The organism is Hoylesella timonensis 4401737 = DSM 22865 = JCM 15640 (genome assembly GCF_000455445.1).
Lineage (GTDB): Bacteria > Bacteroidota > Bacteroidia > Bacteroidales > Bacteroidaceae > Prevotella > Prevotella timonensis.
Genome location: NZ_HG417090.1, coordinates 8,190 through 63,572, shown reverse-complemented (window position 1 = coordinate 63,572; position 55,383 = coordinate 8,190). Strand labels below are relative to the sequence as shown.

The window sequence follows — 55,383 nt, the reverse complement described above, 5'->3', positions numbered from 1 at the left end:
ATAGCGATTGATTACCAAAGACAAAATTACAGAGAATTTTTTGTATTGCAGATGATTTCTAGCAAGGAATTTGATGTTGAAATAGCAAAACTGGCTCTGCAAGAGCCTGACGGCATCAAGCATAGAAAGCGTAAATGGCGAATGAGCCGTGCTGAGATCATGACTATTCTCATCTGTTTCCACTTCAATGACTTCCGCAATTTCAAGCATTACTATCTATTTTGAGACCTCTGCAAAACCTTACCCCATTCTCTATCATTCTTGTTTTTGAGCACTATTGGCTCACCAGCAGTCAATATTTTTGATTTTTAGGCTGTATATGCCCTATTTCATCTCATATTCTCCCCTTATTTGAGAGAATTAGACACAATTATCCCTGGAGTTCGATATAAATTGTAGGCAATAGCCTCCATGATGTGTTGTGCGTGAGTCTTATCTAAACCTACATATCTGGCTATGCCACCATGAAACCATCTGTGAATAGATCCAAAGGTACGTTCCACTTTGTACCGTGTCTTGCTGATGGCTACATTAACACGCTGCTCTCTTTCCGTTAGCTTACGTCCCCTTACTCCTTTGTGCATGATACGACTCTTGAGCTTCATACGTTTAAGTACATCCTTGTTTGCTGTAGAATCATAACCCTTGTCGGCATAAACAGGTGTACCTTGTGGAAGTTTAGCTTTTTCTAATGGCTTTTCCAAATGTTTGATATCACTTTTGTTAGCCGGTGTGGTTTCCTCGGCTATCACCAAACCGTTCTCATCTGTAACCGAATGTCGCTTGTAACCAAAGTGTAGCTTCCCCATCTTCTTTACCCAATGTGCTTCACCATCAACATTGGGTTTGACGATCTCTTTAACCATTGCGTTTTCTGCTACATCCCTGCCTGATTCCTCATTACGATCCTCAACTACTTCGTATTCCTTACGGCCGCGAGGTCGACGAGGACTATCCGTGATACTTGCATCAACGATGGCACCACGCTTAACCAAAACACCAGCCAACTCTAACTGGCGATTTATCTCTTGTAGCACATTGTCGTAAAGGTCGGCTTCAACCAAAATGTTACGGAAACGGCATACAGTTGTACTATCTGGAGCACAGTCATCCAATCCTAAACCAACAAAGCGACTGAAGGACAGACGGTCATTTACTTGATCTTCGACCTCGCCGTCACTCAAGCCATACCATGTACGAAGAAGTTCGGTCTTGAACAATACAAGGCTGTCATAGCTTGGACGACCAGTGGGACGGTTGCCTTTGGTGTAAGCAATTTCAATAAGTCCACGAATGGGATTCCAGTCAATTATCTGATCTATTTGAAAGAAAAAGGTCTGTTTAACCTTACGATGACCAACTATTAGGTCAGCAAAACTCGGAGAAGAAGGACATTGTTTCATACTATAAAGGTACAAAATATGATGAAATGAGCAAATTTTGAACAATGAGTTTTGCAGAGGTCTCATTCTTTTTGAGAAAGAGAAGGTAAGGCACGAAGCCCGATGCGTAGAGCTATGAAGTAATAACTCTCGTAAATCGGTGACGTTGCTGACCAACAATTTTGAACTATCGGTTGAGGAACTTGCTGTAATTTACTAGCGCAGACTAGCTATAGAAACACTCTACAAGCAACTGAAACAGAATTTTCCTTTACGCTTTTTCTATGGCGAGAGCGTGAATGCCATCCAGAAACAAATCTGGGTGGTGCTCATCGCCAATCTCCTATGCACGGTACTGTCCAGAATGATTAAAAGACACGTTTCATTTTCTCAAATCGTAACCATGCTTAGATTGACGCTCATGTATTACACCAATTTCATCGCTTTCATGAAAAATTCTCAGAAAGATGAGTGTGCAATTTGGGCAGAAAGAGCTAGATATGCACCGCTAGAACCCTCACTATTTGATTAGGGGGCTTGCTTTCTTGTGCCGTTTTGAAGTTTATCGGACAGCAATAAAAGACAATTACGACAGACAACGGAAAAGAGTTCACGAGTCATAAGATGATTGTCAAGGCACTGAATACAGAAGTGTACTTTACGGACTCATACTCATCATGGCAGGAATGGACCATTGAAAATGCAAACGGCCTCATCAGGCAATATATGCTTAAGAAAAGTACATTTGAAGAAGTAACTCGTTAAAAAATAACACAACAAATGTTGTTTTTTATTAAAAAAGACAACATTTATCTTTCTCATCAATTACAGTCGTATTTTTTTTCTACATTTGTAATATAATATAGAAAGATGAAATCTATTATACTATATCCTAAGGAGCTATGTATAATAACAATAATGAAATGTTTCTTATTGTTATTGATAATTTCTAGTTCATCTTTGATATCGTCTTTCTTTATGGATTCATTTGTATTTACTAAATGGATAAGTTATCTATCAATTTTAGGAACAATCTTATTTTTTTCATTCATTGCGATAAGAAGTAAATCTCTTTTATCCAAGACCTTTAGCTTGGATTTATTAAGTACTATAATTGTAATTATTATCGTAGGTTTCTTACAAATATTAAGCTATTCTTTTGATGTGTTATTAATTATTATAAGTGAGATTTTATTAATATTATTTTTTAAATCTTTTAAAAAATACATACATCAGGAATTTATAGATTTATGCTTTATTTGTGCATCTTTCTTTTCAATATACCTTTCATTTAATCAATACTTGATGCATAGCCCAATAATAAATGGAGCCTATGATAATCCTTGTGGATTAGCATTGTCTTTGATAGTTTCAATAATTTCATTATGTAATCGAATTACAAATGCCAAACCCCGAAAACATTTAGCATTCTACGCATTACTCATTATCATTTGTATTATAGCATTGTTAATGTGTAATTCACGGGCAGGTCAATTATCAGGTTTCATTATAATTTCCTTTTTTTTCGTGAAACGGTATAGAAAGATTGTTTTCATAGCATTTTGCTGTTTAACACTATTCGCTATATTTAGGAATAAAACAGAATCAACAAAAGGGAGATGTTTCATTTACGCAACAACATTATCTATGCTAGATACACCCAAACATATATGTTTCGGGTATGGATATAATGGTTTTAGAAAATATTATATGCTACGACAGGCCATAAAATTAAAAGGAAAATCTTTTGATATACAGCAAAGGGCAGATAACATTAAACACCCATTGAATGAATTTCTTTTATTAGCAGTTGATTATGGTGTACTATTTCCTATATTGCTTATTTTAGGCATAATAGTATTATTACGTAGGACGGTATTGGATAAAATACATATGTCTTTTTACTGTGCTTTATTTATTTTTTCTATGGTCTCATATCCATTTAGATATCCTATTACTTGGATAGCATTAGCCTGGTATATAGCATCCGCCAATTATAAATATACAATATGTATATATATACATAGGCTTGTTGTATCTATATGTTTTTTATTATCAGGAGGTTTCATTTTGCTTTATGCGGTCAATACAGCAAAAACACACTACCTATGGAATCAAGCTTATAATTACTCATTATTAGGTAGATATAATAAGGTCGAAATTCTATATAGTAGATTATATTGGCAATTAAATAAGCAACCCGAGTTTATTTATAATTATGCTACTTTTCTTAAAGATACAAATAGAGCAAGTAAAGCGTTATCATTAATTGACAGTTTTATAATAGCTGATTACCAGGTTCAAATGCTAAAAGGGGCTTTGTTGATGGATTTAAAAAGATATAATAATGCTTTTCTTCACTTTAAGTTGGCACATGAGATGTGCCCTAACAGATTTATACCACTTTATCAGATGTATATTGTTCTAAAAACAAACTCTAAGAAACATGAACAAATAGAACTAGGTAGATTAATATTACGAAAGACCGTTAAAATACCTTCGTTTGAGATAGAAGAAATTAAAAGAAAAGTAAGAAACGATTTAAATATTAAACAATTATGAGAAAAGTAAAAAACATTGTATCTTTAGTATTTCTATTAGTTTTTACTAATTTGAATTGTACAAATCAAATAAAAAGTGATACTTCAAAAGTTGCATCTACATCATCAGAAGATTTGTATGTAGAACAAAAACATTGTTATTTAGGTGAAATTTCTAAAGAAAAAAAAGATTCCATTGATTTTGAATTTATAGTAAAAAATTTAACTGACTCTTTAATTAGAATAGATAAAATAGATGTGTCATGTAATTGCCTCAGTATAAAGAATTATAACAGAGAAATACTTCCGCACAATAGCACTGTTATAAAAGGAAAAGCAGGCCTAGAGAATCGAAATGGACATATGAGTAAATCTATATTTGTAAATTATAGCAAGGATAAAACCCTTATATTAAGGGTAATTGCTGATATAAAATAATAATATGAAGTATATAACAAAAAGTATTGCAGCACAATATCTTATTGGGATTGTTTTTTTTGTGTCAGGTATAAGTAAAGCTTTAAATATCCCCAAAACAGCTTTAACTGTACATGAGTATTTTCAATCTTGTTCCATAGAACTGGATTCATATATATATGATATTGCAGGGACAATGCTTATTGGGACAGAACTTATTATTTCCTTATTCTTATTTTTTAACATATTTAATAGATTTACCATCAATATTACAATAGTCATTCTTGTATTTTTTACAGGCATAACTTTCGTTATTGCACTTAGTGGAAAGATGCCTGACTGTGGGTGCTTTGGCGAGCAATTAGCATTTACAGGATGGCAATCATTTGCAAAAAATATAATTCTTTTACTTTTGAGCACTTATGTTGCTGCTAGACAAAAAGAAACAAAAAGGAGAGAAAAAGAACGTCTTTGGGCTATCTGCATTTTTATTGGAATATATAGTCTTTGCCTATTTGGTTTAAAAATGCAACCTATTCATGAAAATGGTTTATTCAAAACTGGAGAAAATGTATGTATGCTACCAGAAGACGTTGCACAGCCTATTTTTTCAATAGAACAATTGCGAATAAATAAGAATGGTCGTAAAGCTTATACAAATATTAGCGATTCTCTCTTTTGTTTAGATAAATATACTGTAATAGGGATTATACAAAATGACAATCAAGTCTCGACTCTAGAAAAGCATAAACTTATAAATTCAGTATTAGATATATCACATAAAATAAATGGGAATGCTATTTTAACAACGAGTTCTATGGATACAACTAATAGAATAGAAAGAACTATTTCTATAGGTATATCGGACAAGACTCTGCTATCCAAAATAATCTCTACAAATATTGGAATCATAGTGATTAAAAAATGCTTAATCATAAAAAAATGGCAACGAAATGCTATAGGATGGCAAGAGTTCCCTAAAGACATAGTAGACCTATAGCATGATTGGAATAATAAATCGCATATGCCGAAAAGCGTATAATAGAGTAGGCTCATTAAATATTATTTATTATGAAAACAATTTATTTTATGTTAACGGTTTTATTATCTTCTGTTGTTTTTATTTCATGTTCAGAAGATGATACTATCTACAGCTGTGATACAACAGTAAACTCTTGGGTTAAACAGAATATACCTGAGATTCATAAAATGACACGGGCAGATTGGCTTCGTACTACCTCAGAATTAGCAATACCAACCTATCGTGCATTTACAGAGGAACAAAAAGTGTTATTTTGGAAAGAGAAATTTCAAGAAATAAAAAAATTATCATGGACTCCAAAAGAACTTAATCATATCCATAAGGTTGAGTTATTTATGGCAAATCATCCATATGTATTTTCAAATACTCCTTTGACTGACATACAACTTGATGAAATAGAATTATTTTTTTATAATTGGCGGAATGAGGCTATAGAACAGCTAAAATGGAAACCAGAAGTATGTATTGCCATAGCCGGCTCAGGATATAAGATGAAGAATAAAGAAGGAGAAATTATTTTTCTGCCTTCTACAAGAGGTTCAAAAATGTCTATGAGTGCAGAAAGCTCTTGCCATTGTAATACAGGATTGTTATCTGATTTTTGTTTTAATGCACCAGGTCCATGTGAAGACTCTGACTGCGAAAGCAGTTCTGTTGGATGCGGATGGCTTCTTGCACAAAGTTGTAATGGTAGATGTGGAGGACTGTAATATGCTAAACAAAAAGAAAGCAGTAAGCATAATTCTTACTTTGTCTATTATCCTCTATTTAATTGTAATGCTATCAAGATTATCCGCTTCTATTGTTATTAGTACAATGTGCTTTACTATTTCGTACTTTATCTTTACAGTCTTCATTCTACACTATTTTAGAAAGAATTCTAAACTTAGTGTAAATACAATTGCTACGACAATTACTATAGGATGCATCTTATTAGAGATACCTGTTAGATTTTTTGACTTTAATGGTACTTTATTCACACTAACAGGAACGATTTGTACTATAGCTGCAATATTATTGGCAACATTATCATACGTAGAAAAACGTAAATCTGTATATGTGTTATCTTTTATTATCTTGTTTTTCCTAAGTTCTTATGTGCAATTCAGTTGGGTGGATTTTTGCAATCATTGTCTTAAAACTAATTACAAGGAAGTTTTAAAATTCTGATATTTTTAAGGGGTAGATACATGATATAATTCTACTCCTTAAATATTTTAACACATAGAAATTGATAAATTTAATCACAAGCAATTAGTTTTTATAATGCCAAGAAACATCCTATTCTTTTTCATTGTTCTCATTTTTTCATCCTGTGTTAGTGATAACACTATTGACCAACAAACAGAATCATCTCTCCAATTCGCCGGAAATAATCGCACAGAATTAGAAAAAGTACTCAAATACTATAAGAATGATCCTCAAAAATTAGAGGCGGCCAAATTTCTTATACGTAATATGCCCCATTGGTATAGTTATGAAGGGAGTCAATTAGATTCTATACAAACAGTATTAGCCTATATCGCAAATACGCCTAAACTCTACGCTATGACAGAAATACAAAAAAGAAGATGGCAAGGTTTTCCATTTTATTCTTTACCCAAAATATACGACTCACATATCATAACAGCTGAATTTCTTATAAACAATATAGAAGAATCTTTCAAAGCATGGACTTCAAGACCATGGAATAAATATCTGAATTTTGAAGACTTCTGTGAACTCATACTTCCATATCGAGTTGGTGATGAACGATTAACAAATTGGAGAATAGTGTATAAAAAGAAGTATGCGACTATACTGGATTCACTCTATCATGGAAGTGATGTCGTTGAAGCCTGTCGAATAGTTAATGAAGAACTGCAAAAAAAAACAGTAAAATATAACAGTGAATTGTCCTTGCCTCATCTAGATGCAACTTTTTTGTTATCAAATAGAGTTGGATATTGTAGGGAAAATTGTGATTTAGGATTGTATGCAATGCGGGCTTGTGGTATTCCAGTTGCTACCGAATATTTTAAGTATTCCCCTGACTATCAAAAGGCACACCAATGGCTAACACTTAGAGATACAACAGGAACATTTATACAATTTGGCTACGATGATCTTATCCCCCGAAGAGATGTATGTCAGACAGATGGAAGAAAGAAAGGGAAAGTTTATCGTGCTTGTTTTGGTATACAAGAAGAACAAAAAAATAAGTACAATGAGATAACTAATATTCCTGAAGAGCTGCAAGACTTTTATACAAAAGATGTTACCGAAAATTACTTTGGCTTAAATTCAGTGATAGTTCCAGTTGAAACTAAAGACAAAAGTGTTTATTTAGGTATTTTTACAGCTAAAGGCTGGAAGCCTGTTGATATAGGAAAAGGACAAAATGATTCTGTCATTTTTAGAAATATTGAACCTAATATAATTTATCAGCCATTAGTACTTTCAAAAGACGGAGATTACCATCCTGCAGGATATCCTATTATATATTATTCGGGAAAGAGAAAAATCCGTATATTGAGACCAAATAAGAATCTATTTGAGACTCTAATTTTGAAACGTAAAATGCCTTTAATCCCCAGGATTAAGAAATGGCTTTATGAAAGTATTATTGGTGCAAAAATCGATATCAGTACAAATAGTTCTTTTGCATCATTCAAAACTTTATTTGAATTTAAAGATACTTTGAATTATTGTAATTATAGACTACAATTCAAGACCCCAATAAAATATCGTTATTTAAGATATTCAGTTCCCGTAGGGAAACCTATTGAATTGGGTGATATTGGAGTCTATGAAGATACGCTTTGTAAGAAAAAAATGCCAATACAATTAATTACTCTAATAGACTCAGTTTATAACCCCAAGAATATTACGGACGGTAATATGCTATCTCATTTTCGCGGAGACGTTAGAGATAATTCTATTATATTTGATCTTTCCAAAGAAATACAAAACGGATGCATAGATTTTTATCCCCGAAATGATGGAAATTTTATTTGGAAAGGTGATGTGTACGAATTATATTATCAAGACGGTATTAATGGATGGATATCTTTAGGAAGACAGAAAGCAAAAGGAAAGACTCTTAATTATAAAGCTCCTCAAAATGCCTTACTTTGGCTAAGGGATTTAACTCAAGGAGAAGAAGAGCAAATCTTTATATATAATAATCATCAACAACAATTTGTATATAATATTAGATAGTCGACCCTCAAAAAGACACTCTACCATATTTCATAAAAACCAACGGAGTGAATTGTGATTGAAAATTTAAAGTAAGCCTCCCAGCGCACCATATAATCACTCTTTCAATAAGGCACAAAAGAAGCCTGATGGCTCTTTTGAAATTAAATGCGGCAGCTGCAAGCATGACATTGATGGAGTCTCCGAAGAGACCCTTGTAGAAGTTCCTCCCTAACCGATGGTCTGCCTTGCAGTGGCCTATGACAGGCTCTGAGACCTCTGCAAAACCTTCTCTTCCTCTCATAAATTCACTTATAACCACATTAAATCTAAAAATAAAGCCTATCTAAGGATCAAAAGGGCTTATATACCCCCTATTTAATATATATTTCTCCCTTATTTGAGAGAATTGGACACAATTATCCCAGGAGTTCGATAAAGATTGTATGCAATAACCTCCATAATATGTTGCGCATGTGTCTTTGCCAATCCCACATATCTTGCCACTCCTGCACGAAACCATCTATGCATAGAACCAAAAGTACGCTCAACTCTGTATCTAATCTTACTGATGCTAACATTGATACGTTGCTCCCTTTCTGTAATCTTCTTGCCTCTAACCCCTTTGTGCATGATTCTGCTCTTGAGCTTCATCCGAGTAAGTACTTCCTTGTTCTCTGAAGAGTTATAGCCTTTATCGGCATAGACAGGTGTTCTAACAGGAAGATTGGCTTTCTGTAACGGAGTTTCAAGATGTTTGATGTCACTTTCGTTGGCGGCAGTTGTTTCCTCCGCCAAAATCAAACCATTCTCGTCAGTCACAGTATGTCGCTTATAACCAAAGTGAAGTTTGCCCATCTTCTTAATCCATCTTGCATCTCCATCAACGTTTGGCTTAACAACTTCCTTTACCATTGCTTTTTCTGAACTATCACGACTGTCTGCTTCATTACGGTCTTCCACTACTTCATACTCCTTGCGTCCATGCGGACGGCGTGGAGTATCGGTAATGCTCGCATCGATAATAGCACCACGCTTAACGATGACACCTTTAGACTCAAGTTGCCGATTGATTTCATTGAGAACCATATCATAAAGTTCTGCTTCCACCAACGTGTTGCGAAAGCGGCAAACTGTAGTACTGTCGGGAGCAGTATCTTCTAGACCCAAGCCAACAAACCGACTGAAAGAAAGACGATCGTTTACTTGTTCCTCTACCTCACCGTCACTAAGACCATACCATGTACGAAGAAGTTCTATCTTGAATAAAATCAAGCTGTCATAACTTGGACGACCTGTTGATTTATAACCTTTGGTATAAGCGATTTCTATGATACCACGGATAGGTGTCCAATCGATTAATTTATCTATTTGGGAAAAGAAGGTCTGCTTGACCTTACGCTGACCGAGAACGACATCGGCAAAACTGGGAGAAGAAAGAGTTTGTTTCATACCATAAAGGTACAAAAAAATAATGTAATGAGCAAATTTTAGGATAAGAGTTTTGCAGAGGTCTCAGGATTTAATTTTACTTAGCAAAGGTAGCAAGTCCGTCAGAACGCCATAGTACCGCTCCGCTATTTTGCGATATTCTCACGGCAGCCTTCCCATATCGAAGATTTGGGTATTCCGTGACAATATCGCAAAATTACTTGGCTTTTCTGCCTTATGGACTTGCTCTAACCTTACACATAAAATTTGAAATCCCGACAGCGATGTTGCAAAAGCAGTTCAACTAAAGGGAAATGTATCATCTAAACATTCACGACAATGGAGACAAAAATCATCTATCTGGTTTACAAAACCAATCCTTGGCACAACTATTCATCGAGAGAACTGGTGTATATCGGTGAAGACATGGAGGGCATTATCGCACAATTGATAGCACATCGGGGTATGACCGAGGACGATGCCAACGAGATAAGGAGCAATCTTCAAACGCAGTGCAACAACCGAGACTATGAGTGGGAGTTTGAGACGCAGCGTCTAAATGCTTTTACAGACTAAGACAACAACATATTGATAACATTCAAAACTTTTAGAATTATGGCAAATTGGGCAAGTACAAGCTACGTTATTGAGGGTAGCAAAGAAGAGGTAAACAAGGTATATCAAGTGATAGACGACTTCATGGAGGGTCGTAAGTAGCCAGTGCAAGAGACGGCAAGTGATAGCTGGGAAGGTAACATCGTCAAGACGTTGGGAGCCACCGATGATCAGATGAAGAAGTACCTTCGAGGTTTTATCCAGTATTACGATTTTGATGGTCATGTACTCCGCATCGACGCAGAAGAAGCTTGGGGAGCCACCGATTTCTATGAGGTCTTGTCAGAGCTGATGCCCGACCTCACCATCTACTTTATAGTGGAAGAGCCGGGCTGCGAGATATACGCCACCAACGATGCCGAAGGCAAGTATTTCTCTGATAGGTTCTATGTGGAGTCTGCCATCAACAACCAGTACGATCATGAGTATTTCTCAGAGAAAGAAGAGGCTATGAGCTATGTGGCAGAACTGATGGGCAGGGAACACGTGACAAAGGAAGAAATAGACAAGTGGAACGAGGAACACGAAGATGATACTTACATTTCCGTCCACGAGTACAAGGTAGTAGCATAACAGAGGCAACGGCAGGGCTAACCACCCTGCCACAACTCAAACAGATATGAAACACGCAGATTTCTTACAGCAGCACGTCAATGGACACCAAGATGCCCTACGCACATTGAACATAACCATGTACCATCACCCAGATAGAGAATACCACTGGTTTGCCAATTTCCCTTATGTTATAGCCGAGCTGGATAATGGCGAGGGGCATACCAATGCCAAGGTTATGGCAGTGAAGTACCCCGTCACCCATCATGGCGGCATACTGGTCATGCCCAACGAGGATAGTGAGTATTACGAAATTGGCTGGAATAACCTACATAAGAACATAATAGTAATTTTCTGATAAAAACAATATTTTTTAAATTGTTATATATATCTTTACACACAAAATTGATAAAATATTAAACAAAATTGTTTCACACAAAAAAAAACTGTCATATGAAAAGACTAAATTTATTTCACTTATTTATTCTTTGTGTTGCTGTATTCTGCTTAACAGCTTGCGAGAAAGAAGACTTGAATGACACGAATGAAACAACTAAGCCAGTGACAGCCAAACTGATTGTAACTTATATGGGCGACACAACGAGGTTTAGTTCAGAGAGCAATGTGTTTGCTATAGACTCGAAAAAGAAGAGTGGCTACCCTGTAACCGTCAACAACAAAGCTGGCTTCTATACGACTTCTGAGTGGGTTAAGCAAGGCGGTGACCGACCGACAATTAATGATGATAAATATGAGAGTTCCACCGTGTTAATTCAAAAAAATGGTTTGATCAGTCGTACTTACACATGCACCACCAGTGACATCGCATGCTTGTGTTATTACGAAGATTTTAGCATCACAAAACATCTACCAGACTATGCCCAGAATATGAAAGGAACTATCACGGTCAACATCAAGGCTTATATCCAGAACAGGCTGCAGAGGGAAGTTACTTACAAAGTTGACCGCAACGCCCCCGAGGCGTGGATTATCTTTTATAGTGACAAATCCTATCTAACACAAGAGTGTGACAACGATGGATTGCACAATATAAACAATGATGAGGGGTGGATTCATATAGGGGTAGGTGGAGCTGATTAAACAAGCAATAAAGGAGGCAAGATTTTGCCTCCTTTATGCTTGTTTATAACGTTCGTCTTTATCAAAACTGTGGGTCAGTCCTAAAACTGTTAGTGAGGGAATATTTGTCCCGCTTCGTCCCAGTCCGTTTCAAAGCGTTTAGCGTTACTGCCATCAATATCCTCAGAATCCCAGTCATCAACACCCACTGTAATGTTTGGATTTTCGTTGGAAGTGACCATGATACCAGTATTCCCCATTAGCGTCTTTACATACACTTGTGGTTGTATATATGTTTTTTTCATTGTAAAATTAATAATTGTTTATTTTCAAAATCTAAATACAAGTCGGACATTGAATTTATTACTTGGGTAATACTTGTCTTGCCAAATCGTCTCGTATTTTTCTTCGGCAGCATTATATATGATAATATCATTGAGGGCATTGTCAATATTCCCTGATTCTGTTTTTCTCACTGCATAAAGTGCGGCAGACCTTTTATATGGAATAGAGTATTGATAACAAAATGGTTCCGCAAAGGTAAATCTTTTTTTTGGGTCCAAGTCAAGTGATGTAGGATCTGTCGCAGCCAGCATATTATCAAGTTCTCCATAGCTCCAATCCTCATTATTCATAATGTCATTTTTTTGCCACATAAACTCTTTTCCGCCACTGGCCATAAATATTAATCCCAAATCTTTCCATGAAGGAATATACCAATTTGTCCAGTCTGGTTCTTTTCCTACACTTATTCTGGAATTACCTACATAATTATACCATGATTCTATTTCCTGTAAAGATAACCAGTTTTCTCGATAGCCTTTCGTTGCGTCTTCAGTTTCTTTTGCCAAGGTAGACAAAGATATGGCAAGTCCGTGTTTCTTATATGGAGACGGTCCTTTTCCGTCAGGTTCTATATATACAATCATCGCAACTGGATCTTCACCACTTTTGTAAGCCACTTCACAGTCTTTGTAAATATTCCCCTTATCTGTTATGATACAGCCAAGTTCTGGCTCTTGTGTATCTTCAGTGTAGCCATAAAAGCTATCGGAAATCTTAATCGTGTAGTTATATATTTTACCAGCCTTTAGATTTACTCTAAATGGAAAATATGTGCGCCCATACGAGTTCTCGTTACCTACGATATATTTACCATCTTTCTTGATTTTACATTCCATCCACACATAGGAGTAGATATTTGTGTCATCCCTATTTCTAATCGCATTGTTAATGTCCTTTATTTTTATTCCAGATTTAGGATCCCATGATATATGATTCAAGGGTACGACAAAGATATCCTTTCCGTTGTTCATGAGAACAGGTTCTTGGTTTGGATTATAGTTTTTAACGTCAATGGAGTAGTCTCCATATCCACTACCACTTGGGGTCATAGAAGTACTAACCTTACCTTGCCGATCAATGGAAAAGAAAGCATCATCGTACACACCTTTTAGTCCTATTTTGTTTATTTTACAATCCAATCGATGAGTGGAATGATCCTCTACATAAAATTTTATTTGCGACAGCAGATGGTGAAACTGCAAGAAGACCTCTCTGTTGTTTGTTAGTTTATTTTGATTTGGCACATATGCAGCAACAATATCCTTCTCTCCTCCTCTAAACACTCCAAGGTCAATGAAATCCTGTTGAAACATTTCCAATTTGGTACCCAAGATATTATGTGCGTTCATTGCAACAAAATTAAGGGAGTAATCTGGCCATAATTTTATCTTTCTTTTATCCTTATACATAAAATTGCCATTACCATCATTGATGAATTCCACATCTTTCATGTAAGGAGTGTGGATAGCGTTGTCAGAGAATGCGTTCACAAAGAATTGTTTCAGCTCTTTTCTAAAATTCTTGGAGTCCATTGCGGAGCGTGTGCCGTTTGCGCCCACGACCGAAAATCTTATTGCGTCTTTGGGTAAAGACATGTTTTCGACTTCTTGTTCTTCCGTACAGGACGTGAAGCCCAATAACAACATGGCTATAAACACAAAAGCCATTGACTGTAATAAATTAAAATTTTTCATTTTGCATAATTATTTGGTTTAAAATTTATTGGATCTATATGCCAGCCATATACTTTTAAATTTTTAGGAAAAACAAAATCTATTAAGCATTTCTGTTGGTAATTCTTAGAACCCTGTTGAAATTTTGGCTGTTTCTGCTTTTCGTAGATTACCTGAATCACCTGTGAATAGGTATCGTTGTTTTGCCGTTGTTCCTCGTCAATCTTGGCCATATAGTAATCTACTGCATCGGCATCCAAATAAAAATTCAGCAGTTGGCGTACCGTGTCTCTTTGGAAATCTCCATCGAGGCTAAGCCAGTCAGTTTGCTTATAAGTTCTTTCCTTTGGAGCCTTTTTGTTATCTTTCTTTTCGAATGGAAATAGCGGAGTATCGCCTTCCTGCCATGGTCGATCCTTATCAGCATCTTTAGACTTTGGAAACTCTCTTGAATAAACGTAAAAGCGCAGGTTCCTGGGTGAGCCGTTTCTGCCACGCCCATAACGGTCTGCCACTTCAAAATCGAACCACACATCACATTGATTGTTTTGATAAAGCTCATACAATTCTCGTTGTGCTGGCAGGATAACTTTCTCTACCATCGTTTTGAAACGCTGGTATTTCTCTTTTTCCAGTAGCTCTCCAGTCTTAGGATCATGGAGTTCTGATAGTCCGAAGGTAAAGCGGAAGGTTTCGACCGACATTTTCAAGACTCTCTTCTTGTAAGTCTCGTTGGGCATTGCAGGATCGATATAGCGGAAATCGCCCGAATAGAGGCAACATATCTCATAGAATTTTTGCGAGTATTTCGATTCCAGCAAGATTGCCGTATGCAGATTGAGGATAGTAAATGACTTGGTAAGATTAATGACGTACTCATACAGCTCTGGAGAGACACGTACCGTATAATCATTTGTCGAGGTGTTCCATCTGAAAGCATCTATCCAGTGAAAGTAATCCACCACCAGCTGTTTGTCTTCATTCTCATGAAACTGGACGATGGCTTTCTGTGCAAGCGTCCGCACCGTCTTGTAAGTTCTCATAACGTTGGTGTTTCCACCGACTGAAGCCAAATCCCGATCAGTCATGTTGAATACAAGATTCTGCCAGTTATCACGCATTGTCAATTCCATTTCCTCATATCGCATCTTGATAGCCTCCGACAGCTTATAGAGGAAACGGCGTTCCATCATCGTATAGCGAAGAGGAGAACGGAGAATAAGGTTGTTGAAACTGAATGAGCATTTGCCCACGTCGCCATTTTCAATAAGGGTGATTCGTCTTTTTGTCATTGTTAAACCCTTTAATTAAATTTTCAGAATTGATAATCCCTGATGTCGTAGCGAAAATTTGATTAAAGGGTACCGGGAAGACAACTGTCAGCTGTTTCGGTAATTGTATTAAAGTGCATCGAAACGACAATTCAAATGTAGGTAAATTACAAGACAGAGCAAAGGAAATGCGACAAAATTCTAAAAGTCAGATTGTTGCCTTAAATAATCAAGGAAAAGAAGGAGGACTCTTCTCAAAGGGTTACATAACCGTTCTCAAAAGGTTACATAACCGTTCTCAAAAGGTTACATAATAAAAGGTAATTACTCTGACTTTCAATAACTTACAACGCTATTAAATAAAGCTTATAAATAAATATAATAAATAAAGCTTTATACGCGCGCGAGAAACTTTTAACAAAAGGGAAAAAAATAAGGTCGATGACGTACAGAAGCCGAGTCTCCTGTCTTCCCAAAAGGTTATTTAATCGTTCTCAAAAGGTTACGAAGTGGACTAATGACCATGGATATTTTTCATAAACGCCTCCGTGGAAATCAAGCTCATTTAATTTTTATCCCGATATTGTAACAGATAGATTACAACATTTTCAACGGAGTCAGATAAGACGCATAAGACCATGGAAAGCCGACCATCACTTTTCCCTCCAGTTCGCCAACTTGAATAGCGGTACTACCAATTTCCTTCACCCTTTTTGTTTTTATGTTTTTTTGTAGTTTTGTCTTTTTGTCTTTTTGCTTGACAACGTTTATAACTATTCGGATAACATATATTTTGCCTTTTTGTTTGACAACGTTTATAATTATTTGGATAACATATATTTTACCTTTTTGTTTGGCAAACTTTATGCTTGTTTGGAAAGTATATATTTTGTTTTTATGCTTATTTGTTGTTTTGCTTTTTTGATTGGCAAAGTTTATGACTGTTTGAATAATATATATATTGCCTTTTTGTTTAGCAACGTTTATATTAGGTTGAAAAGCATATACTTTGTTTTATTGCTTGTTTGTTATTTTGCTTTTTTGATTAACAATAAAATATATCGACAAATCGAACTTAGCACATGGTTTCAGAATGAATTTAGTGAGGAATGGTGAAAATGACTTGTAAATATCATGTACAAAGGGATTGAAAAATGGCGTAGAAAATGTGTAGCAAGTTGTACCTTTAGGCGCCTATTTTTCAAATTGGCACATAAAGGTTACTTGCCCACGAAAGTGGGGAAAATATCGTCGCAACTCCGATATTAGGACAAAAAATGATGCCTTTTTTAGATTTCCAGCAATCTTTTGAAGATGTCTGATTGCTGCTTTTTCATGGTGGCCATCATTTTTTTTAGGTCAGAAACATGAGGGAGAATAATTTCATCGTAGTATTCTTTGTCTAATGCTCCTTTGTAAATTAGTTCATTAGCACGCTTGGTAATCTGATTAAGATTTACTCCCTGCTTAGAAATTTCATGATTAAATTCTGTTATCAAGTCGGCTAATTTATTCAAAGATTCTATGCGTTTAACAGTTCCTTTGTCGTTGAATTGTGCTACTGCATCACGAATCATAGCAGCCATTTGATTGTAATTTTTGGCTTTACTTTTGAATAAATCTAACTCTTTATTGTTAAGATGGAGGTTGATGCGATTTGTTCTTTTGTCTTCTTTCATGCAATTGTGCGATGATGTTCTTACTCAAAGATACAAATTTTAGGCGAGGCTATAGAACTTTAATCCAGCTAAAAATGTTATATTTGCATCGTAGTTTCGAGGCACTTTAATTTATTGACCAGTGGCGGTTTGGCAGATGTCATCCTGGCTATCTTTACCGAAGCTACCTTTACATCAATTAAAGTACGATGATAGCAACCATTCTCCATTCAAGCAGCACATTCAATGCTGTCAATTATAACGAAAGAAAAGTGTCTAAGGGTACGGCAGAGCTCTTAGAAATCTCCAATTTTGACTATCTTCAAAAAACTGGAAATGTGACTGCTGCCAACTTACAGGAGTATCTGGTGAAGTATTCGTCTGTCAATCAGAATATCAAGAATACCCAGTTTCATGTCTCTATATCATGCAAGAAGCAGGAATATACGCATGATCAGCTTTTGGATATTGCGCATCAGTACTTAAAAGAAATGGGGTATGCTGATAAGGGACAACCAGTCTTGATTTATGCGCACCACGATACAGGCAACAATCATATCCACATTGTGACGAGCAGAGTTAATCCACAAGGCAAGAAGATAGAACATGACAACGAAAGACTACGCTCCCAGGCTATCATCAATAAAATCATGGGAATAGAACCAAAGTATGAAGCAAAGAGTATCATTCAGAAGGCTATGGAGTATTCTTTTGCAACGTTGGGACAATTTCAGGCTATTCTGGAGAGCAATGGGTATGAGAGCTATGTGGAAGATGACAAACTCAATGTCAAGAAAGGGGGTACTGTGCTTGATAGCATTGTCATCAAAGAGATAGAACTGGCGATGACAAAGACGACGATGGAGGAAAGCAGCAAGCAGCGCAAAAGGTTAAAGGCCATCCTTTTGAAATATAGGGGATTGACTTCAAACAAAGAAGATCTAAATAAGATGCTGAAAAAGAAGCTGGGCATATCTCTCGTCTTTATAGGGAAGAAAGATGCTCCTTATGGATATATGGTGGTGGATCACAAAAACAAGGCAGTATATAAAGGTAGCGACATCTTAGACATAAAGACTTTACTTGTTTTCAAGCAGCAGCAAAATATACCTGTCGGAGAACGTGAGAAGGCTATTTTAGGTTTTATACGCAAACTGATTGAGGAAAACGATAAACTTACTATCGGCGAGATAAACAAGTCACTGTGGTGGAAATATAGGGTCAATATCTATCACGATGGGTATATCAGAGATAAGCAGCGCAAAATTTCGATTGCGGTTGATAAGGAGTACTTTTCTATTTTACGCAAGAATTTCAGGAGGTTATGGATCCAGGGATTCAATCCTGCGACCGAAGAAGAGAGGACTATTCTTTGCAAGTTTGGACATATCGATGATGAGGGTGTTATTCAGATCTGTCCTGATAGGAGCAAAGAAAAAATTGATGGTACTGTAAACCAAATCAAGGAGATATTGGGGACTGCTGAAAGAGGACAACTATATGACGATCTACGTAATGCTAAAATTCTTATATTCAGAAGAGAGGTTTCGATCTATGCCGTCGATATGGGTAACTCCACAATCGTCAATCTGCGGGATACGGATATAGACCTATCCCAGTTTGCAAGGCACACAGGGGTGCGGTTGCTATGCAACCTCCGACAAGTCCACAAAAAACAAATTCCCAACATATCAATGCTGGGAACTTATTGCGTCCTACTGGCTCTGGCCATCATTCTAATCGTGAGTGGGAAGTTGGCGGAGGAAGTAACTGGGATGATATAGACGACGAGAGAAGGTTTAAGCGTTAAGCCATGACTACCACTCGGCAGTAGACTTTGGTTGCTCTACTGGTGCAAAGATTCTGTCAAGATTCTGATGAGATAATCGCTGATTGTCAAAGAAAGAGATAAAGATAGTGGCAGATTGGGTTATCCCCATCAAAATTTTCATATTCCCTGATTGCCATTCTGCCTTTGGGAAGATTGTTTCGGCATTGCAAGTCTTAAACCATGGGACACATAATTGATGAGAAAGCTCACCTTTATGCAAAGGTTGCAACTTGACAAGGGGATATTCCTTGACAGGAGTGCCATATTTTTTTGAGAGATATGTTACCAATTGTTCGGTCAGTCCGACCAACTGGTTATGTTGTTCTATATTAAGAACCTCGTATATGCACCGATTATCGGATAGATTCTTTAGAGAACGCAATGGTGCTAACATATAACAAACGCCATCATTCGTGTCTGAATATGGGGTCTTAATAGTTACAGAAACCAATTTGTTTTCAAGGAAATAGTTATGCCCTGTGAAGAAAAGTGGTAACGTACTCTTTGTGTAGTTTTCATTGTCAGAAGCCGTGATGTCGGCGGCTGGGGAGATAATATTATCAACATCGAAACCAATCCCATTGATGGAAAGAATATATTTTGACTGCAAGGTAATGGAATCTGTTACTTCTGTTGCCTCTTTCTTCTTCTGTGTTTGACTCCAGTATTCATCAAAGTTCATTCCCAAGTGATAATAACCCAAGATAGGTTCTTGTGGCTTATTACCAGTGTCCTCCTGCGCAAAGACGGTGTATGAGAAAAGCACTGATAGGATTAGTAGGCTGTATCGACGAATCATACTTTACTGTTTTTGATTAAAGACTACAAAGATAACGTTATGATATGGAGTTTTATTGCTATTTGTCATTTATTTCACTCTCTGTAGCCAAAAAGTGACGAAACCAGGCTGTCGTAGGTACGGTGAGCGAGTGATGAGAGTATGGCACTGCGTTCCTTACAGGACGGCAAATTGCAGTAATATCCTCCAATGGTATTGAGGATTGGTGTTTCGGGAAGTGGATGCCCACAATAGCTTGCTGAAATGACGTATTCACCATCTTTCTGTTTGCGGATTACCACATCAGTATAGGTAAGTTCATAATTACATTTTATATTGAGGAAACTTTCTTTCAATCCTAACTTATACAATGGAGAATGTTTCTGAATACCCACTACTATTAGTTGGTGGGTTGATCTTATTTTTTTGACTTGTCTATCATCCAATAGTGCAACGGTACGGCCTCGCAAACCAAACACATTACACTCATACAAGAGTACTCCCTTTTGAACGCATGAAACGTCGATAGCATCATCATCAAAAGTCAGGTAAAAATCTTTGACTGGAATAATAACAATGGTGTTAGGCGATACCTCACGTCTCTTGTTGAGATACTGTTCATACAAAGCCGTATTCAGTGTTCTTTGGTTCCTTAGAGTCTGTGCATGGGCTTGTATAAGGCTTGCCATATAAGAAACTTGTTGCTCTATTAAGTTTGATAGATTTCCTATCAGAGAAAGCCCTGTACGGCTAAAATTCCATTCATGATCTTTGACCACTTCAATCAGTTCGGTATTATCGATGCACACCTCAATAGAATGTGCATTGATAATAAGTGAAGTAATGCGTGCTTCTCTGATGAATCCGACTCCCTCTATTGTAATAGGGGGCGTTATAATGGGATAGTTCAGACGCTCCTGACCTATAAGTAATCGTAAGTAGTCCAATGCCTGTTGCACAGTCGCTGTAGATTGACCACTGATTTGATAATTTTGCTCAACCTTATGCGTCTCAATATTGAAGCGTTGATCCTGCAATATCTTTGCTCCATAGGGAGAAATAACTATATACGAATAGATGGTATCTCCGTCAGAGAAATCGGTGATTTCCCAGCCCAACGTAAGGTATAGCTTATCGGCATCGGCACCAATGACGACAAAAGAGATACCGACATCAAAAAGCACAAGTGCCTTCTCTGCGTCATGCAGAGAGTGGCACTTGTACAATTCTTTCACGAGGTTTTCTAACCTCTTTGTAGATTCTATCACGGCAAAGGTATTTCAAAAGTCTTTACTACATTCTTGCCTTCTCTGTCGAAGAACACCCAGCGTTCAGCACGATATTTGATTCCGTCTTTATCAACACATTCATAGTCGAGCTTCACTTTCCAACCCGACCATTCACCTTTGGGCGTGTTCTTGAAAATCATCGTCTGTACCTCTGTGGCAGCGTTCATCTGACGACGCATAAGATTCACCGTATATACGTCTGCTTTAGATATGTCAGTTACTCCTTGTGTCTTTGCCATGAGTTGCTTAGTTACAACATCCATAACCTTTAGCATACCTGTAATCTCTTTGCGAGTAAAATAGTTTACGCCGAAGGCTGAATCAGGCTCTGTATGGGCGGTCAGTTTCAGCTGCTTGGGATAGTCAAGCGAGGCTTTAAGATTTTCCTGCGCCTTTTCAAACATTTCGTCCTTGGGTGAATGGCACGCACTTACAAAGGCGCATACTACGAAGATGAGAATATATGTCAGTTTTTTCATCGTTCCTTAATATTTCATGTGGTAAATGAGAAAATTCTTGTATGCCTTAAAGCGTACTACCTGATGCTCTGGCACAACGATGGGTGTGTTGTTGGGCGGTGGAGGGGTTATGGTACGTTCCTTGATTGTTCGTAGCTCGAAACTACCAAAGTTGTCCAGTACAACACCTTTACCATCGTCCATAACTTCACTGATTGCTCCCAACAGTGCGTGAAGGCTCTGTCGCAATACCTCTTGCGACAAGCCTGACCGTTCTTTTGCCTTTCGCAAAAGTTCGTTTAAAGAAACTTGATTCTCTTTCATGTTCATCTTTATTTATATGATGTTACTTGTATTTCGTTATGAAGGCCAACTTTCAACGTGAGAACATGTACGTGACCGAGCTTATCGAAGGCCTCGAAAGGCATTTTTAGCTTACCATGACCCAGCAGTTCCTTTGCGTCCTGGAGGTTTACCTTATGGCCATAGTAGTGCCTCCATATTTTGAAATCGCATCCGTGTCTATAATTGGAACAGTTAAAGGCTGTCGGACCAACCAAAACGTTTTGTCCGCATACTGGACATTTGTCAATGATTGAAGATAGTTCCACATTACCATTCTCTGTCCTTGTGAGGTAGGCAGAAAAGCACTTGCCTTGCTTGTTGAAAAAACCGTCGAGAATATCACCATTCCCATTACAGAAGGCTTCTGCTTCTTCAACGGTGATATAGCGATTACAGATGAAGTTGGGTATGATGAAGTTACATGGTGAGTTGACGGATAGATGGTTGACGCAAGCATACCCAAACCTTGTCTGAATGATTTGTCCTCCACAGTTAGGACACACTGCATCAATAGGTCGTGTTTCGGTCTCTATATCATAACCCTTACCAGGGTTAATTATAAAGCGTCCCTGATAAGGGAATCCTTTCTGATCGCACATTTCCGTATATTCAGTGCAACCATTTCTTATCAGCTGGCGAATCATTCCATCGGTTATATCAATACCATGTGTATGCAGAGGTATTGAAAAACGACAACCACCATGCTCTGATGATGGATTTAATCGGTTAGTACAAACGTAATCTCTATTAGTTTTGATAATATGACCATGCCCACATACAGGGCATAGGCCAAACTCTCTATCTGATTGTTCCATTAAAGTACCTTTTTGTTATGGTTAATGTTTAATTGTATCTGCGTAGATTATAATTCCAGTCGTTCACAACGCCTTCTACGATATTCTTTCCAGTCATGACCGCTGCCCATCCTTCGGGATCGAGTTTGAAGAAGAGGTCACGCCAGCGCATGGTCTGTATCTCCCAAGCGAGAAGATAAAGCGAGGTATTGATGCTTTCAAGTTTATCAACCACGGTGTTGCAGATGTAATAGCGTTCTGCGGAGTTGAGAAGATTCACCTTGTTCTTCTTTTTGATAATGTTTCCCTGGCTATCGTAATCGGTCGTGTTGTATGTGCCAGTGGTCACCAGCTGCTCTAAGAAAGGATAGAGGCTCATCATATCCATGGTCATACTGCTAAGCTCCGTACCAACCGTTGTGGCCAGAAACGTTCCTTGAAAGCCACCAACCTTGATGGCATGGCGCACATTATTCATGTTGGAGGGAATTTCCTTCACAACTAATTCACCAGCACGCTTTATCTGATAAAGGTTTTTAAAGGCACCTTGCACGTTTGCCATATACCCCAACACTTTATCCTCTACCTTGTGCATCTGATCCAAGGCTACCGTTACTGAAGCTTCGGCAGCAATAATCTTATTCTGCGTCTTCTCACGCTTAGAATAGATGTTTTTCAAAGTATTCATCTGCAATGTAATGGCAGATGCCAAAGCAGGATCTACCTGTACGACAGCAGCATGGATAGAACTGTTGAAACAGCACACTAAAACGATGAGGAATAATCCTTTTTTACTGATTTGTGATTTCATATATTCTCTTTTCTTTTTTACAATTTTCTACTCTGTTTCTGATGAGCTGGACTATGTCATGCCTGGCATTCACGCCATACATCACCATCGTACTATCTGTCTTGTCAGTGGAAATGATACTTACCGTCTTTACCTTCCATAGCTTTTGCAAAAAACTCTGCGACTCGCTATAGTCCACCACACGATATAGTTCTAAATAGTCGGTGTGGCGTGAGAATACGCCACGAATACGGCAGAGCTTATTATCGCTGATAATCCACACTATGGCCGTAAGTGTGATATACCTTACGATGCCCACGATAGCCAACAGCAAGGAAAGTGCTGATAAGCAGATTTGAATATATCCGTTGTCTAAGATGGAGGAGAAAGGTATGGCAATAAGCAACATGGCAAACACCAAGGTCAGCCCTGTATGCTCGACAAAGAACTGTCTATAATCTGGTTTGATATATACGTCCATAGTCTCTACATCTTTAGCCCACCCATCCGCTTTTCCCTAAGATTGTCCTCACGCTCGAACTTACTTTTGGAAAGGATTTGAGACGTAGGCTTATTCATCACAACATCATTCCAATCTTTGAAAGCAGCAGGTGCTTTCTCGACTCCATATTTACGATTGAAACGTATAAAATCATGAAGGCTATTCAGCGTTGCCTTTCGTGGATCCAGCTTATGCTCAACACCATTGAAACTTACCCTGATAGCATCATCGGTCTGTACGATATTGAAAGGTATCTTCTCTACGACCCCCACCATACGCATCCCATAGATACGCCCAGGCACATCATTGTCGAAACAATCGACGGCACGAGCATTGGAGTAGTAATCCATAATACCACCGACCTGCTGATTGGAGAAGGTGCCACCAATGGAGACAAAGACTGACTGCTCCAGCTCTCCCTTTAGTTTTGCCTTGTTTGCCTGATAGAAAGCCATCACATCGTAGGCACTTTCGGCAAAATAGACATGCTTGATGTCCTGCGGATTGTTATTTTTTGAGAAGTCCACAATCCATGCAGCGGTAGTGGAATTAGTGCCAGTGGCCTTGCGCTTGAAGCTGCCATAGCCTCGTATCTCATAACCTTCCACCTTATCTGATCCAGGCTTGACGTAAGGAAAGCCTATATTGACATAATCGCTGTTAAAACGTGTGTCCTTCACTCTCTGAATCCAGGGCGCAAAGTCCTCGATAGTCTCTTTCTTGATGTTGCGCTGACGGAAGATGTATTGGGCAACGTCCATATTTTGCAGGATTGGTTCTGTATGATAAAGTTTGGGGTCGAAAGGCTTACTCGCACCATTGAGTTGAGCGTATGCCCTCTGTGGCTTATCGTCGATGGGTTGGTTGGCAAACTTCGCTATGACTTTACTGATTAAATCCCAGTTGTTACGACCACTCACACCAAAGGAATTGGCGTTCTCTTGGATAAAGTTGATTACGTCGCCACGCTGACCGTTACGACGGAAGAAAGTCTGTTGTGCCTTATCATTTAAATGGCTAACAATAATTGTGTCTTTTCTGCCACCAGCACCATCAGGAAGAACAAACTCTACATATCTTCCGAGTCCGGCTTTCCTGTCCACTTGATAACCTAAGCTATATGCTACGTCATCAATTCCTACCTGTGACTTCAAAGCTTTGAAATCTATTTGATATTCCTTCATAGGCTTATCATATCTTTAATCCTTGTGAGACATGCTGTGAAACTTTTGGTATGGATAATTCTTCTCCATAAAGCTTTTTTACAATATCAGAAAGCATCTTATCTTTTTGAGAATTATCACTGGCTTTGAGATAGGTAACAGCAGTTTTGTTATCTATAGACTTTGGTTCTAATTCATGACCATCAATAGATGCACGAACAACATAATTACCTGTTGGCTGCTTATATATTCCTGCTGTAATTGAAGATTTCTCTGTTTCGCTACGACTTAAATGTTGTGAGTTGTTATCAGCATAGATGAGCGATGCTATGAGATTTACATTATCACCTTTATGTAGTATGCCTATGTAACCATTGTATCGTAAAGTTTCTTTCTCTGTTGAAACATTACTTAACCATGTTTGGAGGGTAGCAGGAATCTCCTTTTGGTTTAAGTCACTCATTTTTTCGCTATTACTGAAAAAAAAGCGAAAACCATTTTCATCCTCTAATATGCGAGCACCGGATATATGAGAAGTTAATTTGAAGGCTACTTCTTGTAGACGCTCTGTATATGCTTTTACGTCCTTATCCGTGTATTCTCTATTCGTCTCCATTATATCCCATTTAGGGATTATGGATTCTTTAGATACTTGCTGTAGCTGCTTTCCCTCTTGTTTATTGTTGAATATTGGCTTTTCACCTAAAGCAAGTTTTTGCTCATCAATTTTCTCAAGAATCAGATTTGAAGCTTTATTTACATCTGCCATGACCGAAACAATAAATCTGGGTTCCTCATGCAATGTTTTAAGCCAGCTGTCAACGTATGCAACATTGTTGTCCTGAATACGGCGGTCAAAGCCCATCGTATTTCCTACCATAGCCGATGAAAGCTCTGCCACTAACTCTTCCTTGGCATATTTAGGGTCACCAAAGTGGTTACGAAGGTTGCGGTTCAACCGAGGTTCCGTACCAGTGGAATGAGCCATTTCATGGAGAGCAGTGGAATAAAACCCCATACCATCCTTGTAAATCTCCGACTCCGATATACCTTTCTTGAATTGTCCCTTTTGAGGAAGGACAATCATATCACGTGATGGACTAAAGTAGGCACGATCAGAAGGCTTATCATACTGAATACGGCATAGCCATTCCTGACGCTCAAACATTCTGTCAAGGGCTTTATTCTGATACATACCTTCGGTGTCAGCAATCTTAGGACTTTGAAAACGTGCTATAATTTGGTCATACTTTTCCTTGTTGACCTCCTGCATATTGGTCTGATCAATGTTGTAAACACGGAACGAGCGGAGAAATGGGCGAATCTCGCACGCCTCCTTCTCTGCTTTGCTCATGTTCTTGTAATCGGCAACGGACACCTTCTTGCCATTGCCGTCCTTGATGCTCATGTCCCAGTAGATAACTGGCATGGCCTCCGAGCCTTTCTTCAGGCGTAGTCCTTCTTTCTCCTTTTGCAGGAAGGTCATATATACAGGGGCAGCATAATGATTGATGGCCGTGTCCATGAAGAGGAACAGAGAGTTTGTACCTGAATAGTTTCGGCCGTTCAGATTCTGTGGCATACCGAAGTTTCCCTCACCACCTATCCAGCCCTTTTGCCAGTTGTTTGTTTTGGCTTCTTCGAGTCGAGAAATCATCATTTCTGAAAATTTCTCAATGGCTCTGTCGCTGGATGACTGCGAATTGTTGTGATATTGATACGCCATAACTTACATCAATAAATCTTGACTTTCGAGAAACATAGCATCGGTTTGTTCAAGGAACAACTCGGCATTGTCCTCGTCAGGCTCGGCACCTCGATCAGCGAGCCACTGCTGATAACTCTCACTGTATTCACTCTGCTGGAGGAATTCCACCCAGCCTATGCGCCCCTCCTGTTTGAGAAGCTCAAGTTCTTCGAATGACTTACTTTCCATTTTGAATTAGTATTGTTTGTATGATAGTCATTCTCCCTCATCGGTGAGGGGAATGACATTAGGTTTATAATTTTGTCTTGAATTGCTAATGAGAAATCAAAGCTTTAACCCCTGCGAACGGTCTAACTTCTTGGTAAGGGAAAGCTCCTTTACATCCTCCGTCAGATACTTAGCTCCGAGTTGTTCTCTGGAGGCCGTCTTCGACTTGAAAAGAGAATAGAGGTCGTTGTTAGACATCTTCCTTTCTGGCGTTTGACCTCTGTCTTGGACAGTTGCAGATATGAGCCATGCACCCTCCGCATCTTTCCTGACACGGACTTCCTGCACAGGGATATTCTCTGGGAATCTGTATTTTTCGTAGGCTGATTTAAGATGTAGCTGCTCACCAATGACCTTCTCCGCAATCTGACTTTTACTCTGTGTACGATCAAAGTACATGTCCAGTTGGTTGTGCGAAAGAGGTGTGGCATGGAATCGCTTGTCTCCCATTTCGGCATACAACATGTATTCTCCGAAATGAGGCTTGCTTTCGTTACGCTGCTTGTAAACACGGAAAGCTGTCAGCTCCCTGCCATCAGAAAGTTTCAGGTTGTCGAAGTCCTCCTTACTAAGCTGCTTGGCCATCTTGGAAGGATAGTACTTGGCGAACATATCCTTGACAGATATTTCGTTCTTCATAAAAGCATCCACGTCCTGCTCCTTGACGGCCTTGGGGTGCAAGCCCACACCGTCGAGGCGTGCATAGAAGAAATACTTTCCCTCTTGCTTGGGCGATTCAAAGAGGTTGGCTGAAGTTACCTTCTGACCATTCTCCGTGATGAGTTGAGGGGCAACGGCCTTCTTCACTTCGCTAATGAGGTAGTTGTAAAAATCGGGATGGATGTTTTCTGGGTGATAGTATCTGCGCTTCTTTGAGTCGTCACCAGGTACAGAACCTGCAAATGATATATTGTCATTCCAGGCATAAACACGGTTGAGAGATACGCCCTTGTCTTCATCGGTGCCAGCGACAACACCTTTCTTCGCACCGAAGTCAGGCAGCACAACCATTTTTGCGCTACCCATCACGGCCTTAATGTCATCGATGAATTTCTGTTGCTGCTCCGTTGTCGGTACAGACGAACCTTTCTGTACAGATGAATTTGCCTCTGTCTGCTGTGATTGCTGATCCTGCTTATACGCCTTGGCAATAGATGGTATCACCTCTGCGAGCTGCTGAATAGAGGCTGTTTTCAGTTCTCTAAGTTGGAGCTTGTTTCCTTCTGTGTCGGTGAAGGTTACTCTGCCACGCAAGACTTGCATCTTGTCAAGTATAGCAGTTTCGCCTTTTGTCGTTTCTACGTTCAACGCTTTAGATGACAAAGGAAGTAAGAAAGCATGGTGGTTGTTCTTACCAACAATTTCAACTACTTTGTTATTGAAATCGTCTCTTTCCTCTTTGGCATTATCATTTGTTTTCTTGGTAGACTTTATCTCCTCCACTTTTTCCTTTTGAGGTATTTCGAGCTGATCGCATAAAGCGACACGTACTCCAGCACGAACGAGTTTTGGTAGATTGATGTCGAGGGCATGATGTGGAAAACTTACCTTTTCTATACGATCACCATTCTTGGTAAGAGATAGACCAAGTAGTTCTGATGCTTTCATGGCATCTTCACGATACATTGTGTAAGAGTCGCCTGTGCGAAAGAGGAGCATAGCATCAGGATGTTTTGTCTTTATAGTATCATACTGTTTCAATATCGGAGAAACAGCTTCTAACTTTTTAGCAGTCTTTTTATCAGAAACAGACTTCGCTTGCTTCTGAATGGCATCTTCCTGCTCCACCAGCGGTTTAATTTTCTTAGTCATAGGTGAAATGAATTATGTGTTATGGAAAAGCAGAGAAGACAAAACGCAAAAAGCCCGGCCATGACAATCTGTAAATAGAGATTGCCAAAGCCGAGCATACGATAAGTCCCGTCAGAAACATAGGCATGTCCCTGATAGAAATGTATGTTTTTTGTGTGATTCCCCGTGACAGGAGAATAGTCTTCTCTGGGCATAAAACAATGATCTTATGCTCCTTGAAAATCAGTCTTTAAAACTGGGGAAATATATTAAAGACTACCGAGAAGACGACTGTCAGCTGTGTTCGGTAATTGTATTAAAGTGTCCCAATCAAGGGATTGGTTATTGAATGAACTTTTATGGAACTCTTAGTGTTGTGATAAGAAGATAATATAGATTATAGCTTCATACCAGTAGAAACTTTTTGCTCTTCTTTGACCTCATGCTTTTGTTCCTTGTATTGCAGTTTATCGACAACCTGCTTGTATTCCCAGCGGTTTTGGTCTGTGAGAACATAGCCCATGAAACCTTCGTTGGCGATGTCGTACTTTATCTTCTGTTGGCGATCCCATTCTGCCATGTCTCCTTTGACGACCTTAAAGCCTTGTGGCTCTTTCAGATCTACACCAACGGAAACCTTCTCATGGCCGACTTCGAGTTCAACAGGTTTGCCTTCCTTGATGGCTTGCTTCTGATTGGCACCCAACTGTATGTCATTGATCGCCTCCATTTGGGCAATCTGCTCTGGAATACGCAAATTACTCGCATTGCGCTTGATAAGCGACTTTGTTTCATTATCCATTTGGATGAATTGCATACGACGGATGCCATCTTCCTTAACCTCCTTGCGAATAGTATCACCTCGGCGCAGTCGCTCCTTGTCGTTATCAGTGAGCGATATGTCGCTGACCATTTCCTTTCTGACAGGATAGGTCATCAACTGTATCTTCCCAGCCCTGTCTTGGACGAGCTGTAACTTTAACGGAATATCATAGACCTTGCCACTTTGGGATTGAACCTGGGCCTGAATAAGTGGCGTGATCTTGCCACTTAAAAAAGTTTCCAACAAGTCCTTTGGCATAGAGAGCGTTTTCTCTTTGCTGATGCCAAGATTGGCCAGCTTACCATATGGAATGTCTTTTTCTAAAAAACGATTTACCATTGCCATAACATTATTTTTTGTAGTAATTTTGATTCAAATTTAGGAAAAAATAGTTTAAGATGAAAGTAAAATCGTTGTTATTTGTAGGCGTTTCACTTCTCGCTTTTCCTTATCAATCAAGGGCACAATTCTACACAATTATGCGTGAAAGCGAGGATGAAAAGCAAGTGATAAACAAAGCCAAAGCGGATAAGATAGATGAGGACTACTTTTATGCCTATCAGGATTCAATGAAAGTTTCCTCAAAAAAACGTAATGCGAAAATGGATTTTACTGATTTCTTCTCTACGGCGGAGGGGCATGAAATATCCATTGAAAAGGATGTACCTGTCTTTGTCAATGTCAAAGACAGTATGCTTTTTGGATTGATTAAGGAGAGGATGGATGTGTGTCTTCCATTGGATTTTATCAGCGTTACGTCTCGGTATGGTTTTCGGCAGGATCCCTTTAAGAAGTGTTCTTCCTTCCATGACGGTGTCGACCTTGAATGTAATATGAGCCATGTGTATTCCATGCTCCCAGGAAGGGTGACGAAGGTGGTTTATAGCAAGAAGGGATATGGCAATCATGTCGTTCTCGACTACGGTCATATACAGTGCCTCTATGGTCATTTGGCAGCTGTTACGGTCAGGGAGGGCGACAAGGTATATGCTGGTACAATCGTCGGAATATCAGGAAATACAGGCAAATCGACGGGACCACACTTGCATATCAAGATTACTGCCAACGGAAAGAGTCTTAACCCTGCACCGTTCATTGCCTATTTGAATAAGTACATAACAGGGCTTCGTGATAAGATAGCCTATGTTAGGTTTGGAACACGACCACCGAAGGAACTGAATATCAACAATCTCTATCAGGCATTGGATAAGTATGGGGTTGCCTTTCCTAAGATTGTAGTTGCACAGGCACTGTTGGAGACTGGTTATTTCACCTCTAACGTCTGCCTAAACTACAATAACCTATTCGGACTACGGAAACCAAACGATGGAAGTTATTATCGCTTCAACAATTGGGAAGAGTCGGTGAAGGCATACAAAGATTACGTGCAGTACAAATACAAAGGCGGAGACTATTTCCGCTTTCTCCTGCGTATAGGTTATGCGGAGGATTCAAACTATCTATATAAGGTGAAGAGTATCAGTAGTTCTTTATAGCTATTTTTTGACAAGAAAAAGGTAAAAAAGGGAGACAGATTTCAGCATCTATTTCCCTTCTTTTTTCGATAGTAAATTTCTTTCCTTGTAGGGCAAAAAAATACCTAAATTATATTTTTATCCACTTATTGTGGTTGTTACAATTCTATGTTTTCGGCTCTGCGTAAAAGGCAGCGTTTTTATTTCTTACTTGTTTTTTCTGATAGAAAAGATAGAACTGCTGAAAAATCCAATAACCGACAAGGAGTAGAAACTTGGCACAATATCCTAAGAGTTTGATACCATGCCTTATCATGAAACAAAGAACGACACCTATTGCATAGGCAGTCCAAATCACAATTTTAGTGAGAAACGCAAATATGCAGTAGCTCAAATAGCCTATCAATCCAGCAATCAGTGTAAGCATAGCAAACGAATATTAGTGAATAATTGATTTTTGTATCAGGTTATGATATATTCTTTTATCAAAGATACAAAATATTTTCACTTTATCCAACTTCCAAAGGGATTTTTATGGCTAAAGTAGGTCTATAGTCGCAGAGGCCTTTTGTATAAAATCATTCCTCGTATTTTCGAGTTGCTTGACAAACTGCTGCTGTAAAAGCTCCAACTTAGCCTTTACTATCGTATTGATAGAGAATGATTTTGCAAATTGGTCAGCATCTGCAATCTTAAAATCTTTGGCCAGTAGAAAGTCTACGGATATGTAGTTCGAGTAAAATTGTAGTATTTTGATAAAGGAATCGGAGTTTACAATCTTGTTATGTTCGATTTTTGATATAGTAATGACTGGTATCCCTGCTGATTGAGAAACCTGCTGTTGTGTCATGATAAGATATTGACGAACGTTTTTTAGTCGCTCGCCAATATTCTCTATTTGATCAGTGGTATCTTTGTACATGTTGTTGTCTTATTTTGATTTTACTTTTTCACCTTCAGGGTATAGCTCCTTGATCATCCTGGTAATGTCATCTTCGACCTCAATGAAATTTCGATTAAGGATGACTTCCATGTCGCGGTCAGAACCGAATTTGTAAATAGGCGGTATATCCTCATACAAGGCTTCTTCGGTCTTGATCTTCTTCATATCGAAATTAGTTTTGCAGAAATACTTTGAGGTCTTAAACTCCGTCGAGTTCTCTATCTCAAAGGTATTCATAGCATCATTTGGTGTAGGCGTGAAGTCTCTTGCCACCTGACCTGCCAACCAACCTGTGGCCATATCCGCAATCTTTGCAGCTGGTAAGAGGTTATCCATCTTCTCGGATATGGAGGTGGAAACCTTTTGATCGTTGATAGAAATAGACTTACTTGTCTGCTTGACTTTACCGAATATATCGTTCTGCGCCCATTCCAATGTTTCCTTGTTGCGAGCTGCACCCATGAATACATTGCCACAAGTGGATATTATCTTCTGCATACCATTCTTGCCATAGTCCGCCTCCAGCTGTGGTAACTCTTGGAAACCCAACGTTACGGAAACCTTATTGCTTCGGGCCGTACCTATCAAGCGGTCAATCTTGTGAAAATATAGCGTTGGCAACTCATCGACGATCAGACTACAGGGATAGTTGTTCTTACTGTTAATCTTCATCACCAAACGATTGAGGATAAGGGCATTGAGTGAGCCAATGACCTGCTCCTTCTCTGGGTCGTTGGCAATGACAAGATAGCTGGGATGCTCACGGTCTGAAATCTTTAGGTCAAAATCATCACCAGTAAACACCCAATAGGCTTCCTGTGTGGCAAGACGACCTGCTGCGACACGCAACGTACCCACCATACCTTCCAACTGATCCATAGCCTTGTTCTTAAAAGCAGACTCAAAGGGAGCCATAAGTGGCTTGATGGCACGATCACTCATCAGAATGTTGAATACGTCATTGTAGGGCTTATTCAAAAACTGGAGAACATGAGCCATGTCAGAGAACTCGCCTGTTTGTGTATCTGGAACAACTCTATTTCCCTTGTTGTCCTCATACCAAGTTTCTTGTATGGTCACCAAACAACCTTCTGTATCTTCATAAGAGAAACCGTCCAGCTCTACATACAAGCCGTTGTCGTCAATGGAAATGTTGCTCCAATTCTTATTATTGAAATCAAGGACTATCTCACCCTTTTCATTGACACCAGCGTAATCTGTCCAGTTTTTATAGACCAACTGGAGTGTACCCTCTTCTACATTGTCTATATTAACGACCCTTGTATAGCGGAAGAAGCGTTTCAGTTTCTTCCCCTTAGAATATCCCATAGGGTGAAAGTTGACGAAGAAATAAATGATGGCAGCAAGGAAGTTCTCGGAAGCATTCTTAAAGAAAGCCTCTGAACCACCTTTCTTGTCGCCACCGCCCTTGTTCAGTGATTCAAGCAGTGTCGCTGCCGTTTCGGAGGCAGCAGCGAGATCGGGGATATACTTTTTCTGAATAGGATTGATGCGGTTGGAATAGCGTACATTGGCAAAGTTGATGACGTGGAATCCGCAGTTTTCTGGTAGATGACCATATTTCTTGTTCTTACAGTACTGATAGAGCAAGTTCTTGGCCAGCGTCGGGAACTTGTAATCGTACACCATCATAGTAAACCCCTTGGCACTGTGCTGCCTGATGAAAGGGTCGATGATGCCGAACGACTTACCCGAACCTGGAGTACCGAGGACAAGAGTGGCACGGAAGGGGTTGATAATGTTGATCCATCCCTTTCTCATACGTTTCTTGAAATAGAAAATCATGGGTATATTGACCGAGTAATCATTCTCTATCTTCTCTTCCATCTGTTGGAAACTCTCTTCCTCAAAGTTGAAACGGTCGTCTCCCAGCTTATGGTTGAAATACTTACTGATGGCATCTAACCCTTGATGGACAAGCATGATACCAATGACGGAACAAAAGACATAGATAATTCGGTTGGTCGGGAAGCCCATCATTGTACCTCCCCAGGTGTCCTTATGCACAAGGACACTGGTTAGAATAAGGTAGAAGCCTATGGACAACGGATAGATGACCATTGTTTTCATATTAAACTTCAATTCCTTTCTGGCCTTAGTACCTATACACGTCACACCGATACAAACAAGCTCCATAAACTTACAGCCGAGGACACTGTTAAACAGTTTGAGTTTGTATAGGAAGGATAAGAGAAATTTTGCGATGGGATCGCTGGAAGCAATGGGTAGATTCATCACAATCTCAAATATCAGGATGATATAGATACAACTGCGGAATATATTGTATATCTGTTGCTGCTCTTTGGTTTCTTCTGTTGCCATATCAAGAGTGGATAATCGGTTAGTTCATTTTCATGCGCAGGATCGGGCGAACCTGTGCAGGGTCAGTTTTGAGGATAGAGGATGTGTTGTCGATGCCACAAAGTGCGTTCTCGTCTGCCGAAACGCTGGGAACACTCATGAGTGTATCAAGATCAGCAGCTTGTCCCAAATTCTTTGTAGAGACAAATCACATACTATCCTGTCTTGTGCCAATGACGACACCCACGGCGGTCATCTTTGAAGCGTCATATCCATGTGCGGATATGATACTGTAGTTTGAAAGAAGGATAGATCCTGCCGTAACATTACCATGCCAGTCTTCTATATGTTCTGAACATGAAGACATCTGAAAAGACAGTAGCATTATAGCTACTGCCCATATCATAAAGTTGACTTTTCTTTTCATACTTTTTGGTTCATATCAGTTATCGTTAAAGAGGTATCTTCACACCAATGGTGAAACCATTACGGAAGGTATCACCGTGCATGAAATTCACGTTGTTCTTTTGTTTGAGAGCGAACTTCCAACCATTCGTAAAGGTATAGCTGTATTCAAAGCTGCCCTCTGCCCCAAAGAAATAATCTCCACGAAAGGCACCAGCCACTGGACCGAGGTCGAGACGGAGCGTTGAATTTTTCCAACGCACCAAACTCTTCTTGTATAGGATTCCGCCATTCCAGTAGTAGTTCTTCCAAAAGGACTTATTGCATACTTTGCCACATTCGGGGTCTTTAGCCCAGCGGTTGCCAACTTCACCGAAGATTTCAAAGGCATTGTCATATTTCAGCTCCTTCTCATACCCAAATGTAGCATTGAGGGTATTTTGGAACAATAGTCCTGTATTGAGGGTGATATATTCGTCATCCTCGCCAGCATGGGTTTGTGGGAGTAGGCAGAAAGCCAACATCAGGGATAGGAATATCTTTTTCATCGCTGTCCTCCTATTTTATAATTATAGTTTCTCGTTAGGCTCTTCATCATCTGCTCATCGAATCCATCGGCATGAAGAATATCAGAGTACTCTATAGGGATATAGATAACACGACCTGAAATTTGACTTTCGGAAATCTCCAAATTGAGAATTTTCTCATCAGGGAAGGTGAGCTTGTTCAGCACAATCACATTGCGGTAGCCCTTTTTGAATGAATTGACCTTGTTGAGCATATAGGTTGGGGTAAGTTCTATCGTTTGAGTATTGGTTGCCTTGGTTTCTTTCTTATCGGTGAGCTTAATACGTATCTCGTCAATATCAAATTTAATCTTCGTACTGTTGTAGAGAGAGAAATCGATAAAGAAGTAGTCGTCAATGGCATATATGTTATTGACAACTGCCTTAATACCATACTTCTTATATTGAATATTGTGAAACCGGGCAGGCATGGCATAGATAGCCCAGGCACAACGTGCCATTTGTGCTTCAGGCATCAGCACATCAGGATTATTGTAACGCTTGGTGTCCTGGAGATTGATGTTGTAGATGGAATTGGCGCGAGCTGGCCCCTTCACATAGACAACATTAAGTTGTGATATGTGTCGTTCTCCAATAACCGTCATCGTACCAGCCAACTCGTAATCATACATCCTGCCAGCAGGTTTGATACGTACGATGTTGTCCGCACATTGATTACCGATGATATTGGTGGTGGATATATCAACGAGCTTGATATTCTCTGGCATGACGATATGGGTAGTCACCTGCTCATTCACATATATCGTGTTCTTGCGGAGGTCGCTATCAAAGATATAGGCATTCTCCATACTCTCACGATGGATATAATGTACCTTGGATGTATCGGGTACGATGTCATGGTATTTCTTCTGCGCCCAGGTTGAAGTGGTGCAAAGAATTGCTAATAGTGTTAATACTAAATTTCTCATTGGTTTCTTTGTTTTGATTCTGTATGTCCGTTAACGACTAATGGTGTCATTCTTCGGCAGAAGTGTTGATAAGATAGACGATAGTGTTATATTTGATACGAGCCTTGTTCTTGCGCATATTGGCAGAGACGGCATTGCTTGCTGACTGATAGATGTTTTGCAGTGCTTGCAATGCTACCGACTCGCCGTTGAGCGTCGATCCGTAGTTGTTGCCAAACTGCATATTCTGCTGCATGGCTTGCGAACCAGCCTCTTTCATCAAGTCTCTAAAAGCTGATTCAGGCACATAAAAGCCTTCCATACCATCATTGTCATAAACAGACAGGTTAACCTTGATAAACTTGCTGCCCACAAGAATACTCGTGATATTAGCTCTGACTCGCTGCTGACCAAAGCCAGTAACAAGGCCATAGAGATAAGTACCCTTTTTCAAGAGTACCTTGTTGATGGTAACATCGTCGAGCAGCTTGAAACGCAGTCGAGTTCCTTCATGGGCCTTGGTGGTCTTATCGATTATCGCCTTGATAAGCGGTGCATCTACATTCTTTGTAAAAGACACTGTGTTGAAACGCTCGGCATTAGGGCTGTTGACTTTCTCTACCGTCTGCACCTTTTCGATAGCTTTCTTTGATTTCCCTCCAGTCCGGCGGTTGGAGCGTCCGTTTCCACCATAACCTCCTGCATATGGATTGCCATCATAGCCATAAGAGTCATTGCCGTCCCCATAGCCTCCGTAGCTGCCACTACCTGCATCGATGGCACGCTGTGCTGCCTGACTGCGCTTCTGTATGTATTCAAGCTCCTTGGCATAGTCATCAAGTTCATCCCGACGGCTGCTGCCACCACTGCTTCTTCTTGATCCTCCGCCGTAGCTGCCACCATATCCACCGTCTGAATAGGCGTTGATATGCTTTCTTGATTCGGCAAGACTGCGCTCCATTTCTTCCTGTGCCTTTTGCTGAGCTATACGGTTGGCATTGTCTTTGTCAATCTGATTCAATTCGCCTTCACTGTAGCCGTTACCCGAAGAGTCTTTCTCTTGCTCATCGCTGCCGAGTCCATCAATAGCCGAATAGCCATCTTCGCCCATTCCACGGTCTCCCATTGATGCCATTTTATCCTTCATTGCCTGATTGTCGGCATCGGGAAGTTCCATATTGAGAGAGTCGGTAGCAACCTTAGTGGATGCAGTACTGTTACCGTCAAACATATTGGAAACCTCATATGCAAGGAACGTCAAAGGGAGGAAAACAACAAGCGGAAAGATGTATTTCGGCTGTTTGAGATTTAGTTTCTTCATTATTTTCCTTTCTTTAAAAAGTTTACGATGTTTTCTAACTGACGATAGTCCTGTATGATGCGGACAGAATCCTCATGACTCTTCACGTCAATGGCAAGCAGAGAATCCAGCTCTTTATGAATGGCAACACCTTTATCAGTGAGCTGCTTGATTTCTATCTTCTCGCTTTTCTTTCTTTCGTCGATTTGTCGAAGTCCATTCATTATAGGTTGGATGTTCTCAATCGACTCGGTCTTGCCACTGAAATCCATCTGTGTAGTATCAGTGCTGGGGCGGGTCATGTCATACAGAATAGAGATGGCTGTGGACACGAAAGCAAAAGAAAGAAAGCCGACCACCAATGCAAAGAAGGTCTTGCGATTTTCGGATGCCCACTGATTGCTCTTCTCTATCTTGTTCTTAACATTCCACCCTTTGGCGAGTTTCCAACACACATAACGTATCTGCCGCTTATACTTGGGCAGTTCTTTCTGTTTCCCTTTTGTTGTCATGTCGTTAATATTCAAGGTCTATATTCTTCAATGTCTTCCAATGGGTGATGAGCAATCCATGAGGATTGTTCTGTGTCCTTGGCACATTCTCCAGTTCTCCACTGGTGATCAGGGTACGGCGGATGCTCTTGGTACGCCGTCTGATGTTCTGCGTTCCATAATAGGTGAACTTTCTGCTATGTTCATCCAACTTGATACTATCACACATGATTGTACAAATAGCCGACGAAGAGACTATATCAGAGAAGAAACCGTTTTCTTCCATGGCTTGCTTCTGTTTCATACCTGTTCCATCGACCATGTACATAGCTTTGCCCAGCGTCCATTTGATATAGTCGTCATCAGGTGGCAAGGTGAAGAAGTATTGATGAAAGAGTTGTATAGCGGCCTTCGCTTCCATGACGAAGTTGGCCTCTTGTTGGCTACGTTGAGCAAGAAACGGTATATCTCCGTCGAGAACATATACCTGACTGCGCTCCTCGGATAGTATCTTCGCTCCATAGGCTATCAGCATACCACATACGACCACATTGCCAACGATGGTTAGCAATACGGTTGTAAGGGCAAGCCTTGTCTTTTTTTCTAAACTTTGTATAAGCATAATTATCTTCTTTATTTTTTGCCTCGATTATAGGCATCCTTCATTGTGCCAGCTGCGCCTTTTACTGATTTTCCTAAAGAGGATTGGGACATGTCATGCCCCATTTGGCGACCTGCAGCCATAATTCCTCCCCCGAATGCTCCTGCCAGTGTGTTAAGACCACCATCAACTGTTCCACGAGCACCGCTCATGGCACCTCCGACGGCAGCTGCTCCAGTTGTCGCAGTATGACTTATAACACTCCCAGCGGCTGGCATTGCAACAGAAGCTGCACCACCAGCAGCTCCTGCGACAGCACTAACTCCAGCAACGCCAGCGGCAGCGGCGACCCCTCCGGCAGCAGAACCTGCGCTTGACGACACGCCGCCTGGGATAAGCCATGAGCATACCTCTGGCACCATGCTCAATATCTTGGCTCCAGCAAGCATACCAACAACGTACATACAGGTTGTACCAATAGCTTGCATACCAAGGGCACCAATATTGTTCCATTTGGCTGCGTTGTGAAGAAGACTGTTATAAGCTGTCAAGTCAGATCTTAAATAATACATGATTATAAAATCGACATAATATACAATAAGATAGACGAGGAATCCCCAAAGGGAAACAGTCAGATATTTAGAAATCCACTGCGACCATGCACTTCTCCATGGTGGTACAATAGACAGTGCAAACATTACAGGACAGAACAATTTTAGTACGCTTAGGAAAATCCTTTGCCCGACCAACATTCCGTAATAGGTCATTTGAAAGATAATTTCGCCGATAAATCGAATAATATCGTTAGCCCACTCGCTAATCTTTGTTTCTACAAGAACTGCTGCTTGTTGGGCATAATTCTTAATGCTATTACCAATATTCTCGACACTGTGCTGGATTTTATCCAATAATCCATCTTCTGTAGCTGCATTCTGGGCTTCTTTTTGTTCTTCTTGTTTGGCCTGCTGACTACGGAGAGAATCTACATATTCTTGCTGCTTTTTAGCCACGGCAAGCTCTAATGTTGCAACTTGCTTGTTGGCAGCAGTGGCCATACCGTGCGTCCTGCTTTCAAGCCAATTCCCTGGAGTATCTAATGCACTACAAATTGTACCTGAAAACTGTATGCAGAGGGCAAGACCGATAATACGAGCAATTTTCATTACATCCATACCACGACGACCCAGCATCATCATCCAGCATTCGTATGACCCAACGCAAAGAGCGAGGCTAATCCCCAATCCTCTTGCCATACTCAACATCTCACCATATAAGCCCTGCGTTGGCGAAGACTTCATTACGCCCAACAATTTGTTAAGGCTTTCATCAATGACAGGCAATCCCATTGTCAGCAACTGATCAATGAAGATGTTTAATGTCATGTTTATATTTAACAGTAAATCTGTCATAATTTTGTTTTATAATGTTATTTTAATAGAAGGCTTTGGCAACACGAGCAAGGGAGGTTACTTTCTTCACCAACTCTTCCATGTCTTTCTTGGCTTGGGCAAAGCCTTTTTCCCTTTTGACATTTTCAAGTTCATAACCTATCCCTGTTTTTCGGAGGTTGGAGATGTTAGAAGTTATGACTTCATTCCTATCTGTGAGTTCCTTTATGCTCTTGGAAAGCTTCCCCTTACTCCGAATCATACAATAGGTAAGACCTTCGGTAATGGAAGATTGCATACCAGCGAATAGGTCTTTATACTTTCCATATACAAGGTCAACATTGCGGTCGGCTGCACGAGCTATTTCTTCTTTGTTGAGTTCCTCTATCTGCTTGCGCTCAGTTTCAACAATTTTCTTTTTCAGCAACAATGTTGCAAGTTGTGCTTCACGTCGTGATCCAACCGCTTTTACATTTGATCTGCTTTCATCAAAGTGAACCCTATACCCTGACTTAAGTCCTCTCCAATGCCATTTCAGAGATGCGCCACTATAATTTTTATGAAAGAGATAATACCACCAATCAGGGGAAAAGTCCCAATGACCTTGCTCCATAGAACGGATTTGATTCTCCTTCTGCTTGTCCCTTACTGGCATTTGCGCAAACACTGTCGTAGAGAACAAGAGGGCGAATAATATAGATAAATACTTTTTCATATAGTTGTGAGGTTTTGGTTCCACTTTCCTATTATGTCATTGGTTATTCCTTCAAGCGCATCACTATTGAGAATATCCCAAATATAGTCATACTTAAAACCTCCAATATCCACGCATCTGCTCCAAAAGAGTGCCTGACTGATAATGCCTCGTATCACGGCTATTTGGTCTTGTATCTCGCATATCATTTGGATTCTCTCGCTAAGAGAGGCTTTTAGGATATTCGTTTCAGAGGCTACTAACATAGCCACGGATTTCTTTAACAGTGACACTCGCTTGCTGACATTATAGTTGGCCTCGGCGAAATACCACGCAATCTGGGGTTTGCGGAAGATATTTTTCCCTGTAAGCTCTACAAACTGTATGTATTCTTTGATAGTATTTCCAATATCGAGTGTGGTCTTGGAAACGGCTGCTGCAAGAAAGATCCACTGGCTCGCGTTGTTGAGTTTGGTGTTGAGCGTTGTGCGCACATCGTTGAACTTCGATGAATTGTTGGTTGCAATTTGCTGCTCACCATAACTTGTGCCTACTTGCTTTACGGCAACATCTTCGGCCTTGGCCATCTTCTTGTGAAGCTCTATCAAGGCTGAAATGGTTGGCAGGTCATCTGGGCCTATAATACCTGCTTGGCTTGATGTTAGGAAACTAACAAGCAGTAGCAAGGATAGAAGTGTTTTTTTCATACGATTCTCGTTTTTAGATTCTACTTTTTTTAGCTATTCATATGATAGTTCCAGTCGCTGACGACATCATCCACTATGTTCTTCCCCGAAAAGAAGGTTGCCCATGTCAAAGGGTCGATTGAATACATGAGGTTGCTGAATGTACAGCAAAACTCACAGATGTACTCAATCTGTTGGAGGCGCATATTTATATCGATGATATGTGAGAGTAGCTTATTGGCGAGTGTCAGACGCTCGTAACGATCAAGGAAGTTGTAACCATCACCTTTGCCTAAGTGGGCGTTCTTCAAAAATGCAGAAATTTTATCGTTGCTCTTGCCACTGGTGAAGGCAGAGAGGTCAACCTTGCCATTATTGACAATATCCACGAAATCTTCTATCAAGCCGACTACCTCCGCCTGTATATTAACAATCTCATTGAGACTGTTGATGTAATTGATACCGGGGCATCTGCCTATGGCTTTGACAGCTCTTGCTGTATTGCCTGGCACCTTAATAAACTGCTCTGCCATCTGTCTGTAATAAGCCGACTCCTCACCGAAACCACTAATGTTTTGCATTGACATACGATAGAGTTCCTTGATGGATGCCATCGAAGTAGTATAGGACATAATCTTGGCTTGTTTGGAACGGATAGAGTCCAGCTGGGCATTATGTTTATTTTCTATAAGTGTCTGAAAGGCTGTATTGGCACCAACGGCAGCGATAGCGTTCTTATCAAACACCACTCTGACCCAGGCATTGACAGAAGTGGTCGAGAACGACATGATTGCCATGACAATCATCAGTTTTTTTATCTTTCCCATAAGCTCATTATGTTTTGATGTTTATTGACCAGTACGGCGAAATCAAAGTAACGCCCTATCTTCATCTTCTTGCGATCTTCCTCAATATGTGTGATGGCTTGCTCGATGTTGTTGTCAAAGGCACGCTCATAGATTTTTAAAGCCTCTTTTTCTACTCGCTCGGTGGTGAATGCCCAATACCATTCAGGGGGAACTTCCACAGAATACACGTCTGAATACTGACCACGAGCAATCCATACCTCCTTATGATAAGGGATGCCTTCTTTAGGTGGCAAGGCATTGACCGTAAAGATCTGCTGTCGCTGTACGTCGGTTAGACCGAGAATAGCGGATATATCGCTGTAACGGTCTTTGAACTTGCTCTGATCCAAGAGTATCTTCACATCAGAGTTGTTAATAATCGCCTCTTTTACAATGGGCGAGTCTATCACGTCATTCAACTCTTGTGTTACAACTCCTGCAATACCATTGAATTTACGAACCGTTTTATAAAGATATTTTATATACCCAGCCATAGTCGGGGAAGAAATAGCCTTCCATGCTTCTTCGATGATAAGTGCCTTTCGTCCCTTTTTAAGACGCATCTTCTGTAGGAATACGTCCATAATAATCAGTACAACTATCGGGAAGAGAATAGGGGCATCCTTGATTTTGTCTATCTCGAAAACGATGAATTTCTCATCGAAGAGTGACTTGTCGAGGTCGTTGTTAAGGGTGTGTTCCAGCTCTCCACCGATGTAGAATTGCTCCAATATGGCAGCGAAGTTGTCTATATCAAAGTCAATCTTCTTCTCTGTCATGATTTGAGGGATGCGTTCCAGCGCAAACTCATAGTAGGTGTTGAATGATAGATTTTTGACATTCAGTTTCTTACGCTGCTTTTCTATCTTGTCTATCTTCTTCTCAATGCGCATGAGATATTTGCCTTCTATCAGTTCTGGCATTAAGCGTACAAGCTGACGATTGGCGTTGACTTTTTCACCATCTGTGGCCGCATTGTCACTGATTACACCACGCAACTTGTTTACTAGTCGCTCTATCTTGGCATGATGGTCTTTCTCTTCTTTGGTAAACTCTAATTCTTCCGATTCTTTGTTTGTTTTCTCATCATCATTATTACCAGCAACGGAAGTGGTTGTTTCTTTTACCTCCAGTTCACTAATGGTATAGTCATCGCCATATTTCTCCTCCAGTTTCTCTTCATAACGATCATACTCGCCATTCTTCTTGTCTTCGAGCATCAAACGTTCACGCAATTTCTCACGATCCCTCTCGGAGAACTTCTCAAAGGGGTTGAAGTATTCGTCGTAATACTCCACGAGGGTCTGATTGATAATTTTATCCTCGATCTTTGTAGGCTCCTCATTGCCCTTAAAGATGAGGAAGATAAGGGATTTGAGGAACTGCTTTTTCTCTCCGAAGTTTAGGTTGTACTCTTCTGGAGTAATGCTAAAGGGATTCATCGAGATTGGCTTTTCCTTGCTATAGGCTATATAGGTTCCATGAAAATAATGGCTGATGCCTTCATAACTATCACCAGTGTCAATCATCACGACATCGGTATCTTGCATAAGGAGTTGGGCAACAACGGAGTTCATGTGGAAACTCTTACCGCTTCCACTTGGACCGAGACAAAAGAAGTTGGCATTGTCGGTGTATTTGACCTTACCTTCCTTACCTGTAATATCAATGGAAACAGGAATGCCCTGGCGATCGGTGTAGAAAACATTGAGCCTTGATTCCTCACTATGCTTCATGTGCTCTTTGTACATCAGGCAGAGGGCAGAGTCGGCGAGCGTCAGGAATAGATCGTAATTCTTGTTGAAGGAATACGACATACCAGGGAACGAATTGACGAATAGCTCCAGCTGATTGTAGCAGGCCTTTGAAGGCATGATGCCACAGTCGTATAGCTTGGTTTCCAAATATGAGGTAACACCATTGACCTTAGCAAGAGGACAAGAAGTGATGATGTTGAAGTTTGTATAGACGAGCAACTGGCTTTCTTTGGCAAGGAGATCTAACACAAGGTCGATGTCGGCCTTGGCAATCTTGTTGCTTGGGTCAGGCATGGAGTCGTGTCTCTTTGCTTTCCCTTGCAGTTTCCGCATCAGCGGACGCTGTTGTGGTATCTGTATGACCTGATTGTAGATTACACAGTCGGTAAATGGTATATCAGCGAGAAACGATAATAGGTCGGTAGCTATGTTGAAACCGTTTACTGCCATCGTGTTGAATGGACGGATAAAGGTGGGCAAGTCTATCGTGTCGATATTGACAAGCGAAAACGACTTGATGGCACGGTCGCCTACCTTGATGTACTCATCCGTAACATTCATGTTGTTCAACGAGAATGGATGCGGTTTGAAGTCGAAGGCAAGGAAGCGGTGGACGTACTCGGCCACTTCTTTCTTGTTTAATTTATAGTATGGGATGCCCTTTTCGACTAAGATATTGATGACCTTGCCGATTTTTGAGTGAAAGTCGATCCATGCCTTCGGATCATACTTCACAAAGGAACTTTGTTTGACTTCCTGGGTGATAATAAGGAAAGTACGAATGTTGGTGTATTCACGATTCTTGAAATACTTAAAATACGACTGATACAAGAAGCTCATATCATCGGTAATTTCATACTCATAGCCTTGTCTGCAAAACACATCCTGCTTTTGCAGACAGTAGTCTTCACCCAAAGTCTGAATGATATTGCTTAGAATATCTGCATAGCCATAGTACAAGGCGGAGTCCGTGCAGTACTGCTGCACAGGGTTTTCTATTTCGATGATAACAGACCAATTGCCATTCTTCGAGAAAAGAACAGTATTCATCAGGTCGCCACGAGCATCCTTGATGTCTTCGAGTTCTGCGTATAGTTTGTCAAATGGGCGTTCTTTCTTCTTTGCCATCTATATTTGCATATTATGGGTGTATCTTAGGACTATCAATAATCAAATAAACCTGTGTAATGTACAATACCTTTGTAACGCTTCTTGGCATGTAAGCCGAGTTTCTGCTTGATAAAGATTGAAATAATGCCAGTTCCTGCGATGGCAGCCAAGGCTATCAAGCCTGCGAAGAATCCCAATATGATGTTAAAAACCAAAAAACCGATAAATCCAAAGAGGAAGGTACCAGCAGCATAGTAAATAAATTTGCCACGGATCCCCATAAACTCTAAGGGCTTTTGAAGTCCTTTGAATACTGGATAACTGATGATTTCTTCCATAGATAAGATTCTTTAAGTTAGCGTAATATACGCCGATAAGAGGATTTTGCAATCCTTATATCGGGTATATCTTGCTTGTAATCCTTACTTGAAGAACATTGGGAGAGCTGTAGCCATGGCAACCATTGCGACACAACCGCCAATAGTCATCATGATGGTCTTCTTCACGTCCTGATCGCCATTCTGCATTTTGAAGTACACATTAAAAGCACCAACCAATGCAATCACTGCAGCAATGGCATACATGAGGTTCTTGACTGGTCCTTCATAACTTTTAATTTCAGAAGTTGCAGATGTGAAGCCACCAGCACCTTTACTCTGTGCGAAGGCCTGAACGCCATACATGGCACCGAGAACGAAGGCTGCAAGGCCACGCTTAGAAGAGCCAATGACTCTTTCACATCCATTTTTTACAAATTTGAAAACTCGCTTTAATTGAAACATGTAAATTTAAATGTTTATAATATTTCGAATTAAAGTACCGTACAAAGAAGCCTTTCGGTAATTTCCCATACAACAGGAAACTGCACAGGACGGCTTTGAACCTATCGTGTATTTAAATATGATAACGCTATAGACCAGCAGGTGTAAAGGCCGACTTGATGACAAAGAAGTCGGAACCTTCCTCGGTGTTTTCCAAAGAATCGACAAGATTAGGCAATTGGTCTGCCTCTATCCCTCCAGTCATGGTTGCTGGTGCATCAGGATTAGGAATAGCAGATTTTTGGGCAAAAGCTGATCCTTTTTCCTCCGCTGACGTTCCTTCGGTAGCTTTGGCTTGCATTTTCTTTTGTTCGGCAATCTTTCTGTCTTCGTTGGCATCGTATTGGGTGAAACTTCCTAATTCGTCCTTGATGTCCACTTCCTGCTCCTCGACGTGGGCAGCAACGACTATCTCACCTGACTTGTCAAAATACAGATCATGAATGATGTTATATCCATAATAGCCTATATACCCGATAATGATAACGGTCATGAATGTTCCAAACATAGACGCAAATAAGTTTTATGTTTCTTTGTTTTTTGCAAAATTTCAAAGTTCAAATAAAGTTCTTTGCAAAAACGATTACAAAAGTATGGTTTTGGAACCAAAACACAATAATACTTGTGTCTTTTATAACTATCAAGGGAAAGAAACTGACTTGTGGATTGCTTTTTCAGTGATTTAATGGCTTTATTATCCACATAGTGTAACAAAAAAGATACGGACAGCATAAAAAGTGTTGTCCGTATCTATCATTATCATGGTTCTGTGGATTAGGCTTGCTGTTGCTCCTTTTCCACCTCCCAAGGGCGGTTTGAAGAATAGTAGCTGCCATTCTTCTCCGTGTAGCGTGCATTGTATTTCACGTCCACCACATCGCCAACATGAAGGTCGTATTTGTTGATGTTCTCTTCACCGAAGGTTTCAAGCACCCAATGTTCAGGGTATTGCTGCCCTTGCTCCTCGACCACCCACTGTTGGGATGCCCACTTACCTCTCTGACTTTCGCCAGTTTTGGTCTCGCCTATTGCGATGACCTTTCCTTTGCATTGTGACATAATTTTTTGTTTTAAGTTAATCTATTAACCATGAATGTTCTTTCTTTTAAGCTCGGTGAAGATTTCTTCTTCTGCGTCACCGTTCTCTGTAACAAAATCTAATGAATAATATGTTATGTAGGGGAGTTGTATATTGAATCCTATTTTCTGTGCTTCCGTCTCGATATTGGCATGACGGCGTGTCTCATCATCAATATAAACATCCATACCATTATGCTCAACTTCATATCTGCATCTTTTCAGGCGGTCTCGCATATGGTATTTCTGTTTGTTGGGGAACAGCTTGATTTTTGTCTTCTGGTTGAGTCCGAAAACGGCTCTTGCTCGCTCCCTCTTGATGAGACGTACCCTTGTCTCGGACATGATTTTGCCAGTCTTCTCACGACTACGTTTTTGAAAGCCTTTTGCGGTAGCTTCGTTGATGGTAGAGTGTACCGAAGAAACGGATATGTTCAGCTTGTTCGCAATCGTCCGATACGAGCTGCTTTCACTCATTCTAAGAATATTAGCCTCCAACGAAGGAAATATCTTGCGTTTGGCGCACTCTTTCTTTAATCCCAGTTCACGAGCCTTAATCTTAACAGAAGGGATAGATACACCAAGGGTATCTGCCAACTTACGATTGCTCGCATGGGCATAATTTTCGACCAGGTAGTTAATCTTGTCGGCGTTCCATATGGTTGCAATTCTACTCATAGTGTTTATTCTTTTCGATATACTTATTAAGCACACTGTCTTTCTTAGCTGGAGGCAAAGGCGGGCTTTCAGTCTCTTTGTAAAGCTGCTGCCCTTGTTCGTATAGTCTTTGGCCTGTTGATTTGACTTGCTCATCAATGAAGCCAATCCATGTGATGCAAGCAATGACCGCAATCAAGAGCCATTTCGAACATTTGGAAATAGCATTTCTGCCAAGTTTCTGAAAGTACTCTTTAAGCATACCGGTGTTATAACAGAGGCTTACCTGTAACCTTGTATTGACTAAACTCCTTCTTGTAATGCAGCACAAAACTATGAAGGATGGCGTTGACGATGGTTTGGGTGGAGTAGCCACCGACTGCATATTTACGGAATGTGGCAAGAATATCCTTGTTTACTTTGCAAAGGGTCATATTGCCATCTTTCCCTACTACTTTGGGCAAGTTGTCTTCTTCTGCACACTGGGTACAGAAGGCTGTCCAAAGCTCATCACCATCTACCATTGTCGGAGCAGGAGCCTGGGATAAAACAGGCTGTTTCTGCCTTTTAGCCTTTTTCGGGGCTACTGGTGTAGGAGGTGGCACTGCTGGTGTTGCAATTTCAATACTCTCTTCTTGTGAGGTAGAAACTTCCTTTTGTCCATGAATATCCTGGAGCATCCCTTCCAATGTTCCTGACAGCTGCATCATATTCGATGCAGAGTCGGCTATATCTGATTTATACTTACTCATTGTCTTCTATGTTATATATGGTCTTGTAAATGAAATTAAAACAACGTTTGATATGTTTAGCCATCTTGTCGTTGTTGCCAATAGTGTTGTAACGTTCCAAGTCAGCATAACTACCTATGCGAGGAGCGAGAATACCGAACTTCTGAAAGTATTCGTCCACAATCTTCCATGCCTTCAACTCGCTTCCTTTGCCTATTCGCACATCGTACTTGTTGCAGACAAAGATGAATTGTGCTCTGATTTGTGGGTGAGTCTGACGCAAACGGAATACCGCAAGGATAAAGGCACGTGTGGAATCTATCGTGTTGAGATCGTAGTGATAGGGGCAAATGATGTAATCGGCATTGATCAAGAGCTGGAGCATACCGTCTTGTGTCAAACTACCTGGGGTATCAATCACCGTCGTACCTGGCAGTGTGCGCAGGTTCTTCATGATGGTGAGGGTATTTTCGGGATTCTTGATAGTCATAGACTGTACCACATAGGGAACATCTGCCTGTCTGCGCAAGTCATCCTTACGACGACCCGAGAAAGTCTGTTGTGGGTCGGCATCAATAACGAGCAAGGGCACTTTCCTATCAACGGAGAGATAGTTTGCAAACAAACCACATAGGGTAGTTTTACCGACTCCTCCTTTTTGATTGGCAAAAAGGACAATTCTGTTTTCTTGTTGTTCCATCGTCTATCCTCCTAATTGATCTTTGTGAAACCTTGCTCTGGTACATAGCCTATACTGGTTGATATGTCAGAAGGCAGTATTTCTACGTTCAAAGTCTGGTCACGAATAACTTTTTCATCTTTGTACACCGTGGCACGGATACTTACTTTACCCTCCTGTCTGTCAGAGTTGGTAAGAATAAGTGAGGCAGAAAAAGACGAATAAGAGCCTTTGATTTGAGCAGATGCCGTAGAGAATGGACTTTTCTCATAATACTGCTCCCAAATCATATTCACATCTTTACCTGTCGAAGTGTGAATATCCTTGCCCTTGCCTTTCAAGTCCCAGGCTTTAAAGGAAAGGAACGGATCGAACTTGGCATAGTCGCCTGACAAGGAGATTTTCATTCTGATGACAGAGTTTGCTGCATCAATAGCTTCAATACCGTCATCGTAGCCGTTAGAACCACACGAGGTAAAGGACACTGGCAAAGATAGACTCGCTGTCATTGCTGCAATCAAAAAATAATTTTTCTTCATTTTTATCATATTTAAATACACGTTACTAAACTATGCACCCACTTAGGGCGTGATTGTTGCGGTTTTAAAGAAAACCTGCTAAAACAACAATCTCCATAGTTTGGTAGGTCACTTGGGCAAATACCCATTGGAGAGGGACCCCATAACATGTAATTCGCTCACAACAGTACAAGTCTGCCTTGACACCCGAACAAAGGGGGAGAGCAATTAATATGATGTTGCAAAGATAGAAAAAGTCGGCCAATGTTGCAAGAAAAAAGGCATGATTTTTTTGTTTTACATAAAATCAAATTTCTTGTTTGGCAAACTTTATGCTTGCTTGGAAAGTATATATTTTGTTTTTATGCTTATTTGTTGTTTTGCTTTTATGTTAAGTTATCTTGCATAAAAGCATGAATGATGTTTTAATACAGTATAAGCAAAATGGGAGGCAGATAGAATGCCTCCCTAATTTAATCTCATCGACGAAGACCTGCTCCATATTGAAATTCCATACCCTGTTCAAAACGATCTGTGAAGTATGTTATCTCTCGTCGGGGAAGTCCTATGTCCTCTGCCATACTCTCCCAATACTTCATGTTCCTTGTTACATCCATGATAATGCCTCTTGCGGTGGTCTCATCCAGCATATAAAGCTCATGGGCATTGTAAAGGTGGTTGAGGGAGCTTTCATTTGTATTGGCATCGATAAGCAATGCCTGAAACATACTGTTCGTTGGGTTCATGTCATAGGCAGGGGACAATTCCCAGCCATCCTTACCAAGCAGGAAGGCATGATTCCTAAAGTGATCGTCGGTATTGCCAATACAGATATTGAAGGCAACTCGCCTGTATAATTCTTCCAAGTTAGCCTCTATATGGTTGCCACCGCCTGAAATGATAAAGTCCACTATATCCAAATAGCCTTTGCCATTCCTTTGCCCATCGCCATCAGCGAGACCGAGAACGGTGAGCGAGGAAGCCATGTGGATTCTCTTATTATCCTCTGTTCTGTCAAACCGCTTAGACAGAAGTATATCCTGACCAGTGCCAGCTTTGATGACTTGTGTTTCTGCCACGGTGATGCCACACTCTTTAGCCATCAGGTGGGCAAAGTGTTCCCATCGAGATGCGTTGATGTCGTCATTGATGGAAGGAAATTTGGCAAGATAAAGCTGACCGCCACTTTGCACACAAGCCTTCGGACGTGCGCCTCCCATCGAGGAACCAGGCTGGAAGAGACGTTGCACCCATTTCTTTTCAGGCTCCAAATGCTTGTATTCGCTTTTCTCAATCTCCTTGGCTGCTTGCAGAAGTTCGTCAATGTGTATGGTGGGTGGAACACTGTAACTGGGAGTAGAACTGATAAAAGTACCGTCTGCTGGGTCTTGGAAGCGGAAGCCACCCATACGCATCTCATCTTCCACACCTTTGAGATAGTCCCAATCAGATAAGGTATGGCTTGCTTTCCCTTCTGTCTCCAGTGAGGCACGGAGGTCTATCAACCGTCGACCCCATCTGTCAGGAAGAGCATCAGAGAAGCAACCGAAGATATGATTACCCTGGCTATATTGTACGCCAGTGTAAGGGCGAAGATCACATCCAAAGTCTATCTTGGGATAGCGTTTGAGCCATGTTTTATCAAACTCAAAAGAGAACACGTCAGAACCTCTTAGGTATTCATGCCCAAGAGAGCCAACTTTCTCTTCTTTATCCATCCAGTCGAAACTGGCTATAACATCTAACTTTTCCATGTGTTATCTTTTTGAAGCTCGTTTCTTATTCTTGATACCCAAGTCCTGTATCATGTGTCCTAACTCATCGTCTTTAGCCAAATGAAGAATGTCATCTTCGAGTTGCAGGGCATTGAGCACTCGCATTACCACACCGAAAGACACTGTAGGCTCACCTTTCTCCAAACGTGATAGGGTAAGCCTTGTGCATTGCGCACGTTGAGCTACCTGGTCCATCGTCAGGTCTCGGCGCAATCGGGCAAGGCGGAACTGCTCGCCCACCACGTTTAACTTCTCTTGTAATGCTCTGGTCATCCAGTTAGCTTTAGTAAACTTTGTCATAATGTATCTTTTACGGTGCAAAGATACAATAATATGTTTAGTTTATATTACTTTATTCTGGTATATTTTTTATTCTTTACTTAATCCTCTTCTGTTTCCACAGGTTTTTTGATATTCGTATAATGGACTCCTGAAGGATTGCCTCCGAAGCACCAGCGGATGATTAAATTTTCATCCTCATTTCGAGGTGTTACTTTTGTACCATCTTTTAATGTAATTTCAACCCAGTCATCTTTCCCATGCTTGATGTATGCAACTTCTTCTTTTCTGAAGGTTATTGCATTAATACAGAAAATACCTTTTAGTGCATTTCTAAGAAGATCATATTGAATACACCCCAAATCGCATATGTGAAGGAAGGGGCGCGAACACTTCTTAATAATACTGTCAGGTAAAATATCTTTCATTTCACTGATAGAATTAACTTCATATCTTTTAGTAAGATACTCTTTGACTTTATTTTTGTCGAAAGGAATTATGTTTTCTCTCACATACTCTTCGGCTTGTTCCTTATTATCGAATATTTTATAAGCCCCATCTGGTCTATAAAACTCGTCTTCTCCACTATAAGAATATAAAAATAGGTTATTATCATCATCAAAGATGACATCTACCTCTTCAATATCACCAATTTGGGTTACTAAAATTTTATTTTCTTTGCGCATAATTATTTATTTTTTTACAATTCTAACTGAACGTGAAAGTGATATTCTCGACACAAGCAACTTATCTGCCTGACTGCGTTTGGATTTTGATTGTAAGGAAAGAATATAATTCGCTCCTTGGACAGGCATCTGACTCCCTTCTTTCTCAAACAATATACCAAGTTATACCTTCTTTTGATAAGTTTATTCATCCTTGTTGCGGTCTGACGTGAATATGGTTGCTAAAGCATAAGTTATATCTCTAATTCACTTTTTTTGTTTATTCTTTTAGTAATGATAGTTATGACACCAGCAACGATAGCCAATAGTGACATAGTATCTGAAAACTGCTGCCAAGAATTTATTCTGCATTTAGTAGTCTGGAACTGATAATTCTTTTTTTTCTAATCAGGAGCCATTCTACTAAATTTATTGATTTAAGGAATTTCTTCATGCCTCATACCTTCATTAAATCTCGTATCATATTCTTGTTAAACCAATAGGTTGCGCCTATCTTCCTGATGGCAGGATCGATTTTACCAGTCTTTACAAGACGGCATACGGTAGGTACACTGCAATGCAAATATTTGGCAAGGTTCTTATACCCTGACACCCATACGTCTTCATCAAACAACTGTTCTGATGATGTTTCATAGCTGCCTTGGTATTCTTTCAAAAGACTGACGAAATCCTTAACGGATAGCTCTGCCAATGGGGTTTTCAGGAATGATTCTGATAATTCCATATTTTACACTTTAATACGTTTAGACATAATGATGACCTTTGGTTTGGAAGGTCACTTGTCGTTGCGAAAATTTATTAAAGGCTGTCGGGAAGAAAGCTATCTACCAAATCGACAAATGTATTAAAGTGCATCGTAACGACATTGCAAATATAATAAAAATTATTTCATAATGCGTGTTTTGAGCTATGTTTTTATTTGTCAAACTGTTTCATATATTCAGATTTTACCTCATCGGCTATATCGATATAGGGCTTCATGGCCTTATAATCACTATGACCAGTCCACTTCATTATTACACTGGGCGGTATTCCTTTTGCCAATGCGGTGCAAATGAAAGTACGTCGTCCACAGTGTGTACCTATAAGTTCGTATTTGGGGTGTACTTCGTCGACTCGCTTATTTCCCTCATAGTGGGTTGATTTGATAGATCCATCTATGCCTGCCAACTTACAAAGCGTATGCAGGTGTTTGTTCATCTTTTGATTACTTACTACCGGCAAAACCTTCTTGTTAGGAAAATGTATTTCTGCGTACTTATCCAGTATAGCTTGTGCCTTTGAATTGATTTCTATGAGAAGACGATCAGAGGTCTTGACGGTTACTATCTCTATCTTTCCATTATGTATATCATCCCATGTAAGGTTGCAAGCGTCCGAGTAACGTAAGCCAGTGTAGCAAGTGAAGAGAAATACATCACGTACAGGACCGAGGGCTACATACTTGTCAGGTATTTGAAATGTTTCAAGCGTATTCAGTTCTTCTGCTGTCAAGAACACAACACGTTTGGTCGTATTTTTCAACTTTGGCTTGTAGTATTCAAATGTATGGTTTGTATGATAGCCTTTCTCGTAGCACCAACGCAAAAACCACCGCAAGAAACCAAGTTGCTTGTTGATGGTACTGTTTTTCATACCTTTTTTGCCAAGATAATCAATAAAGTTCGCTATGCCATCTTCATCAAACTTGTCAAAGGTGAGCTTTTTGTCGAAAGTAAATAGATGATTCCGAAGTGCAGCAAATTTTTCATAGGTTGCAGAAGTCCAGTCGTTCAATTTTCCATTAACTTTGACAAATTCATCAAAATACTTCCAGAAACCCTTATCTTTTGTTCCGTTCCTTTTTTTATCCACTTGTTGAACGGTTAGAGTACTATCTTTTTTCTTGCTCTGGTGTGCGGTTTGTGTGTGAGAGGAACGTTGTTTTGTGAAAGAATTGCGAAGTTCTGGCACTGTCGGTACTACATTTAGAAGTTCATATTCTCGAAATACTGCTATCATATCTGTCAACATCTGAGAAAGCTGATCGTTTAGATCAGTAGCCATGACAACATTAGAGTTCAAAGGTAATACACGCTGTTGCACATCATCCCAATACTCCTTGTTCAAAACGATTCCTGTCTGAAAATCCACCCTGCAACCATTGTACGAAACACGCATACGAAGTCGGCTTCCAGCATTACGCTGGTTTTGAATAGAGTATTTTATTGTTCGCTTGATGATCATATCTGATAACTTTTATTTCAAAGTTAATCAAATCCATCATCTTTTACCTATCTTTTGACCCACTTTTTGGCTGTAAAATGGTTTTGTAAAAATATTTTTTTGAATGACTGGGCGAGTTATATTAGTGAAGGAATTTTTGAACTCCTTTTCTTGACCCACCGCTTGACCCACTTTTTGAGGCGGATTATTGGAACTAACATTATCAATCGAACAATATATTTTCAAAACATATCAACAAGGAGTTGATTTTCAAGATGTTTTGATATTATTTGATAATGATGTTAAATGATTTTGTTTTATAGTCTTCATCCCTCTCTCTCCGCTAATAGGCTTCAAAAGGACTTCACAAGGGTTGTCAATTTAGCCTTCAAAAATTAGCTAATCGTTGTAAAATCAAGGTTTTACAACGATTTTTCTTTGTATATACCTCCATAGCCTGACGGCATAACCCTATATTTTGACAGTCATCTTTCGGTCAATTTCTGCTACACTTACTGCTACACAAAAATTGCAGTAGCAAAAAATGTAGCAGTGACGGGATTTTGAATACCATATTGACGGCATCAACTCTTTCTTTTTCAAGGTATTAAGTATTAACTTTGCAGCCGAGTGCTACACAAAAGAATGATGCATTATGAGAACAAATTTCAAGGTGTCCTTCTACCTACGCTCAAACTATGAGAACAAAGAAGGAAAGTCGCCTGTAATGCTCCGT

At 39.9% G+C, this 55,383-nt stretch carries 57 protein-coding genes and 3 pseudogenes; 13 read left to right on the top strand and 47 right to left on the bottom strand.

All coding sequences use genetic code 11. The features are described 5' to 3' along the window. Nucleotides 1–7 precede the first annotated feature (7 nt). Nucleotides 8–222 (top strand): annotated as a pseudogene (locus BN35_RS14395) (IS982 family transposase); the annotation flags it as partial. Between the two features lie 125 nt (nt 223–347). Here the strand turns inward: BN35_RS14395 and BN35_RS00355 are convergent. After that, nucleotides 348–1,403: an IS5 family transposase gene (locus BN35_RS00355; protein ID WP_044071033.1), complete on the bottom strand. Its 1,056-nt coding sequence runs from the start codon at nt 1,401–1,403 to the stop codon at nt 348–350. A gap of 558 nt (nt 1,404–1,961) precedes the next feature. Here BN35_RS00355 and BN35_RS14390 point away from each other — a divergent pair. From BN35_RS14390 to BN35_RS00325, 6 genes and pseudogenes are all read left to right on the top strand, one after another. Beyond that, a pseudogene (locus BN35_RS14390) lies at nt 1,962–2,141 on the top strand (transposase); the annotation flags it as partial. Between the two features lie 219 nt (nt 2,142–2,360). Then, nucleotides 2,361–3,944, top strand: coding sequence for an O-antigen ligase family protein (locus BN35_RS12910; RefSeq protein WP_159099989.1), 1,584 nt, complete (start codon nt 2,361–2,363; stop codon nt 3,942–3,944). After that, nucleotides 3,941–4,360 (top strand): DUF1573 domain-containing protein, encoded by a 420-nt coding sequence (locus BN35_RS00340; protein ID WP_025072952.1) that lies wholly within the window; start codon nt 3,941–3,943, stop codon nt 4,358–4,360. The genes BN35_RS12910 and BN35_RS00340 overlap by 4 nt, the downstream gene beginning before the upstream one ends. A gap of 4 nt (nt 4,361–4,364) precedes the next feature. After that, complete coding sequence (locus tag BN35_RS00335) at nt 4,365–5,339, top strand: MauE/DoxX family redox-associated membrane protein (RefSeq protein WP_028901039.1); 975 nt, start codon at nt 4,365–4,367, stop codon at nt 5,337–5,339. 71 nt (nt 5,340–5,410) lie between these two features. After that, nucleotides 5,411–6,091 (top strand): bacteriocin fulvocin C-related protein, encoded by a 681-nt coding sequence (locus BN35_RS00330; protein WP_025072949.1) that lies wholly within the window; start codon nt 5,411–5,413, stop codon nt 6,089–6,091. 556 nt (nt 6,092–6,647) lie between these two features. Continuing rightward, on the top strand, nt 6,648–8,582 hold the full coding sequence (locus tag BN35_RS00325; protein ID WP_028901040.1) for a hypothetical protein: 1,935 nt from the start codon (nt 6,648–6,650) through the stop codon (nt 8,580–8,582). A 7-nt stretch (nt 8,583–8,589) separates the two neighbouring features. Here BN35_RS00325 and BN35_RS00320 read toward each other — a convergent pair. Continuing rightward, a pseudogene (locus tag BN35_RS00320) lies at nt 8,590–8,832 on the bottom strand (IS5/IS1182 family transposase); the annotation flags it as partial. Nucleotides 8,833–8,957: 125 nt separating this feature from the next. Further along, nucleotides 8,958–10,013 (bottom strand): IS5 family transposase, encoded by a 1,056-nt coding sequence (locus BN35_RS00315; protein WP_025072947.1) that lies wholly within the window; start codon nt 10,011–10,013, stop codon nt 8,958–8,960. Between the two features lie 318 nt (nt 10,014–10,331). Between BN35_RS00315 and BN35_RS00310 the strand changes: the two genes are divergently transcribed. The 4 genes from BN35_RS00310 to BN35_RS00295 all read left to right on the top strand — a co-directional run bounded on the left by BN35_RS00310 (nt 10,332) and on the right by BN35_RS00295 (nt 12,260). Then, nucleotides 10,332–10,568, top strand: coding sequence for a hypothetical protein (locus BN35_RS00310; RefSeq protein WP_025072946.1), 237 nt, complete (start codon nt 10,332–10,334; stop codon nt 10,566–10,568). Between the two features lie 144 nt (nt 10,569–10,712). Continuing rightward, a complete protein-coding gene (locus tag BN35_RS00305) occupies nt 10,713–11,180 on the top strand; it encodes a hypothetical protein (protein WP_234396780.1) in 468 nt (155 codons plus the stop codon). A 46-nt stretch (nt 11,181–11,226) separates the two neighbouring features. Beyond that, on the top strand, nt 11,227–11,517 hold the full coding sequence (locus BN35_RS00300; protein ID WP_025072945.1) for a hypothetical protein: 291 nt from the start codon (nt 11,227–11,229) through the stop codon (nt 11,515–11,517). Between the two features lie 95 nt (nt 11,518–11,612). Next, on the top strand, nt 11,613–12,260 hold the full coding sequence (locus BN35_RS00295) for a hypothetical protein (RefSeq protein ID WP_025072944.1): 648 nt from the start codon (nt 11,613–11,615) through the stop codon (nt 12,258–12,260). Between the two features lie 89 nt (nt 12,261–12,349). Here the strand turns inward: BN35_RS00295 and BN35_RS00290 are convergent, their stop codons facing one another. The 4 genes from BN35_RS00290 to BN35_RS00270 all read right to left on the bottom strand — a co-directional run bounded on the left by BN35_RS00290 (nt 12,350) and on the right by BN35_RS00270 (nt 17,207). Next, nucleotides 12,350–12,544 (bottom strand): hypothetical protein, encoded by a 195-nt coding sequence (locus BN35_RS00290; protein WP_025072943.1) that lies wholly within the window; start codon nt 12,542–12,544, stop codon nt 12,350–12,352. Nucleotides 12,545–12,568: 24 nt separating this feature from the next. Continuing rightward, the gene (locus BN35_RS00285) at nt 12,569–14,278 is read right to left on the bottom strand and encodes a fimbrillin family protein (RefSeq protein WP_025072942.1); all 1,710 of its coding nucleotides are present in this window, start codon (nt 14,276–14,278) and stop codon (nt 12,569–12,571) included. Beyond that, nucleotides 14,275–15,549 carry a replication initiation protein gene (locus tag BN35_RS00280; RefSeq protein WP_025072941.1) on the bottom strand — a complete coding sequence of 425 codons (1,275 nt, stop codon included), beginning with the start codon at nt 15,547–15,549 and terminating at the stop codon, nt 14,275–14,277. Before BN35_RS00280 ends, BN35_RS00285 begins: the two co-directional genes overlap by 4 nt. A gap of 1,268 nt (nt 15,550–16,817) precedes the next feature. After that, the gene (locus BN35_RS00270; protein WP_028901042.1) at nt 16,818–17,207 is read right to left on the bottom strand and encodes a plasmid mobilization relaxosome protein MobC; all 390 of its coding nucleotides are present in this window, start codon (nt 17,205–17,207) and stop codon (nt 16,818–16,820) included. 188 nt (nt 17,208–17,395) lie between these two features. Between BN35_RS00270 and BN35_RS00265 the strand changes: the two genes are divergently transcribed. Continuing rightward, complete coding sequence (locus BN35_RS00265) at nt 17,396–18,970, top strand: relaxase/mobilization nuclease domain-containing protein (protein WP_257009369.1); 1,575 nt, start codon at nt 17,396–17,398, stop codon at nt 18,968–18,970. Between the two features lie 33 nt (nt 18,971–19,003). On the opposite strand, the gene BN35_RS00260 is transcribed toward BN35_RS00265, so the two are convergent. From BN35_RS00260 to BN35_RS00205, 12 genes are all read right to left on the bottom strand, one after another. Continuing rightward, nucleotides 19,004–19,816: a hypothetical protein gene (locus BN35_RS00260; RefSeq protein WP_028901043.1), complete on the bottom strand. Its 813-nt coding sequence runs from the start codon at nt 19,814–19,816 to the stop codon at nt 19,004–19,006. A gap of 74 nt (nt 19,817–19,890) precedes the next feature. Beyond that, entirely contained in the window at nt 19,891–21,063 is a 1,173-nt protein-coding gene (locus BN35_RS00255) for a hypothetical protein (RefSeq protein WP_025072503.1), read from the bottom strand. Then, nucleotides 21,060–21,563, bottom strand: a complete 504-nt coding sequence (locus BN35_RS00250; protein WP_025072502.1) for a hypothetical protein — start codon at nt 21,561–21,563, stop codon at nt 21,060–21,062. Before BN35_RS00250 ends, BN35_RS00255 begins: the two co-directional genes overlap by 4 nt. A 6-nt stretch (nt 21,564–21,569) precedes the next feature. After that, nucleotides 21,570–21,866, bottom strand: coding sequence for an HU family DNA-binding protein (locus BN35_RS00245; protein ID WP_028901044.1), 297 nt, complete (start codon nt 21,864–21,866; stop codon nt 21,570–21,572). An 8-nt stretch (nt 21,867–21,874) separates the two neighbouring features. After that, nucleotides 21,875–22,702, bottom strand: a complete 828-nt coding sequence (locus tag BN35_RS00240) for a topoisomerase C-terminal repeat-containing protein (RefSeq protein ID WP_025072501.1) — start codon at nt 22,700–22,702, stop codon at nt 21,875–21,877. 28 nt (nt 22,703–22,730) lie between these two features. After that, the gene (locus tag BN35_RS00235; protein ID WP_025072500.1) at nt 22,731–23,492 is read right to left on the bottom strand and encodes a hypothetical protein; all 762 of its coding nucleotides are present in this window, start codon (nt 23,490–23,492) and stop codon (nt 22,731–22,733) included. Further along, a complete protein-coding gene (locus BN35_RS00230) occupies nt 23,473–23,952 on the bottom strand; it encodes a PH domain-containing protein (RefSeq protein ID WP_025072499.1) in 480 nt (159 codons plus the stop codon). Before BN35_RS00230 ends, BN35_RS00235 begins: the two co-directional genes overlap by 20 nt. Before the next feature lie 5 nt (nt 23,953–23,957). Beyond that, nucleotides 23,958–25,157, bottom strand: a complete 1,200-nt coding sequence (locus tag BN35_RS00225; RefSeq protein ID WP_025072498.1) for a toprim domain-containing protein — start codon at nt 25,155–25,157, stop codon at nt 23,958–23,960. A gap of 7 nt (nt 25,158–25,164) precedes the next feature. After that, nucleotides 25,165–26,862 carry an ArdC family protein gene (locus BN35_RS00220; RefSeq protein WP_028901045.1) on the bottom strand — a complete coding sequence of 566 codons (1,698 nt, stop codon included), beginning with the start codon at nt 26,860–26,862 and terminating at the stop codon, nt 25,165–25,167. A gap of 3 nt (nt 26,863–26,865) precedes the next feature. Then, nucleotides 26,866–27,072, bottom strand: coding sequence for a hypothetical protein (locus BN35_RS00215; RefSeq protein ID WP_025072497.1), 207 nt, complete (start codon nt 27,070–27,072; stop codon nt 26,866–26,868). A 96-nt stretch (nt 27,073–27,168) separates the two neighbouring features. Next, nucleotides 27,169–28,923 carry a MutS N-terminal domain-containing protein gene (locus tag BN35_RS13985; protein WP_025072496.1) on the bottom strand — a complete coding sequence of 585 codons (1,755 nt, stop codon included), beginning with the start codon at nt 28,921–28,923 and terminating at the stop codon, nt 27,169–27,171. Nucleotides 28,924–29,299: 376 nt separating this feature from the next. Continuing rightward, nucleotides 29,300–30,070, bottom strand: a complete 771-nt coding sequence (locus BN35_RS00205) for a DUF4099 domain-containing protein (RefSeq protein WP_025072495.1) — start codon at nt 30,068–30,070, stop codon at nt 29,300–29,302. Between the two features lie 53 nt (nt 30,071–30,123). Here BN35_RS00205 and BN35_RS00200 point away from each other — a divergent pair, with 53 nt between their 5' ends. Then, entirely contained in the window at nt 30,124–31,221 is a 1,098-nt protein-coding gene (locus BN35_RS00200; protein WP_028901046.1) for a peptidoglycan DD-metalloendopeptidase family protein, read from the top strand. A 145-nt stretch (nt 31,222–31,366) separates the two neighbouring features. Here BN35_RS00200 and BN35_RS00195 read toward each other — a convergent pair whose 3' ends face one another. The 28 genes from BN35_RS00195 to BN35_RS00060 form a co-directional block, all read right to left on the bottom strand. Beyond that, nucleotides 31,367–31,627, bottom strand: a complete 261-nt coding sequence (locus tag BN35_RS00195; RefSeq protein ID WP_025072494.1) for a hypothetical protein — start codon at nt 31,625–31,627, stop codon at nt 31,367–31,369. Between the two features lie 111 nt (nt 31,628–31,738). Then, entirely contained in the window at nt 31,739–32,122 is a 384-nt protein-coding gene (locus tag BN35_RS00190) for a helix-turn-helix domain-containing protein (protein ID WP_025072493.1), read from the bottom strand. Between the two features lie 9 nt (nt 32,123–32,131). Next, a complete protein-coding gene (locus tag BN35_RS00185; protein ID WP_025072492.1) occupies nt 32,132–34,486 on the bottom strand; it encodes a type IV secretory system conjugative DNA transfer family protein in 2,355 nt (784 codons plus the stop codon). A gap of 19 nt (nt 34,487–34,505) precedes the next feature. Continuing rightward, complete coding sequence (locus BN35_RS13860; protein WP_174362004.1) at nt 34,506–34,655, bottom strand: hypothetical protein; 150 nt, start codon at nt 34,653–34,655, stop codon at nt 34,506–34,508. An 18-nt stretch (nt 34,656–34,673) separates the two neighbouring features. Beyond that, nucleotides 34,674–34,892: a hypothetical protein gene (locus BN35_RS13855; protein ID WP_025072491.1), complete on the bottom strand. Its 219-nt coding sequence runs from the start codon at nt 34,890–34,892 to the stop codon at nt 34,674–34,676. 25 nt (nt 34,893–34,917) lie between these two features. Next, nucleotides 34,918–35,418: a hypothetical protein gene (locus BN35_RS00175; RefSeq protein ID WP_025072490.1), complete on the bottom strand. Its 501-nt coding sequence runs from the start codon at nt 35,416–35,418 to the stop codon at nt 34,918–34,920. Next, nucleotides 35,415–36,365, bottom strand: coding sequence for a conjugative transposon protein TraN (gene traN / locus BN35_RS00170; RefSeq protein WP_025072489.1), 951 nt, complete (start codon nt 36,363–36,365; stop codon nt 35,415–35,417). Before traN ends, BN35_RS00175 begins: the two co-directional genes overlap by 4 nt. 46 nt (nt 36,366–36,411) lie before the next feature. After that, on the bottom strand, nt 36,412–37,665 hold the full coding sequence (locus BN35_RS00165; RefSeq protein WP_025072488.1) for a conjugative transposon protein TraM: 1,254 nt from the start codon (nt 37,663–37,665) through the stop codon (nt 36,412–36,414). Next, nucleotides 37,665–38,156 (bottom strand): hypothetical protein, encoded by a 492-nt coding sequence (locus BN35_RS00160; protein WP_234396724.1) that lies wholly within the window; start codon nt 38,154–38,156, stop codon nt 37,665–37,667. Before BN35_RS00160 ends, BN35_RS00165 begins: the two co-directional genes overlap by 1 nt. Before the next feature lie 4 nt (nt 38,157–38,160). Further along, nucleotides 38,161–38,757, bottom strand: coding sequence for a conjugative transposon protein TraK (gene traK, locus BN35_RS00155; RefSeq protein ID WP_025072486.1), 597 nt, complete (start codon nt 38,755–38,757; stop codon nt 38,161–38,163). Nucleotides 38,758–38,768: 11 nt separating this feature from the next. Next, the gene (locus BN35_RS00150) at nt 38,769–40,145 is read right to left on the bottom strand and encodes a hypothetical protein (RefSeq protein ID WP_174362003.1); all 1,377 of its coding nucleotides are present in this window, start codon (nt 40,143–40,145) and stop codon (nt 38,769–38,771) included. Between the two features lie 22 nt (nt 40,146–40,167). Beyond that, complete coding sequence (locus BN35_RS00145) at nt 40,168–40,839, bottom strand: DUF5045 domain-containing protein (RefSeq protein ID WP_025072484.1); 672 nt, start codon at nt 40,837–40,839, stop codon at nt 40,168–40,170. Continuing rightward, nucleotides 40,836–41,525, bottom strand: coding sequence for a hypothetical protein (locus BN35_RS00140; protein ID WP_025072483.1), 690 nt, complete (start codon nt 41,523–41,525; stop codon nt 40,836–40,838). Before BN35_RS00140 ends, BN35_RS00145 begins: the two co-directional genes overlap by 4 nt. Before the next feature lie 29 nt (nt 41,526–41,554). After that, nucleotides 41,555–42,331, bottom strand: coding sequence for a hypothetical protein (locus tag BN35_RS00135; protein ID WP_025072482.1), 777 nt, complete (start codon nt 42,329–42,331; stop codon nt 41,555–41,557). After that, nucleotides 42,319–45,237, bottom strand: a complete 2,919-nt coding sequence (locus BN35_RS00130) for a TraG family conjugative transposon ATPase (protein ID WP_028901048.1) — start codon at nt 45,235–45,237, stop codon at nt 42,319–42,321. The genes BN35_RS00135 and BN35_RS00130 overlap by 13 nt, the downstream gene beginning before the upstream one ends. Before the next feature lie 35 nt (nt 45,238–45,272). Beyond that, nucleotides 45,273–45,557 (bottom strand): DUF4133 domain-containing protein, encoded by a 285-nt coding sequence (locus BN35_RS00125; protein ID WP_028901049.1) that lies wholly within the window; start codon nt 45,555–45,557, stop codon nt 45,273–45,275. Between the two features lie 84 nt (nt 45,558–45,641). Next, nucleotides 45,642–46,001 (bottom strand): DUF4134 domain-containing protein, encoded by a 360-nt coding sequence (locus BN35_RS00120; RefSeq protein ID WP_028901050.1) that lies wholly within the window; start codon nt 45,999–46,001, stop codon nt 45,642–45,644. A 127-nt stretch (nt 46,002–46,128) separates the two neighbouring features. Next, entirely contained in the window at nt 46,129–46,548 is a 420-nt protein-coding gene (locus BN35_RS00115) for a hypothetical protein (protein WP_025072480.1), read from the bottom strand. Nucleotides 46,549–46,814: 266 nt separating this feature from the next. After that, the gene (locus BN35_RS00110) at nt 46,815–47,099 is read right to left on the bottom strand and encodes a DUF3127 domain-containing protein (RefSeq protein ID WP_025072479.1); all 285 of its coding nucleotides are present in this window, start codon (nt 47,097–47,099) and stop codon (nt 46,815–46,817) included. 24 nt (nt 47,100–47,123) lie between these two features. Next, nucleotides 47,124–47,795, bottom strand: coding sequence for a hypothetical protein (locus BN35_RS00105; protein WP_025072478.1), 672 nt, complete (start codon nt 47,793–47,795; stop codon nt 47,124–47,126). Between the two features lie 248 nt (nt 47,796–48,043). Next, complete coding sequence (locus tag BN35_RS00095) at nt 48,044–48,526, bottom strand: hypothetical protein (RefSeq protein WP_028901051.1); 483 nt, start codon at nt 48,524–48,526, stop codon at nt 48,044–48,046. Further along, nucleotides 48,519–49,205, bottom strand: a complete 687-nt coding sequence (locus BN35_RS00090; RefSeq protein WP_028901052.1) for a ParA family protein — start codon at nt 49,203–49,205, stop codon at nt 48,519–48,521. Before BN35_RS00090 ends, BN35_RS00095 begins: the two co-directional genes overlap by 8 nt. Before the next feature lie 11 nt (nt 49,206–49,216). After that, entirely contained in the window at nt 49,217–49,723 is a 507-nt protein-coding gene (locus tag BN35_RS00085) for a hypothetical protein (protein ID WP_234396719.1), read from the bottom strand. A 458-nt stretch (nt 49,724–50,181) separates the two neighbouring features. Beyond that, nucleotides 50,182–51,456 (bottom strand): type II toxin-antitoxin system HipA family toxin, encoded by a 1,275-nt coding sequence (locus tag BN35_RS00080; protein WP_028901053.1) that lies wholly within the window; start codon nt 51,454–51,456, stop codon nt 50,182–50,184. A gap of 3 nt (nt 51,457–51,459) precedes the next feature. Beyond that, nucleotides 51,460–51,777, bottom strand: coding sequence for a helix-turn-helix domain-containing protein (locus tag BN35_RS00075; protein ID WP_025072472.1), 318 nt, complete (start codon nt 51,775–51,777; stop codon nt 51,460–51,462). An 80-nt stretch (nt 51,778–51,857) separates the two neighbouring features. Further along, nucleotides 51,858–52,442, bottom strand: a complete 585-nt coding sequence (locus tag BN35_RS00070) for a hypothetical protein (RefSeq protein ID WP_025072471.1) — start codon at nt 52,440–52,442, stop codon at nt 51,858–51,860. Between the two features lie 436 nt (nt 52,443–52,878). Next, entirely contained in the window at nt 52,879–53,166 is a 288-nt protein-coding gene (locus BN35_RS00065; protein WP_025072469.1) for a DUF3853 family protein, read from the bottom strand. A gap of 191 nt (nt 53,167–53,357) precedes the next feature. Then, nucleotides 53,358–54,668 carry a site-specific integrase gene (locus tag BN35_RS00060; protein WP_028901054.1) on the bottom strand — a complete coding sequence of 437 codons (1,311 nt, stop codon included), beginning with the start codon at nt 54,666–54,668 and terminating at the stop codon, nt 53,358–53,360. Nucleotides 54,669–55,383: the final 715 nt, after the last annotated feature.

Excerpts from the sequence above, each read along its gene's own strand:
- BN35_RS00175 (WP_025072490.1), bottom strand. The coding sequence starts at position 35,418 with ATGAAAAAGATATTCCTATCCCTGATGTTGGCTTTCTGCCTACTCCCA.
- BN35_RS00110 (WP_025072479.1), bottom strand. The coding sequence starts at position 47,099 with ATGTCACAATGCAAAGGAAAGGTCATCGCAATAGGCGAGACCAAAACT.
- BN35_RS00265 (WP_257009369.1), top strand. The coding sequence starts at position 17,396 with ATGATAGCAACCATTCTCCATTCAAGCAGCACATTCAATGCTGTCAAT.
- BN35_RS13985 (WP_025072496.1), bottom strand. The coding sequence starts at position 28,923 with ATGACTAAGAAAATTAAACCGCTGGTGGAGCAGGAAGATGCCATTCAG.
- BN35_RS00225 (WP_025072498.1), bottom strand. The coding sequence starts at position 25,157 with ATGAAGGAATATCAAATAGATTTCAAAGCTTTGAAGTCACAGGTAGGA.
- BN35_RS00065 (WP_025072469.1), bottom strand. The coding sequence starts at position 53,166 with ATGGAATTATCAGAATCATTCCTGAAAACCCCATTGGCAGAGCTATCC.
- BN35_RS00130 (WP_028901048.1), bottom strand. The coding sequence starts at position 45,237 with ATGGCAAAGAAGAAAGAACGCCCATTTGACAAACTATACGCAGAACTC.
- BN35_RS00325 (WP_028901040.1), top strand. The coding sequence starts at position 6,648 with ATGCCAAGAAACATCCTATTCTTTTTCATTGTTCTCATTTTTTCATCC.
- BN35_RS00085 (WP_234396719.1), bottom strand. The coding sequence starts at position 49,723 with ATGAAGAAAAATTATTTTTTGATTGCAGCAATGACAGCGAGTCTATCT.
- BN35_RS00230 (WP_025072499.1), bottom strand. The coding sequence starts at position 23,952 with ATGGACGTATATATCAAACCAGATTATAGACAGTTCTTTGTCGAGCAT.
- BN35_RS00205 (WP_025072495.1), bottom strand. The coding sequence starts at position 30,070 with ATGGCAATGGTAAATCGTTTTTTAGAAAAAGACATTCCATATGGTAAG.
- BN35_RS00235 (WP_025072500.1), bottom strand. The coding sequence starts at position 23,492 with ATGAAATCACAAATCAGTAAAAAAGGATTATTCCTCATCGTTTTAGTG.
- BN35_RS00340 (WP_025072952.1), top strand. The coding sequence starts at position 3,941 with ATGAGAAAAGTAAAAAACATTGTATCTTTAGTATTTCTATTAGTTTTT.
- BN35_RS00195 (WP_025072494.1), bottom strand. The coding sequence starts at position 31,627 with ATGCTTACACTGATTGCTGGATTGATAGGCTATTTGAGCTACTGCATA.
- BN35_RS00330 (WP_025072949.1), top strand. The coding sequence starts at position 5,411 with ATGAAAACAATTTATTTTATGTTAACGGTTTTATTATCTTCTGTTGTT.
- BN35_RS00105 (WP_025072478.1), bottom strand. The coding sequence starts at position 47,795 with ATGAGTAGAATTGCAACCATATGGAACGCCGACAAGATTAACTACCTG.
- BN35_RS00165 (WP_025072488.1), bottom strand. The coding sequence starts at position 37,665 with ATGAAGAAACTAAATCTCAAACAGCCGAAATACATCTTTCCGCTTGTT.
- BN35_RS00215 (WP_025072497.1), bottom strand. The coding sequence starts at position 27,072 with ATGGAAAGTAAGTCATTCGAAGAACTTGAGCTTCTCAAACAGGAGGGG.
- BN35_RS00115 (WP_025072480.1), bottom strand. The coding sequence starts at position 46,548 with ATGTTTGGAACATTCATGACCGTTATCATTATCGGGTATATAGGCTAT.
- BN35_RS00150 (WP_174362003.1), bottom strand. The coding sequence starts at position 40,145 with ATGACAGATTTACTGTTAAATATAAACATGACATTAAACATCTTCATT.
- BN35_RS00285 (WP_025072942.1), bottom strand. The coding sequence starts at position 14,278 with ATGAAAAATTTTAATTTATTACAGTCAATGGCTTTTGTGTTTATAGCC.
- BN35_RS00240 (WP_025072501.1), bottom strand. The coding sequence starts at position 22,702 with ATGGAACAATCAGATAGAGAGTTTGGCCTATGCCCTGTATGTGGGCAT.
- BN35_RS00090 (WP_028901052.1), bottom strand. The coding sequence starts at position 49,205 with ATGGAACAACAAGAAAACAGAATTGTCCTTTTTGCCAATCAAAAAGGA.
- BN35_RS00250 (WP_025072502.1), bottom strand. The coding sequence starts at position 21,563 with ATGAAAAAACTGACATATATTCTCATCTTCGTAGTATGCGCCTTTGTA.
- BN35_RS00185 (WP_025072492.1), bottom strand. The coding sequence starts at position 34,486 with ATGGCAACAGAAGAAACCAAAGAGCAGCAACAGATATACAATATATTC.
- BN35_RS00120 (WP_028901050.1), bottom strand. The coding sequence starts at position 46,001 with ATGTTTCAATTAAAGCGAGTTTTCAAATTTGTAAAAAATGGATGTGAA.
- BN35_RS00335 (WP_028901039.1), top strand. The coding sequence starts at position 4,365 with ATGAAGTATATAACAAAAAGTATTGCAGCACAATATCTTATTGGGATT.
- BN35_RS00310 (WP_025072946.1), top strand. The coding sequence starts at position 10,332 with ATGGAGACAAAAATCATCTATCTGGTTTACAAAACCAATCCTTGGCAC.
- BN35_RS00315 (WP_025072947.1), bottom strand. The coding sequence starts at position 10,013 with ATGAAACAAACTCTTTCTTCTCCCAGTTTTGCCGATGTCGTTCTCGGT.
- BN35_RS00135 (WP_025072482.1), bottom strand. The coding sequence starts at position 42,331 with ATGGGAAAGATAAAAAAACTGATGATTGTCATGGCAATCATGTCGTTC.
- BN35_RS00145 (WP_025072484.1), bottom strand. The coding sequence starts at position 40,839 with ATGAAAAAGTATTTATCTATATTATTCGCCCTCTTGTTCTCTACGACA.
- BN35_RS00290 (WP_025072943.1), bottom strand. The coding sequence starts at position 12,544 with ATGAAAAAAACATATATACAACCACAAGTGTATGTAAAGACGCTAATG.
- BN35_RS00060 (WP_028901054.1), bottom strand. The coding sequence starts at position 54,668 with ATGATCATCAAGCGAACAATAAAATACTCTATTCAAAACCAGCGTAAT.
- BN35_RS00190 (WP_025072493.1), bottom strand. The coding sequence starts at position 32,122 with ATGTACAAAGATACCACTGATCAAATAGAGAATATTGGCGAGCGACTA.
- BN35_RS00355 (WP_044071033.1), bottom strand. The coding sequence starts at position 1,403 with ATGAAACAATGTCCTTCTTCTCCGAGTTTTGCTGACCTAATAGTTGGT.
- BN35_RS00200 (WP_028901046.1), top strand. The coding sequence starts at position 30,124 with ATGAAAGTAAAATCGTTGTTATTTGTAGGCGTTTCACTTCTCGCTTTT.
- BN35_RS13855 (WP_025072491.1), bottom strand. The coding sequence starts at position 34,892 with ATGAAAAGAAAAGTCAACTTTATGATATGGGCAGTAGCTATAATGCTA.
- BN35_RS12910 (WP_159099989.1), top strand. The coding sequence starts at position 2,361 with ATGGATTCATTTGTATTTACTAAATGGATAAGTTATCTATCAATTTTA.
- BN35_RS00160 (WP_234396724.1), bottom strand. The coding sequence starts at position 38,156 with ATGACAACAAAAGGGAAACAGAAAGAACTGCCCAAGTATAAGCGGCAG.
- BN35_RS00095 (WP_028901051.1), bottom strand. The coding sequence starts at position 48,526 with ATGAGTAAGTATAAATCAGATATAGCCGACTCTGCATCGAATATGATG.
- BN35_RS00300 (WP_025072945.1), top strand. The coding sequence starts at position 11,227 with ATGAAACACGCAGATTTCTTACAGCAGCACGTCAATGGACACCAAGAT.
- BN35_RS00070 (WP_025072471.1), bottom strand. The coding sequence starts at position 52,442 with ATGCGCAAAGAAAATAAAATTTTAGTAACCCAAATTGGTGATATTGAA.
- BN35_RS00295 (WP_025072944.1), top strand. The coding sequence starts at position 11,613 with ATGAAAAGACTAAATTTATTTCACTTATTTATTCTTTGTGTTGCTGTA.
- BN35_RS00125 (WP_028901049.1), bottom strand. The coding sequence starts at position 45,557 with ATGGAAGAAATCATCAGTTATCCAGTATTCAAAGGACTTCAAAAGCCC.
- traN (WP_025072489.1), bottom strand. The coding sequence starts at position 36,365 with ATGAGAAATTTAGTATTAACACTATTAGCAATTCTTTGCACCACTTCA.
- BN35_RS00140 (WP_025072483.1), bottom strand. The coding sequence starts at position 41,525 with ATGAAAAAAACACTTCTATCCTTGCTACTGCTTGTTAGTTTCCTAACA.
- BN35_RS00075 (WP_025072472.1), bottom strand. The coding sequence starts at position 51,777 with ATGACAAAGTTTACTAAAGCTAACTGGATGACCAGAGCATTACAAGAG.
- BN35_RS00080 (WP_028901053.1), bottom strand. The coding sequence starts at position 51,456 with ATGGAAAAGTTAGATGTTATAGCCAGTTTCGACTGGATGGATAAAGAA.
- BN35_RS00245 (WP_028901044.1), bottom strand. The coding sequence starts at position 21,866 with ATGAAAGAGAATCAAGTTTCTTTAAACGAACTTTTGCGAAAGGCAAAA.
- BN35_RS00270 (WP_028901042.1), bottom strand. The coding sequence starts at position 17,207 with ATGAAAGAAGACAAAAGAACAAATCGCATCAACCTCCATCTTAACAAT.
- BN35_RS00220 (WP_028901045.1), bottom strand. The coding sequence starts at position 26,862 with ATGGCGTATCAATATCACAACAATTCGCAGTCATCCAGCGACAGAGCC.
- traK (WP_025072486.1), bottom strand. The coding sequence starts at position 38,757 with ATGCTTATACAAAGTTTAGAAAAAAAGACAAGGCTTGCCCTTACAACC.
- BN35_RS00280 (WP_025072941.1), bottom strand. The coding sequence starts at position 15,549 with ATGACAAAAAGACGAATCACCCTTATTGAAAATGGCGACGTGGGCAAA.
- BN35_RS00260 (WP_028901043.1), bottom strand. The coding sequence starts at position 19,816 with ATGATTCGTCGATACAGCCTACTAATCCTATCAGTGCTTTTCTCATAC.